This window comes from Microbacterium marinilacus (genome assembly GCF_019753765.1).
GTDB classification, from domain to species: Bacteria; Actinomycetota; Actinomycetes; order Actinomycetales; family Microbacteriaceae; genus Microbacterium; species Microbacterium marinilacus.
On record NZ_JAIJZW010000005.1, the window covers coordinates 114333 to 169444 of the forward strand.

Here is a 55112-nt window from a genome sequence, read left to right on the forward strand (position 1 = left end):
TCCTCGGGCGTCTCGCTCGTCTGGGCGAGCACCCGCAGGGCCTGGTTCAGCCGCACCGCGTTGCGCTCGGCGGCGTTGTACTGCATGCGGCTCTGCCAAGTGGGCAGCAGGTAGACCAGCCAGAGCAGCGCGGCGACGGCGACGACCACGCCTCCGCCCAGCAGCTGCCCATCCATGCGACCCACGGTAAGGGACGGGCGAGCGTGCGCCGGGACGTCGGCGCGTGTGTCGCCGCGATCCACGGTCGGACCCGCCGGCCTCTCGCGCCGCTCAGCCGGGGAGCGCCTCGGTCGCCCACCGGTCGCCGACGCGGCGATAGGCGACGCGACGGCTCGCCGTCACAGCCGACCCCTCCCAGAACATCAGCTCGCTCGGCCGCAGGTGGAAGCCGGTCCACGCCGCCGGCGGCTCGCCCGACGGGCCGTCGGCGTCCGCGTCGCCCCACCGCCGCTCGCGCTCCGCCCGCGGCAGGCGCGCGAACCCCGCCGTGTTCACCCAGGCGAGCAGCTGCAGATACCGCGCGCGCCGCTCGTACGCGATCCGCTGCTCCTCCGCGCTCGACTCCTCCACACGCCCGCGCAGCACCACCTGCCGCGCGGACTCCGGCCACCGCACCACGAAGGCGGCCACCGGCCGCACCCTCAGCTGCTCGGCCTTGCGGCTTCGGGCATCCGTGTGGAACGTCACGCCGTCGTCGAGCACGGCCGTCAGCAGCACCGTCCGCGCATCGGGCATCCCCTCCGTGTCGACGGTGGCGACGGTCGCCAGCGGGCGGTCGGGGTCGCCGTTCTCGGGTGCCCACTCGCGCAGCAGCAGAAACGGATCGGCGGGCCAGCTGCCGTCCTGCACCGGTCGCGCGAGACTCTCGGGCGGCACGTTGCCCGGCGCTCCGCTCATGCGTGACGGAAGCGGGCGATCTCGGCGAGCGCCTTCGCCACGAACGCCACGCCCTCGCTCACCAGCCGTGCGCCGTACGCGGCATCCGCCCCGGTGGGGTCGCCGATCACGCCGCTGGGGCCGAAGTCGTCGGAGGTCCACCCGAAGCTCACGGGATAGCCGTTGAAGCCGATGGTCTCGTAGTCCGCGATGTGCGCCGGCACGTTGCGCACGGCCCGGGGCATGTCGACGAGCTCGGGCCGCAGCGCGAGCATCACGCTCGTCTCGGAATGGCCGGCGTGGATCCCCATGCCGAGCTCGTCGGGCCCCTCCTGGCCGTCACCGGCACGCTGGATCCCCGACCCCATGCTGAACACGCGCAGGCCGAAACGACGGCGCAGCTCACGGTTCGCGACCTGCAGCAGCGCCGAGTTGCCGCCGTGACCGTTGACGAACACGAGGGTGCGGGCGGGGGTCGCGGCGACCGAACGGCCGATGTCGACGAGCGTCTCCCAGAGCGTCGACGCCTCGAGCCAGAGGGTGCCGGGCGCCCAGTGGTGCTCGTCGCTCTTGCTCAGGGCGAGCGGCGGCAGCAGCCACGCGTCGACGCCGTCGGCGACGACCCGGTCGACGGCGGCGCCCGCGATCGCCTCGGGGATCACCAGGTCGGTGTTCAGCGGCAGGTGTGCGCCGTGCTGTTCGATCGCGCCGATCGGCTGGACGATCACCGAGTCCTCGGTGAGGAGCGCGGCGACCCGCGGCTGGGGCAGTTCGGCGAGCAGGCGGGTCATGGTGTGCGCACCTCCGAGGGGGCGGGACGGCGGACGGACGGGAGGACGGGACTGCCCGTCGCTCACCGGATGGAGCCCTTGGTGGGGCCGTCGTAGTCGGGGTTCAGCTTCCCCGGGTTGAGCAGTCCGCGCGGGTCGGTCGTGCGGGCCAGCGCGACCGTGCGCTGCAGTTCGAAGTCCACGTTCCACTGGTGGGGGTTGTGGACGCCGACGCCGATCGCCGTGAGGCGGTCGATCGCCGCGCGCACCTCGTCCGGCCCCCGGTACTCCGCCGCGAGCATGCCGATCGGCACCGTGTGACCGGCCTCCACGTGCAGCAGGCCGTCCCCGATCGTGGCGTGCACGAGGTCGATGTCCTCGACCAGGATGTCGCCGCCGACCTCGAGGTGGTAGTAGTACCCGGGCCGCGTCTTCTGCAGCCACTCGATCGGGTGGTTGTAGCTCAGCGTCGACAGCCGCGCCGACGCCTGCGCCCCGGTTCGGACGTCCTCGACGCGTCCGCCGGCACTCTCGATCAGCGCGACCGCCTGCTCGAGGGCCTCCGGCGCGATGATCGAGCGGAGGCTCGACCGACCGTCGGGGATGGCGGGGTCGTCCGGAAGCGCGCGGGACACCTCCACGGTGTCGGCGGAGACCAGTCGCGGACGCGGGGTCAGGAGCCCGATCTCGCGGATCACCGACAGCGGGCCGGGGAAGTCGTCGAATGACGCGTACAGCGCGCGCCAGTCCACGAGGGGCTCGAGGCGAACGGTGGCGCGCACGATGATGCCCGCCGTGCCGTAGTTGTGCACGTAGAGCTGCGCCTCCTCGCCCTCGACGTGGCGCAGTCCCCCGCCGTCGGCATGGACGACGTCGAGCGCGACGACGAAGCCCATGTGGTTCGCGCCGTGCTCGATCGTGCCGGTGCCGCCCGAGCCGCCCGCGAGGAAGCCGCCGATCGAGGAGTTCATGGTCGACGGATACATCCACAGCTGCTGACCGGACGCCGCCGCCGCCTGCTCGAGCGCGAGCATCGTGGCGCCGGCCTCGGCCGTGATGACGCCGTCGCCGACGTCGAGGACGGCGCGGGCGCGGGACAGGTCGAGCACGAGGCCGCCGGTCGACGGGATCGCCTGGCCGTAGTTCCCGGTGCCCTTGCCGCGCGGCGTGACGGGCACGCCCAGCTCCACCGCAGCACGCACCGTGTCGGCGATCGCCTCGGCGTCTGTCGGGAACGCGACGAGGTCGGCGACGCCGAGGGGCAGCAGCTCGCTGATGACGGGAGACATGCGGGCACCGTCGACGGACGCTCGCTCGAGCAGCCGCGCGTCCGACGAGACGTTGCGGGCGCCGAGGCGCTCGGTGAGGCGCTCCTGCAGCGCCGTGATGGCGGACAGGTCGACCATCGGGTTCCTTTCGGTGTGCGGGCGGCGCTCGAGTGAGCGCCGCCCGCGAGACGGGGTGTCGTCGCCGGCGGCGGCGTGGGTCAGTCGGAGAGGCCGATGGAGGTGTCGAGGAAGTCGTTGGTGTAGATGTCCTCGGCGGTGAGGTCGGGATCCACGTCGGCGGCCGTCTCGGTGAACAGCTCCTTGCCGATCTCGAAGAAGGCGCTCACGCGGTCGGGGTCGAAGTCGCCGACGTACTCGTTGTCGCCGTTCGACACGATCCCGTCCGCGAGCATCGTCTCGACCGCGTACTCCGCGACGCCGTCGCTGTAGATCCAGCCGTTGTCGTAGGCGTCGACCGCCTCGAGGATCAGGTCGATGGTGTCGGAGGGGTCCTCGACGAAGTCCACGAGCGCCTGCTGCATGACCGGCACGAGCTGTTCGAAGCACGGCGAGAGCTCCTCCAGCCGGTCCGCGCGCACCGACAGGGCCGATCCGTAGATGTCCCAGCCGGTGGACGAGATCAGCGCGTACTCGACGGGCTTGCCCCACTCCGGCACCTCGTGCTCGTAGGTGTACGGCTCGGCCGAGGCGAAGCCCTGCTGCACCGACGCTCCGCCGTCGGTGACGAAGCCCGCGGGCGTGCCGTCGTACCCGCCGTCGGTGAGCTCCTCCGGCACGACGCCGGATGCGATGAGGTACTCCATGTACGTGGCGCCGCCGAAGTAGCGCCACACCCCGCCGGTGCCCTCCATCGCCTCGACGAGGCTCGGGATGTCGTCGGCGTCCGGGTAGGTCTCCGGGTCCCACATCACCATCTGCGGGTTGACGTCGAGCTGTGCGAGCACGCCGACCACGGGCGTCGTCGCGGAGCTGGCGATGGCGGCGTCCGAGTGCACGTATCCGAGCGTGATGTCCTCGTCCTGGTAGATCAGCGACTGCACCGGGCTGTACCCGACCGCGGGCCCGCCGGAGCGGACCTCGAGGTTCACGCCGGTGTACTCGCCGCCCGCGAGCAGGGGGCCGGACACCGACTTCGCGTCGGCGTCGATCGTGTAGTCGTCCCCGAGCATCTCGTAGAGGTGCCCGTGCTCCGACTCGGGGTTCCAGTCGGTCTGCACGACGATGGTCGCCGGGCACGCCTCCGACAGGTCGACCGAGCCGATCTCGAGGTCGGCGGCGGGCTCGGCTTCGTCGTCTGCGCCGGACGAGCACGCGGCGAGCGCGATCACCGAGACGGTGAGGACCGATGCCGCGGCCAGCGCGCGGCGATGAGTGATGGATGCCATGGTGCTCTCTTTCACGTTTGGGAGGGATGCGTTCGGGAGGGGCGTGCGGGAGAGGTGCGTTCGGGAGGGGCGTGCGTCCGGGAGGGGACGGGCGGCGGGACTGCCGAAGGTCGGCGCGGTCAGTCCTTGGTCGCGTCGTACCAACGGCCGACGACGACCCGTGACAGCAGGCCGAAGCCCACGAAGATGGCCACGCCCAGCAGCGCGGCGACGATCACCGACGCGTAGAGCTGCGGCGCGAGCAGCCGAGAGGTGTAGGTGCTCATGAGCGAGCCCAGGCCGGGCGTGCCGCGGCGGAAGAAGTAGTCGCCGACGATCGCGCCCACGATCGAGAGCCCGGCGGAGGTGCGCAGGCCGACGAACATGGCGGGCAGGGCGGCCGGCAGCTGCAGCTTCCAGAGCGTCGTCCAGCGGCTCGTGCGCTGCAGCCGGAACAGCTCGCGCTGCGACCGGTCCACGGACTGCAGGCCGAACAGGGTGTTGGACACCATCGGGAACAGGGCGATCAGCACGCAGACGATGACGCGGGCGGGCAGGCCGTAGCCGAACCAGAAGCCGATCAGCGGCACGAGCGCGAGGATCGGGATGCACTGCAGGATCACCGCGTACGGATAGAGCGAGCGCTCCGCCCACTTGGCCTGCAGCATGGCGATGGCCCACCCGACGCCGAGGACCACGGCGATGGCGAGGCCGATGCAGGCGACGAGGACGGTCTGGCCCAGCGCGGCGACGATCTCGGGCAGCACCCGCGGATCAAGCAGACCCTCGGTGAAGATGCGATGCGGTGCGGGCAGCAGGAAGCTGCGGTCGCCGAGCAGCGCGCTCGCGAGGGTCCACGCCGCCAGCAGCAGGACGAACACGAGCACCGGCGGCCATAGCGACTGCAGCGGGCTGCCGCTGCGGCGACGGCGCGCCGGCACGGGCTGCGAGGCGGTGAGGGCGACGACGGGCGCCTCTGCCTGGGTCATGCGTGGGCCTCCTTGAGCGAGTGGGAGACGCGGCCGACGAGCTCGCCGAACTCCGGCGAGTAGCGGATGTCGGGGTCGCGGGGCATGTCGAACGGCACGTCGACGACGTCGACGACGTGACCCGGCCGCCCGGACATCACGACGACGCGGGTGGAGAGGTACACGGCCTCGGCGACGGAGTGGGTGATGAACAGCCCGCCGAACCCCCGCTCCGCGAACAGCCGCAGCAGTTCGTCGTTGAGGCGCTGACGTGTGATCTCGTCGAGCGCCCCGAAGGGCTCGTCGAACAGGAACAGGTCGGGATCGAGCGTGAGCGAGCGTGCGAGCGACACGCGCATCCGCATGCCTCCGGACAGCTGACGCGGCAGCGACGCCTCGAACCCGCCGAGGCCCACCAGCTCGATGGCCTCCGCCGCGGCGCGCTTGCGCTCGGCGGCGGGCAGCCCGTTCAGCTCCGCCAGCAGCTCGACGTTGCGCTGCACGCTGCGCCACGGCAGCAGCGTGGCGTCCTGGAACACGAAGCCGACGCGCTCGGTCCGGGTCCGGCAGGTGCCGGCGGTGTTGCTCTCGAGCCCCGCGGCGATGCGCAGCAGGGTCGACTTGCCGCAGCCGGACGGGCCGACGACGGTCACGAACTCGCCCCGCCGGACGGAGAAGTCGATGTTCTCGAGCGCGACGGTGCCGCTGTCGTAGGTCATGCCCACGTCGTCGAAGTCGACCAGGAGCGCGTCGGGCGGGGACTCGACGGACGGGCTGGAGTCTGTGGGGGCTGTGGTCACGGGGCGGTCTCCTTGCCGATGCCAGGGTCGATCCAGCGGGTGGTCTGCGTGCGGGCGACGAGCCGGCCCGCCGCGAAGACGAGGCGGTCGGCCGGCGCGGTCGCCATCGCCTCGGGCAGGCTGCCGGCGCGCACCGCCAGCAGGTCGGCCGCCGCGCCCTCGCGCGGGCCGGCCTCCGGCAGCCGCATCACGGCGCGCGCGCCGTCGGTGACGGCGGTCCAGGCGTGCTCGATCGAGAGGTGCCCGGCGACGACGAGCAGCATCGCCGTCTCGAACGCGTCGGCGCGGCCCAGCGGGTTGAAGGGGTCGCGGACGTTGTCCCCGCCTGCGGCCGTCAGCACGCCGGCCTCCGCGAGCCGGTCGAGCGGCGCGATCCCCCGGGGCGTGGCGACCGGATGCTCCCATCCCTGCAGCCAGAGGTTCGTGATGGGGTTCGCGATGACGCCGATCCCCGCATCCGCCACGACCGCGGCGACATCGTCGAACTGGCCGGGCTCCATCGTCGACAGCCGCACGCAGTGGCCGGCCGACCGGACGACGGCCCAGTCGCGCGTGCGGTCCGCATACGCGGCGAGCGTGGATCCGTGGCTCAGGTCCTCGTCGGCGTGCAGGTCCACGCCGACTCCCCGCCGCTCGGCGATGTCGAGCAGCCGATGCAGGTCTGACAGCTCGTCGTCGGCGAGGTGGGGGGCGCCGCCCACGAGATCGGCGCCGGCGTCCAGCGCGGCCTCCACGCGGGCGTCGGTGGTGTCCGGGCCGGCGAGGGCGACGATCTCGAGGTGCAGCCGCCCGGCGTACGCGTCGCGCACACGCGACAGAGCGGTGACGGCGCGGATCGGATCGCCGTCGGCCGGCACGTCGACATGCGTGCGGATCGCGACGGTGCCGTTCGCCAGATAGGTCTCGGCGGCGCGCGTCGCGCGTGCCTCGATCTCGGCGCTGTCGACGGTGGCGATGTAGGCGCGCCACGAGGCGATCGCCGTGCGCAGGTCGCCCCGCGGCGGTCGCACGGCCTCCCAGGACAGCGCCTTGTCGAGGTGCGCATGGGGGTCGGCGGGCGCGGTGAGCAGCAGGTGGCCTTCGAGCGACAGGTCCCCGGCGGCGAGCGGTTCGCCGGACGCGGGCGAGACGCGGGCGACGCGGGAGCCGTCGAGCTCGACGTCGACGACCGAGCCGTCGGCGAGGATCGCGTCGCGCAGTCGCGCGGGGTGAAGGACCATGCTGTGCACCTGTGTCAGAATCGAGAATGTTGATGTGATCAACATCTGCGAACCTACGGTTCAGAGGTTTCACCGGTGTAACGACCCCATTTCCTTCCGCCACCGGAGGCACGGGCGACCGAGACGGAGGCACATGTCGAACGACGAGGCACTGCGCCTGGGCGCCGCCATCCGGGCGCGCCGCAAGCAGCTGGGCCTGACGATCGTCGAGCTCGCGGAGAGGGCCGCGCTCTCGCATCCCTTCGTCAGCCAGCTCGAGCGGGGGCTCGCCCGGCCGAGCCTCGACTCGCTCGGACGCATCGCGCACGCCCTCGGCACCAGTCAGATCGAGCTGTGGTCGGGGACGGCTCTGGACGCCGAGCGACCCGGTGTCCAGCGGAACGAGGCGCGAGAGGCCACGGGCGTCTACGGCCTCGAGCAGGCGCGCATCCTCGTGCACGGCGACACGCGCTTCACCCCCATCGACGTGCGGGGCGACCACCGCGAGCGCGGCGAGTACTTCCTGCACGACGAGGACGAGTTCGCACTGGTGATCGAGGGGCGGGTCGACATCGACCTCGGCCCCGAGGGCGTGTTCACGCTCGGCCCGGACGAGTCCCTCTACTTCCCCGGCGGCACGCCCCATCGCTGGGGCAGCTCCGACGGCGGCGCGTACCGCATGGTCGTCGTCAAGGAGCGCCGGGCGACCACGCGACCACCGATCGCCGGCTGCGGCGCGGCCTCGACCGGCGGCGCCGGCACGACATCCCGCAGAGGAGCCGAGGCGTGAGCTTCTTCAACGACGTCGAGCGAGAGCTGATCGTCACCCGGCGCACCGAGGTCGCCGAGGACATCGTCGCCCTGGAGCTGGCGGCCTCGAACGGCCGGCCGCTGCCCGCGTGGACGCCGGGCAGTCACATCGACCTGATCCTGGGCGACAGCGTCGAGCGGCAGTACTCGCTGTGCTCGGACCCCTCCGACAGGGACGCCTGGCGCGTGGCGGTGCTGCGGGAGCCGGCAGGACGCGGCGGCTCAGTCGCCGCCCACGCTCTGCGCGAGGGCGACCTCGTGCGGGCGCGGGGGCCGCGCTCGAACTTCGCGTTCGACTCCCCCGCAGCGGGCGGCGTACGCTTCGTCGCGGGCGGGATCGGCATCACCCCGCTGCTGTCGATGATCCGCGCAGCAGAGGCCTCCGGCGCCGACTGGACCCTCGACTACGCCGTGCGCTCGCGCGCACGGCTGCCGTTCGTCGACGAGCTGGCCGCGTACGGCGACCGCGTGCGCCTGCACGTATCGGACGAGGCCGGGCGACTGGACGCCTCCGCCCTCGTCGCCTCGGCGGGCGGGGACCCGATCTGGGCGTGCGGCCCGGCGCGGCTGCTCGACGCCCTCGGCGCCGCCGCGACCGCGCAGACGCGGCTGCACATCGAGCCGTTCACCGCCGCCGTCCTGCCCGACCCCGTGCGGGCGGAGCCGTTCGAGGTGGAGCTGATGTCGACGGGCGAGGTCCTTGAGGTGCCCGCGGACAGATCCGTGCTCGAGGTGCTCGAGAGCCACGGCGTCTTCGCCGTGTCGTCGTGCCGCGAGGGGACCTGTGGTACGTGCGAGACGGTGGTCGTCGAGGGCGAGGTCGACCACCGCGACCGCGTGCTCAGCCCCGCGGAGCGCCAGACGAGCCCGGTGATGATGGTGTGCGTGTCACGCGCCGCCTGCCCCCGCCTCGTCCTCGACCTCTGAGGGCGTTCGCGCGAGGACCCTCCCGGCGACGCCGGACGCCGCGACCGCAAGGCGCCCCGTCACCGTGCGACGCGCTCGCGCAGGGCCGCGACGATCTCCCCCTCGTCGCCCGAGACCAGGCGATAGTCCTGCACCACGAACCGACCGGCCACGACCACGTGCCGCGGCCGGCGTCCCGGCGCGGCCCACAGCAGCCCCGCCACGGGATCGGCGACGCCCGCGTCGGCAACGCCCGAGACGTCCCACACGCACAGGTCGGCCGCTGCGCCGACCTCGATGCGGCCGAGGTCGGCGCGGCCCAGCCCGGCGGCGCTGCCCTGCGTCGCAGCCTCCAGCATCTCTCGCGCCGCCAGCTGACGTCCCGCCAGACCCGACACCTGCATCGCCAGCCGGGCGTCGGCCAGCAGATGGCCCGCGTCGTTGCTGCCGCCGCCGCTCGTCCCGAGCCCGACCGGGATCCCGGCCGCGAGCATCTTCGCGACCGGCGCGACGCCCCAGCCCATCGGCACGTCGCAGCCCGGCGCGTGCGTCGCGGTCACACCGCGCTCGGCGAGCAGCGCGATCTCGTCGTCGGTGACATCGCAGAGGTGGGCGAGCGTGACGTCCCCCGCGACCCACCCCCACTCGTCGAGCAGCTCGATCGGCCGGCGACCGTATCGCGTGGCCGCTATCTCGGTGTCGACCTGCTCATTCGCCTGGGTGCGGCGACGCAGGCCGTGGCGGCGCGCGACGTCCCCGAGCGCGTCGAACGTCTCCCGCGCGTCGCTGTGGACCCCCGCGGGTCCCACGGCGATCTGCACCATGCCGTCAGCGGTCGTGCCGCCGGGCCCGGTGCCGGCGAGGGCGACGATCGCCTCCGCGCTCTCGGCGGCGGCCGCCGCGGAGTCGCCGGCCGTGCCGCGGACGAACGCGACCCGCGCTCCCAGCTTCCGCGCCGCGCGCAGCGTGCCGTCGGCGATCTCCACGTCCGACTCGGCGCCGGCGCCCGGCCAGGTGAGGTGATGGTCCGCGATCGTCGTCACGCCCGAGAGCAGCGCCTCGGCGATCCCCGCCCGAGACGCGGCATACGCCAGCGCCCCGTCCACCACCGCCTCGCGGTACGCGGCCGCCATGGCCGGCAGCCAGTCGCGCATCGCCACGGCCCGCGTCCCGGGAAGCGTGCGGAAGGCCGTCTGCAGCAGATGGTGATGGGCGTTCACCAGCCCGGGCGTCACCACGCAGCCGCCCGCGTCCAGGTCGACCGCATCCGCGACGGGCTCCGCCACGATCCGCCCGTCGGCGACGTGCACCTCCCCGGTCCCCTCGGCCGCGGCGGACCAGACGGACAGGGCATCGCGCACGCGCAGGGAGGACGTCACCCCCTCTGCTTAGCAGCGCCGTGTTGCGCGCAGATCACGGCGCCCGCCCGCCGTCGCCTGCGGCGCGCTCAGCCCACCATGCGGTCGGCCGGTGGCACGTCCGCCGCATGCGCCGGGGCACGGCCCTCGACCCAGCGGCGCAGCACGCCGTCGGGCACCTCCTCGGCGGTCAGCGCGAACGCGTAGTGGTCGCGCCAGTCGCCGTCGATGTGGATGTAGCGCCGCCGCAGCCCCTCGTAGCGGAAGCCGAGCTTCTGCACCACGCGCAGGCTCGCGGCGTTCTCGGGCCGGATGCAGATCTCCATGCGGTGCAGCTGCAGCTCGCGGAAGCACACGTCGGTCGCCAGCGCCACGGACGTCGGCGTGATGGCCCGCCCCGCGAAGCGCTCGCTGACCCAGTACCCGATCGTCGCGGACGACAGGGAGCCGCGTGCGACGCCCCAGACGTTCAACTGCCCCGCCACGTCGCCCTCGTACTCCATGACGAACGGCACGCCCTGCCCGTCGCGATACTGCTGTAGAAGACGCCGGATGCTGCCGCGCATGTCGAGGGAGGCCGGGCCGCCAGGGCTCGTCGCCTCCCAGGGACGCAGCCACGAGCGGTTCGTGAGCAGCTCGTGCTGCAGCGCCCGGGAGTCCCGGGGACGAACGAGCCGGATGGAGATCGGCCCGTGCTGACGCGGGGCGAGACCGTCCATCCGGCTCCTTCAGAAGATGCGTGGCTACAGCGTCTCGGCGAACTCCTTGAACCACGGGCGCAGGTCCGGCCCGAGGTCCGCGCGGTCGGCGGCGAGACGCACGATCGCCTTGATGTAGTCGACCCTATCGCCGGTGTCGTAGCGACGGCCGCGGAACACGACGCCGAACACGCCGGGCCCCTCCGGGTCGGCGGCGACCTCCTGCAGCGCATCGGTCAGCTGGATCTCTCCGCCCTTGCCGGGCTCGGTCCGCTCGAGGATCGGGAAGATCTCAGGCGAGAGGACGTACCGGCCGATGATGGCGAGGTTGGACGGCGCGTCCTCCTTCGCGGGCTTCTCGACGAGGCTCTTGACCTTGACGACGCCGTCGGTGTCGGTGGCCTCCACGTCGGCGACGCCGTACATGTGGATGTGGTCGGGGTCGACCTCCATCAGCGCGATGACCATCGCGCCGCGCTTGGCCTGCTCGGCGATCATCGTCGTCAGCAGCTCGTCGCGCTCGTCGATGAGGTCGTCGCCGAGCATCACGGCGAAGGGGGCGTCGCCCACGTGCGCCTGGGCGCGCAGCACCGCGTGCCCGAGGCCCTTGGGCTCGCCCTGGCGGACGAAGTGGATGTCGGCGAGGTCGCTCGACTTCTGGACGCGCTCCAGGCGGCTCTGGTCGCCCTTCTTCACCAGGTTGGTCTCGAGCTCGGGCACCGAGTCGAAGTGGTTGGCGAGGGCGTTCTTGTTGCGCCCGATGATCATCAGGACGTCGCGGATGCCGGCGGCCACCGCCTCCTCAACGACGTACTGGATGGCCGGCTTGTCCACGACCGGCAGCATCTCCTTCGGCGTGGCCTTCGTGGCGGGGAGGAAGCGCGTGCCCAGGCCCGCTGCGGGGATGACTGCCTTGATCTGCGGAGGATGCATTCCACAATCCTATGCGACGAGGCGTTTTTCGCCCGCACCCGGCGGTCCGACGGCGTCCCGGCGTCGGCGCGTGGCGGATCGCGGTGCGGGGCAGGGTGGGCGCGCCGCGGGCTCGCCCTACACTCGGACGCATGACGGACACGCTGGACCACGCCAAGCGAGCGCTTCGAGCGGAGCTGCGGGAGAGGCGCCAGCAGCTCTCCGACGCGCAGCGCGAGGCCGCCGCCGCGGGCATCCGCGACCGGCTCGACGAGCTCGTCGACAGCCTCGGCGCGACGAGCGTCTCGTGCTTCCTCTCCTCCCCGACCGAGCCGGGCACGCGCCCGTTCATCAACGCGGCGATCGCGCGCGGCATCCGGGTGCTGCTGCCGATCACGCGGGAGGACGGCCTGCTCGACTGGACGGTCGCGACGGCCGAGGGGCAGGAGATCGAGAGCGTGTACGGCGTCCCGGAGCCCGTCGGCGAGGTGCTCAGCCCGATCGCGGTGAACGACGTCGACCTGATGATCATCCCCGCGGCCGCCGTCGACCGCAGCGGGATGCGCCTGGGCTGGGGACGCGGCTTCTTCGACAAGACCCTGGGTTCGATGGACCGGCGCCCTCCGGTGTACGCGGTCATCTATGATTCGGAACTGATCGACAGCGTGCCGCAGGACGTGCACGACCAGCCGGTGTCCGGCGTCGTCACCCCGACACGCGTGCAGGACCTGTCGACCGACTCCTAGCCCTTCGTCCCGATCTCCGAGGTCGCATGCCCACCTATGCCTATGCCTGCAAGTCCTGCGGGCACCGCTTCGACGCCGTCCAGTCCTTCAGCGACCCCGCGCTGACCGAGTGCCCCGAGTGCTCCGGCCCCGTGCGCAAGCAGTACGGGTCGATCGGGGTGACGTTCAACGGCGGCGGCTTCTACCGCACCGACTCGCGTAACACCACGTCGACCTCGGGCTCGGACGCTGGCACTTCCACACCGGCTGCGTCATCATCGAAGACGTCGTCCGATTCGGGCGCATAGATCGTCGGATCCGGCCGCACGGCCGCTGCAGAGGGGGAGAACCTATGGCAGACAACAAGGGCCTCATCGAGGGATTCAAGGAGTTCATCTCCAGAGGGAACGTGATCGATCTCGCGGTCGCGGTGGTCATTGGCACCGCCTTCACGGCGATCGTGACCGCCATCGTCGAGAGCGTCATCAACCCGCTGATCGGGGCCTTCGTGCCGTCGGGAAACCTGGCCGCATGGACGATCGACTTCCCGGGGATCTTCGCCGAGGTCAAGCTCGGGATCGGCGGGATCATCTCCGCCCTCATCAACTTCTTCGCCGTCGCGCTGGTGGTCTACCTCGCGCTGGTCCGCCCGTTCGCCGTGCTCAAGGCCCGCCGCGACGCGAAGCTCGGCGTCAACCAGGCCGACGACGCCCCGCCGGCCCCCACGCAGGAGGAGCTGCTCGCGGAGATCCGCGACCTGCTCGCCGCGCAGAACAGGCCGTAACGCACCGAGCGTCCCGCGAGGCCGTGCCCGATCCCCGGATCCGGCGCGGCCTCGCGTCGTACGAGACCGACGTCGCTGCGCAGCGCTCCCGGTGTCGCGGTCAGTAGTGCGGGGGGACGTCCTGACGCAGACGGTCGTCGTTCGGTCCCCTGGGCCCGTCCGCGGCGGAGGGAGACGCACGCCTTTCGCCGCGGAGGGTCGCCTCGGCCTCCGAGTCGCTGAGCGTGCCCTCCACCGGCGTCAGCTGCGCGCGGCGGGCGCCACGGACGCGCACCACCCGCTGTCTCGGCCGATCCTGATCCATCCCCGAAGGGTATGTCAGATGTCGAGCGGCTGGGTGTCGCCGTCCGCGCGCTGCTGCTCGGGCGAGACGCCGAGCACGGCGGCGATCCGCTCCGCAACGGCCGCCGGGTCGCTGTAGAGGTCGAACGCGTGCACGCGCACGTAGTGCCAGCCGAGGCGGCGCAGCACGTGCGGACGCAGCCGCAGCGACTCCCGCAGCGATTCGCCGCGCGACTCGGGGTCGGGCTCGACGACCACGGCCTTGCCGCCGTGCTGGGCGACCAGGGGCAGCAGGCCCCGGTAGTCCACGTCGACGGCGACACCGAGGCGACGCAGCTCCCGCGCGAGCGCGAGCGTGAGCGGGTCGGCGAGGTCCTCGAGGCGCGCCTCCCGCCCGCGGGCGGCGATGCTGCCCAGGATCCCCATCAGGGTGGCCGCGCCATGCTCGAGCCGCCCCTCGTCGTAGGCCGACGGGCGGATGGACGACACGATCACCATCGAGCGGCGCGCCCGCGTCATCCCGACGGTGAGCAGTCGCTCGCCGTCCGGGGTCGACAGGTCGCCGAACTCGCTCAGCACGCGGCCGTGCTTGGTGACGCCGTAGCCGAGCGAGAAGATCACGCGGTCGCGGCTCTCGGCCGTCGCCTCCTCGAGCGTGAGCACGGTGAGCGGCTCCGCGGTCTCGCGCGACACGAAGTCGGCGACGTCGGAGCGGCCGGCGAACGCCTCGGTCACGGCGGTGCGCACGCGCTCGGCGTGACGACGGCTCGCCGTGACGACCATCAGCGACTCGGACGGCCGGTTGACGGCGTGCTCGACGACGAGGGTGACCACGCGGGCGACCTCGGCGTCGGGGCTCTCCACCGATCCGGTGACCGGGTCGGGCGTTCCCGATCCGCCCTCCACGTAGTCGACCGACAGGCTGCCGCGGCCCAGGTACGAGCCGGCCCAGGGCAGCGACACGATCTCGCCGCCGTAGAACGCGTCGTTCACCAGCTCCGCCAGGTCTTCGCCGCCGGCGCGGTAGCTGCGGGTCAGCGTCGCGACCGGCAGCACCTCGGCGAGGCTCTCGAACAGGCTGTCGTCGTCGACCGCGGCCTCGGGGTCGGGCTGCCCGACCGCTGCGACGGTGAACGGCGTCGGCCGCTGCGTCACGGGGTCGCCGAACGCCACGACCTGCCGGGCGCGACGGATCGCGGGCACGGTCTCCGTCACGCCGACGGCGCCGGCGTCCGCGATCAGCACCACGTCGAACGCGGGGTCGTCGGGGATCGACGGCACCTCGTACGGCGACGCGATCCACACCGGGGCCAGGGTGCGGGCGAGGGTGGGGGCCGCGGCGACGAAGTCGTCCGGGGTCAGCTGGCCGCGGGTGAGCGCGCGCCGCAGCGCGGCGGACTCCTCGGGCTCGTCCACGATCCCGATCCGCCACTGCGCCGCGAGCTGCCAGGCCAGCAGCGGCCCGGAGGCGGACGCGTGGGCCTCGTCGACCAGGCGGAAGTCGCGCTCCAGCCGGTCGACGACGGAGGTGTTGGCGCCGAGCAGCGCGCGATCGGTCTGCAGCAGGTGCTCGAGCACCGACTGCCACCACGCGAACTCGAGCTCCTCGCCCACGCGCGCCTCGTCGACGTGGCGCACCGAGAGCTCGGTCAGCAGGGGCTCCAGGCCGAGGCGCGCCAGCTCGGTGCGCAGCTCCGCACGCTCGACGATGTTGTCGAAGACGTCCGAGTCGGCTGCGAGACCGGCCAGCGTGCGCACCAGGCGCTGCACCGGCATGGCCGCCAGGCGCGTGCCGCGTCCCAGGGCGCCGTCGAGCGCCGTCAGCTCGGCCTCGACGCGCTGCCACTCGACCTGCACGTCGGCGAGGCCGAGGGGGATGTCGGGGATCGTGCCCACGTCGACGAGCTTCTGCCACTGCCCACGCTGGTGCTGGATGCGCACGAGCGCCTCATGCATGTCGGACAGGTGCACGCCGGGGCGCAGGTACTCCTTGGCCAGGCGCTTGAGGCGGCGACGCGCGGCACCCGTCATGTTCTGCGCCTCGCGGCGCGGACCGTAGGCGCGGATCATGTCGGCCAGAGGGCGCTCGAACACGGTCGGGCTGAACCGGTCGAGCGAGTCGCGGATGCCGTGCAGCAGACGCAGGAACTCGCCCAGCTCGTCGACCGTGGTGAAGGGGCGCATGCGGGTCTGCGCGATCAGCTCGTAGCCACGCTCGAGCAGCTCGGGCACGCTCGTGCGGTGCAGCCTGCCGGCCTGCTCGTGCGCCCGGCGGGCCTCGTCCGTCGTCGCGAACGTGACGCCGTACCAGGGCGAGTCGTCGGGGCCGACCTTGAACTCGCCGAGGCGTGCGGCGAGCGCGAGGGTGGACGCCGCGGCCTTGCGGTCGCCGGCGAGGGCCTCGAGGGCCCGGACTCCGAGCCGCGCCGAGGTGGACGGGGGCTCGGGCAGCGACGCGAGCCTGGTCAGCGCGCGCGTGGCGTCGAGCACCGACACCCCGAGGCGGTCGTGCGTGCGGGTCAGCGAGCGGCGGTAGTCGCGCAGCACGGTGCGCAGGCGCACCAGGGCGTCGTCGACCTCGGCCACCTTCGGCTGGCTGGCCTTCTCGTTGCGTCCGATCGCGCGGATCAGGTCCCGCCGGAGGTCCGACGGCGACACGGCGAGCCCGTCGAGCCCGATGCCCGCGAGTCGGTGGCGCACACCGTCGAGCGTCGATCGGCGCGCGCTCACCACGAGGACGCGCTTGCCCGCACGGACGAGCGAGCCGACGGCGTTGATCACCGTCTGCGTGCCGCCCGTGCCGGGCAGGGTGTGGACCACGAGCGACTGGCCGGCGGCGATGCGGGCGAGCACCGCCTCCTGCTCCGCGTCGGCGTCCAGCAGCAGCATGTCGGCGGCGGGCGACCGCTCGTCGGGGTTGGAGACGGCGGGCGCGGCGGTGTCCGAGTCGAGCGCCGCGAGATCCTCAGGATGCCCCGCCAGGGCGTTCAGCAGCGGGTGGTCGAGGTCGTGCATGTCGCGGGACAGCGCCCCGCCGACGTCGGCGAACGTGGACACCACGAGCCGCGGCCGCACGGTGAAGGTGTCGACGTGCGCGAGGGCTGCGCGCAGGTGGTCGATGACCGGCTGCGGCTTGAACACGCCCTCGCCGTAGGCGAGCGCTGCGAGGGCGGCGCCGTCGAGGTCGACCCCGAAGTGGTCGCGCGCAGCGCGCACCAGCTCGTCGTTGACCTCGAACTGGCCGTGCAGCTTCAGCTCGAAGTCGGCGTGATGGCGACGGATCGCGAGGGGACGCAGCAGCACCGGCGCCGAGAACCGCTCGTCGCCGATGCGCCAGACGGCGAGGCCGACGGCGAGGCGCACGGCGTCGATGCCGCGCACCGTGCGCAGCTCGAGGTGCTTGGTCGTGATGCGCTCGGCGGCGAGGCGGGCGGTACGCAGCGCCACCTCGTCGCGGAACAGGTTCGACAGCAGCGTGGACTTGCCCGTGATGAACTGCGGCAGGCTGCCGGGGTGCGCCCGGGTGACGTCGATGCCCGCCTCCGACGCCTCGCGGCCGTCGGACTCGAGCGGGAAGTGCAGCAGGGGCGACGGGCCGCCCAGATCCCGCGCCACGACGCGAAGCCGCTCGCGCTCGGGGTCGGCGACGTGCGCGATCACGAGCCCCGGCTCGGCCATGCCGAGGTCCGTCGGGGTCACGATCGCCGTTCTCCCGTGGGCCGCGGTGTCATCGACCGCGGCGCTGCCTTCTGTTCGCCACACGTGAGACAGGGTAGGCGGGCATCGGGCGATACCCGCGGCAGGGCGCGGAGTTTCGCGGGATTCGCGCGACACGCCCGAGCTCCCGTTCAGCGGCGCCCTGTCGTCCCCAGCCCGCCGCCCGTCGCCGGCCATCCCCCGACGGCGCCGCCGCGCCGCGGATGTCCCCTCCGCCCGCCAGGATGAGAGCGTGACCCTCCGATACGACCTCACCGGCACGCCCGTCGGGCTCGCGATCGCGGTGTTCTCCGATACGGGGCTCCTGGCCCTGCGCGTGACCTCCGAGGACGACCGGTGGGTGCTCGAGATGCTGGCCCACGAGCACGGCGTGGTGCCCGTGCGCGAGCCGGGGTGCGGTGACGCGCTCTTCGCGAAGCTGGGCGGATACTTCGATGGCGAGCGCCGCAGCTTCGACGTCGACCTCGACTGGAGCCTCACGACGGGCTTCGCCCGCGACGCGCTGCGGGCGGCGTGCGAGATCCCCTACGGCCAGACCGCGAGCTACGGCGAGGTGGCCGCGATGGCCGGACGGCCCCGTGCCGCGCGCGCCGTCGGCACGGCATGCCGCACCACGCCGTTCTCGCTCGTGGTTCCCGTCCACCGCGTCGTGCGCGCCGACGGCTCGCTCGGCGAGTACGGCTCGTCCCCCGAGACCAAACGGTTCCTCGTCGAGCTCGAGCGCGACGCGCTGCGCTCCCAGGCCTCCCCTTCCTCGACCCGAACGGAGCCGTGATGACCGACACCGTGCCCTCCCCCGACCTGATCGTGGGCGCCGACGGGCTGGCCCGCCCGCTCTGGGCGGCGCGCGACCCCCTGCTGCAGGCCTACTACGACACCGAATGGGGCCTGCCGGTACGCGACGAGCAGGGGTTGTTCGAGCGTCTCAGCCTCGAGGGGTTCCAGTCGGGGCTGTCGTGGGCCACCATCCTGCGCAAGCGTCCCGCCTTCAGGGAGGCGTTCGCGGGGTTCGCCCCCGACGCGGTCGCCGCGTTCGACGACTCCGACGTCGAACGGCTGCTCGGCGATGCCGGCATCGTGCGCAACAGGGCCAAGATCCTCGCCACGATCGGCAACGCCCGCGCGACCGTCGCGCTGCGCGGCGACGCCGACCACGCGGGCGGCCTGCCGGACCTCGTCTGGAGCTTCCAGCCCGCACAGACCCCGACGCCCCGGTCGCTCGCCGAGGTGCCGTCGTCCTCGACCGAGTCGATCGCGCTGTCGAAGGAGCTCAAACGGCGCGGGTTCCGCTTCGTCGGACCGACGACGATGTTCGCCCTCATGGAGGCCGTCGGCATCGTCGACACGCACCTCGTCGGCAGTCACCGCCGCGGCAGCAGCGGCGTCTGGGGCGGCTGACGGCGAGACGCCGGTCCGCGGGTGTGTAGGCCACCCGCGGACCGGCGTCTCGTGACCTGGCCCTCAGCCCTGCATCAGTGCTGCACGGCCTTCTCGGCGCCGTGACCGGTGAGCGAGCGCACCTCCATCTCGGCGGCGAGCCGCGGATCCTCCGACCCCTTCTTCGAGGTGAGCGATCCGATCCACCCGAGCAGGAAGCCCACCGGGATCGAGATGATGCCCGGATTGCTGAGCGGGAAGATCGCGGTGCCCTCCCCCGTCTTCAGCACGCTCGTCTCGCCGCCGAAGAACACCGGCGACAGGACGATCAGCACGATCGCGGTGAGCAGACCGCCGTACATGCTCCAGACGGCCCCGCGGGTGGTGAAGCCGCGCCAGAACAGCGAGTACAGGATGGTCGGCAGGTTCGCCGACGCGGCGATCGCGAAGGCGAGAGCCACCAGGAACGCCACGTTCTGACCGAGCACCGCGATGCCGCCGACGATGGCGAAGGCGCCGATCACGAGGATCGTGACGTTGGCGACCTTGCGCTCCTCCTTCTCGGTGGCGGCGCCTCGCTTGACCACTCCGTTGAAGATGTCGTGCGAGAACGACGCGGCCGCCGTGATCGTCAGACCCGCTACCACCGCGAGGATCGTCGCGAACGCGACCGCCGAGATGATGCCCATCAGCACCGGTCCGCCGAGCGCCTGCGCCAGCAGCGGCGCCGCCGAGTTGACCCCGCCCGGGGCGTTCGCGATCGTGTCGGGGCCGACGATCGCCGCCGCGCCGTAGCCGAGCACGAGCGTCAGCAGGTAGAACAGGCCGATCAGCATGATGGCCCACACCACCGAGCGTCGGGCCTCCTTGGCGGTCGGCACCGTGTAGAAGCGCATCAGCACGTGCGGCAGACCCGCCGTGCCCAGCACCAGCGCGAGGCCGAGCGACAGGAAGTCGACCGGGTTCGTGTACTGCAGCCCCGGCGCCAGCACGGCGGCGCCGTGCGGCGAGTTCGCCGCCGCGTTGCCGAGCAGGTCCACTCCCTGCACCGCGAGCACCCACACGGCCATCACGATGCCGCCGCCGATCAGCAGGAACGCCTTGACGATCTGCACCCACGTGGTGCCCTTCATGCCGCCAATGAGGACGTAGCCCACCATCAGCACGCCCACCACGGCGACCACCACGGCCGTGCCGATCCGGTCGTTGATGCCGAGCAGCAGCGACACCAGGCCACCGGCGCCCGCCATCTGCGCGAGCAGGTAGAAGAAGCAGACCACCAGCGTGCTGATCGCGGCCGCCATGCGCACCGGGCGCTGCTTGAGGCGGAAGGACAGCACGTCGGCCATCGTGAACTTGCCGGTGTTGCGCATGAGCTCGGCGACGAGGAGCAGCGCCACCAGCCACGCGACGAGGAATCCGACCGAATAGAGGAAGCCGTCGTATCCGTTGATCGCGATCGCCCCACAGATGCCGAGGAAGGACGCCGCCGACAGATAGTCGCCCGAGATCGCGAAGCCGTTCTGCGGCCCCGAGAACGATCTGCCGCCGGCATAGAAGTCGGCCGCCGTCTTGTTGTTGCGGGCGGCGCGGATGACGATGAACATCGTCACCGCGACGAACACCCCGAAGATCGAGATGTTCAGGACCGGATTGTTCTGCGTGGTCGATTCCACCGCGGCGAGCACGCTCATGCGCCGGCCTCCTGCTTCTCCAGGTCCTCACGGATGGCGGCCGATTTCGGATCCAGCCGATTGTTCGCGAACGACACGTACCAGAGGGTGATGACGAGGGTGGTCACGAACTGCCCGAGCCCGATCAGAAGGCCCACGTTGATGTCGCCGATTACCGGGGTGGCCATGAAGTCCTTCGCCCAGCCGGCGAGCAGGACATAGACGAAGTACCAGATGAGGAAGAACGCCGAGAGCGGGAACACGAATGACCGGTGCGCGCGCTTCAGCTCTTGGAAGCGAGGAGAGTTCTCCTCCGCGATGTAGTCGATGCGTCCCCGCGGGGGCGCATCGGAGGGGGATTCTGTCATGAGGCCTCCTTGCCGCATGTGTCCACGGACGACGCGCCTTCGCGCCGTCCGACCCGATGCCGGGAACGCGGTGACCGCGACGCCCGGGACCCTGCGCAGGCGCAGAGCCGGTGATAAGTTCGACGCTACGAAAGACGGCGAAGGAGCCGTCACCCCCGAAAGTAGGTAGCCGGGTGACCCTGCAGGAGCAGCTCGCCGACGACCGCCGACTGGTCGCCGAGGCCGTGCGCGCGCTGTCGCGACGCACCCGCTTCCCCATCGCGTTCGGCGGGCTCATCGAGAACGGCACGGCGCGGATGAGCGCGTTCTTCGGCAATCACACCGACTCTCTCGACGGTCTCGCCGTCCGGCCCGAGCGCGGCCTCGGCGGGCGGGCGATGATCGAGATGCGGCCGCGGATGACCGGGGACTACCGGACTGCTCGGCAGATCACCCACGACTACGACGGCTACATCCTCGGCGAGGGCATCGGCACGCTGATCGCGGCGCCGATCGTGGTCGACGGCAAGCCGCGCGGCGTGCTGTACGGCGGCGCCTGGGGGCGCTGGAACATCGGCGGCGTGGCCGCGGCGCCCGCCGTGCGGGTGGCGGACGAGGTCGCCGCCGAGCTCTCGGTGCGCGACGAGACCCGCCGCCGGCTCTCCGGGCTGCAGGACGCGGATGCGGGCCCCGCGCTGTCGCCGGGACACCGCGAGGAGCTGCGGGAGAGCTACGCGGAGCTGCGCCGCATCGCCGCGGACATCGACGACGCCGACATCCGCGCCCGGCTCGCCGATGTCGAACGCCGGCTGGCTGCGTTGTCGGGGATCGCGCAGGCGCCGCGCACGGAGCCCGTGCCCCAGATCCGGCTCTCGCCTCGCGAGGTCGATGTGCTCGCACGGGCCGCGTTGGGCGAGACGAACGCGGAGATCGGCGCGCTGCTCGGGCTGAGGGAGGGGACGGTGAAGGCCTATCTCAGCGCCGCTATGGCGAAATTGGATGCGTCCACACGCCATGCAGCCGTTGTCCGTGCCAGGAAATGGGGCCTGCTTCCCTGACCCCGGCCGCACCCATTCCTGAATCAATCCTTTATATATCGGTATGGGCGTTCTTATTACCGCGCCTTTTTCTCATGTCCGGGCTATCATCTCCGCATGGCCCGAAAGATCGTTCACCAGCTCGTCGATGACATCGACGGGACCGTCCTTGAGCCCGGCGAAGGCGAGACCGTGCTGTTCTCGCTCGACGGAAAGAGCTACGAGATCGACCTGACCGAGGGAAATGCGCAAGCGCTGCGCGATGCCTTCGGAAAGTACATTTCCGCCGCCCGCCGGATGTCTTCCGGTTCGTCCGGATCCTCTTCTTCGCGCGGCCGTCGCCGCGGCGGACAGACGGATTACAGCCCCGTTCGCGAATGGGCGAAGAAGAACGGTTACACCGTCTCGGAGCGCGGACGCGTCCCCGCCGCGATCATCGAGGCCTACGAGGCCGCTCACTGACGACGCGAGCTCTCGTCGCGTCGCGGCCGGACATCTTCCGCCGCTCTTTTCAGACGCCCGGCATTCAGGTGTGTATCCCCTGGACGTCGGGCGTCTGCCTTGCGCTCGGCAGCGATTCTCGGAATCGTGGCCGGTCCCGAGGGAAGGAGAGCCACATGCTCACGCTTACCGAGAACGCCGCAGACGCGGTCCGCACGATCGTCTCGCAGACGCCCGATGCTCCGACCGCCGGTCTTCGCATCCAGGGCACCAGCGCGTCGACCGAGGGTTACGCACTGACGCTCGCACCGTCGCCGGAACAGGGCGACACGGTCGTCGAGACCGGAGAGGCCCGCGTGTTCCTCGAGAACGTCGCCGCGGGCGAGCTCGACGACAAGGTACTCGACGCACAGGTCACGCAGGAGGGCGTCCGCTTCGCCCTCGCCCTGCAGCAGTAAGGCGCACAGCGCCCAGCGGCGCCACCCGGATCCGTCCGGGCGGCGCCGCTTCGCGTTCCGGGCGTCCCGTGCGGTGCCGGCGCCCGGCTAGACTGGCCGGGCCAGCCTCTGTAGCTCAATGGAAGAGCAGTTCCGTCCTAAGGAAACGGTTGGGGGTTCGAGTCCCTCCAGGGGCACCAGGACTCAGCCGAGGCCTTCGAGCGGCACCTCAGGTGAGGATCACGAGCCGCTGCGTCGCCCGGGTCATCGCGACGTAGCGGTCGACGGCTCCCGAGACGCCCGCGCCGAACGCCGACGGGTCGACGAGCACCACGAGATCGAACTCGAGTCCCTTCGCCTCCGCCGGGCTCGCCGACCGCACCCGCCCTCCCCCGGAGAACGAGGGATCGCCGATGACGCACACCACGCCATCGTCGTGCTCGGCGAGCCACGCCTCGAGGATCCGGTCGCGGTCCGCGCGTGGCGCGTGCATCACCGGGACGCCGGCGCTGCGGACGGAGACCGGCACGTTGGCGTCGGGCAGCGCGATCCGGATCACGGGCGCTGCCTCCGTCATGATCTCCTCCGGCGTGCGGTAGTTCACCGTCAGCCGCGCGACGCGGGAGCGCTCGATCCCGACGCGCGCGAGGCGCTCCGGCCAGGTCTCGGCGAACCCGCGTCGCGCCTGCGCCCGATCGCCCACGATCGTGAGGCTTCGCGACGGGCAGCGCCGCAGCAGCATCCCCCACTCGGCGTCCGTCAGCTCCTGCGCCTCGTCGACGACGATGTGCGCGAAGGGGCCGGCGAGCGCGTCGGCCGCCGGCGCGGCCTCGACGGCGACGCCTTCGAGCGCGGCCCGCATGTCCTGGCCGCGCAGCATCGACATGACGGCCATGTCCGAGTCGTCCGCCGCGATCAGGTCGGAGACGACGTCCGTCATCCGCTCGCGCTCGACGGCGATCTGCGCCGAACGACGATGCCGCGCGCGCACCGCGTCGGGGTCGCCGACGAGCATGCGCGCGGCGTCGAGCAGGGGCAGGTCGGCGGTCGTCCAGGCCGCGCGGGTGGGGCGCTGGAGCACGTCGACCTCCGCCGGATCGAGCCAGGGCGCGCAGGCGCGCAGCACGTCCGCCGAGGTCCAGAGCTCTCGGACGACATCGGCCGGCTCCAGCAGCGGCCAGACCCGCGCGAAGGCGGCTCGCAGCTCGCCGTCGGCGGCGAGCGCCGCTCTCCCGGCGCCGTCCTGGTCGTCTCCGCCCCTGCCGTACGCGTCGAACTGCTCCTCGTCCGAGTGCGTCCATCGCGCGTCGCCCCATCCCTCCGCCCAGGGGTCGCCCTGCGCGGCCGAGCGGCCCGCCCACCCGTCCGTCGTCTCGCCGCTCTCCCCGCGGGCGGCGAGCAGGTCGAGCAGCGCATCCCAGACGCGGTCCCGCGCATCGTTGTGTGTCGTGCCGGCCTCGGCGGCCGCGAAGGCCTCTCGCCAGTCGGCCGGGGAGATCCGGATGTCGGCGACGGCGGTCTCGACGAGGAGCTCGCGCGTGGGCGCGCGCTCGAGGCGGCGGACGGCGCGCTCGACCGCGGCGAGCATCCGCGCGTCGGCCTTGAGCCGCGCGATCTCCGGCACGCCCTCCGTCACGGCGCCCCGGCCTTCCGGCACGAGGTCGCGCAGCGTGCAGGTGGCCACGTTCTCCTCGCCGAGGCTCGGCAGCACGTCCTCCACATAATCCAGGTACGGCTCGTGCGGGCCGACGAACAGGACGCCGCCCGAGCCGGGAGCCAGGCGCGGATCCGCATAGAGCAGGAAGGCCGCGCGGTGCAGCGCGACGACGGTCTTGCCGGTGCCGGGTCCGCCGTCGACGACGAGGGCGCCGCGAGAGTCGGCCCGGACGATCGCGTCCTGATCCGCCTGGATCGTGGCCAGCACGTCGCGCATGCGCGGCGATCGGCTCGCGCCGAGGCTGGCGACGAACGCCGACTGGTCGTCGAGGGCGGCGCTGCCCTCGATCGCCTCGAGGTCGAAGACCTCGTCCCAGTAGTCGGTGATCCGGCCGTCGTTCCAGCGGTAGCGGCGGCGGCTGACGAGGCCGCGAGGGTCGCCGTGGCTCGCGGCGAAGAACGGCTCGGCCGCCGGCGCGCGCCAGTCCACGAGCAGTCGCCGCCCGTCTGAGTCCGCCAGTCCCCCGCGTCCGATGTACACCGTCTCGCCGTCGTCGCGCACCATCCGGCCGAGACAGAGGTCGATGCCGAATCGGCGCAGCACGCCGAGCCGCGACGACAGCCGGTGGACCTCGGCGTCGCGGTCGAGGGCGGCCTGCCCGGGGCCGGCGGGCTCGGCCCTCGCGATGTCGAGACGCGCGGTGAGCGCGCTGGACGTGCGTGCGAGGTTCGCGGGGATCGCCGCGAAGTGGTGCTCATCGGCGGCGATGAGCCGCGGATCGGTCTTGGCGGACAGGCGCGCGGGCAGCGCGAAAGGGCTCGTGTTCACGGGGATGGGGCTCCGAGGGTCGCAGGCGGGAATGCGATTCTGCTCCCATCGGGGGCCCTTGCCGCAAGCCCCCACCCCGCCGGTATCCTGGAACTGCAGGCGGGACGCGGTCACGCGTCTCCTGCCTGGTGTCGAGCCGGGAACGTCCCTCAGCCGATCGGGCCGAGGATCAACCGCGCCCGTCGGCCCGCCCCGCGGCCGGGCTCAGGCTCCCGCGCCGCCGTCGACCGGGACGATCGCACCGGTGACGATGGAGGCGCGGTCGCTGAGCAGGAAGCCCGCCACCTCGGCCACCTCGCGCGGCTCGGCCATCCGCCCCAGCGGGATGGAGGCGTTGATGTGATCGATGACGCCCGGGGTGGCGCGCTCCCAGGCGGCGATCATGTCCGTCGCCGTGCCGCCCGGCGTCAGCCCGTTGACCCGGATGCCGTCGCGCGCCCACGAGACGGCGGCGGTCTCGGTGATGCTGTTGAGGGCCCGCTTCATGGCGCCGTAGGCCGGCAGATCGGGGTTGGCGCGACGCGACCCGATGCTCGAGGTGTTGACGATGGCCCCGCCGCCGCTCTTGCGCATCAGCGCGGCCTCGGCGTTCATCGCGATCCAGTGAGCGCGGAAGTTGACCGCGAACTGCTGTTGGATGTCGTCGTCGGTCGTCGTGTCGAGCGGACCGGGCTGCTGGACCACGGCCCCGTTGTTGAAGGCCCCGTCGAGGCGCCCGTGCAGCTGCTCGACCCGGTCGATGGCGGCCCGCACGCTCGTGTCGTCGGCGAGGTCGAGGGCGACGGCGTCGGCGACCCCGCCGGCGCCGCGGATCTCCTCGACCACGCCCTCGAGCGCGTCCAGGCCGCGCGCGCCGAGCACGACCGCCGCCCCCTCGCGGGCGAACAGGCGGGCGGCCGCCGCGCCGATGCCGCGGCTGGCGCCGCTGATGAAGATGATCTTGTCTGCGAGCAGGCCCACCGGGCTGCTGGGGAGATGTCCGTTCGTCATGACATCCAGCGTCCGGCCGACGCGCACGCTCGTTCCAGGCATCGGGAGTACCAGGCTCGGCGACGCCGCAAGGGAGAGACTGGACGTATGGACACGCAGGAGCTGGCGGCGTTCCTCCGATCCCGCCGCGAACGGCTGCTCCCCCGGGACGTCGGACTGCCCGCGGGTGCGCGGCGGCGGACGCCGGGGCTGCGCCGCGAGGAGGTCGCTGTTCTCGCGCACATCTCCACGGAGTACTACGTCCGGCTCGAGCAGGGGCGCGCACCGCGGCCCTCGTCCGAGGTGCTGGCCGGGATCGCGGGCGCGCTCCTGCTCACGGCCGCCGAGTCGGAGCATCTCCATGTGCTCGCCGGCGCCGCGCCGATCCGCCACGACCGCCACCGACGCGACGTGCGGCCGAGCATCCTCGCCCTGCTGGACCGCATCCCGCAGACGGCGGGCATCGTCCTGTCGGCGGCGTTCGAGGTGCTCGCCTGGAACGGGCTCGCGGCGGCCCTCATGGAGGACTTCGCCCGGCTCTCCCCGCACGAGCGGAACCTCGCCCGCCGCGCCTTCGCGACACCGGCCCCCACGGACGACCCTCCCTACGGCATCTCCGACGGCGCGGAGTTCCGCCACCACGTGGTGATGCAGCTGCGTCAGGCCCTCACGCGCTACCCCTCGGACCCGGCGATCAGCGGCCTCGTCGACGAGCTCGGCGCGGGCAGCGCGGAGTTGGCGCGCCTCTGGCGGCGGCACGACGTGCAGGCGGCCCCCGTGCTCACCAAGACCTTCCGGCATCCCGCCGTCGGCAGCATCACGGTCGACTGCGACTCGCTGCTCCTCGCCGACCGCGACCAGCACCTCGTGCTCTACACGGCCCCGCCGGGCTCGCCGGACGCCGAGGCGCTCGCGCTGCTCGCCGTGCTCGGCTCGGAGCGGTTCGGCGCCGCCGAGCCGCGCTGAGCCCCGGCGAGTCCGGCGCTCACGGGACCGTGTAGCCCGCCGCGCGGAACAGCTCGTACCACTCGGGACGGGTCAGCGGCAGGTCCGAGCCGAGAGCCGCGGCGGTCACGCGCTCGGGCGTGGTGGTGCCCAGCACGACCTGCATGCGCGCCGGGTGCCGGGTGATCCACGCCACCGCGATCGCCTCCGCCGGCACGTCGTACTTGCCGCTCAGCCGGTCGATCACGGCGTTCAGCTCGGGGTAGCGGTCGGACCCGAGGAACGGCCCGTCGAAGAAGCCCGCCTGGAAGGGCGACCACGCCTGTACGGTGATGTCGTGCAGACGGCAGTAGTCGACGATCCCGCCGTCGCGCACGATCGACTGGTCCAGGCCCTGCATGTTGGCCGCGACCCCCTGCGCGACGATCGGCGCGTGAGTGATCGACAGCTGCAGCTGGTTCGCGACGATCGGCTGCGACACGTGCCTGCGCAACAGCTCGATCTGCTGCGGCGTCTGGTTCGACACGCCGAACGCCCGCACCTTGCCCGAGGCCGAGAGCTCGTCGAACGCCCGCGCGACCTCCTCCGGCTCGACCAGCGCGTCGGGCCGGTGCAGCAGCAGGATGTCAAGGTAGTCGGTGCCGAGCGCCTCCAGCGATCCGTTCACCGACTCGACGAGGTGCTCGTACGAGAAGTCGAAGTACGGGCCGTCCTTCACGATCCCGGCCTTCGACTGGATCACGAGCTGCTCGCGTTCCGACGAGGTCAGACGCAGCGCCTCCGCGAAGCGCCGCTCGCAGCCGTGCGGCCCGCTGCCGTAGACGTCGGCGTGATCGAGGAACGTGATCCCGGCGTCGCGGGCGGTGCCGACGAGAGTGCGCACTTCCTCGTCGCTCTTGTCCTGGATGCGCATCAGTCCGAGGACGATGTTGGGGACGACGATGTCCGTTCCCGGGAGGGTGAAGGTCTTCATGCGGCCCAGCCTAGGGCGGTACGGAGCCCGTGGGCCGGACGCCGACCCCGCACCAGATCGCCGAGCCCGCACCAGATCGCCGAGCCCGCACCAGATTGCCGAGCCCGCTGCCGATCGGATACCGGCTCGCCGGAAGAGTGCGGGGTCGACGCCTCGCCCGCGTCAGGAGAGCAGTTCGACCAGCTGCGCCTTGGTGAGGCGCGAGTATCCCGTCCGCTGTTCTGCGCGCGCCCTCGCGCGCAGTTGGGGGACCGTCAGCGACTCGAGGCTGGATGCGTCGAACGGCGCGACCGTCGCCTTCGGCTCGCGACGGCGCGCGGCGCGCTCCTTCGCGACAGCCGGAGCGGGGCGCTCGATCTGCCCCGGCTCCACGTCAGCCGGCGCGCTCCCGTCCGGGGCTTCGTCGACGGGCGTCTGCCCCGCGGGGATCGAGGCGGCCGCGGTGTCGCGTTCGGCGCCGGAGGGCGCCTCCAGCGCGTCGGGGGCCTCGACGCCCTCGGCGGTCTCCGCGCCCCTCGGCGCCTCGTCCGCTCCCCCGGCGGCGCGCTTGCGCGCCTTCTTCACCAGCTTCTCCGCCGCCTTGCGCTCAGCCTCCCGCTCGGCGAGCTTCGACTCGATCCGGCCCGTCGCCTTGGTGATCGCGGCGACCGCGGCGGTCGCGTTCTTCTCGACCTTGCGCGGCTTCCGCGCGATCCTCTTCTTCGACACGTCCGCGGCGTCCGCCGCCTCGTCCGCCAGCGAACGGAGCTTCTTCGCGTCCTTCTTGGGCAGCGACCTGCTCAGCTTCCTCGCGCCCTTCGCCGCGTCGGACGCGGCGTCGACCGCCGCTTCCGCCGCCTTCTCCGCCTTGGTCTTCTTCGCCACGATGCAGCCTCCCTGTGTCCAGCCCCCTCGGGCGCCCGTCGGGGCGCGTGGCGCAGACTCTACAGAGCCCAGGCGAACGGATGGAGAACGAGTGCGTCAGGCGGCCAGGGCGAGGTACGGCTCCCAGCGGGGGTCGGCTCGCTCGGTGCCGCGCACCGTCCAGGCCGTCCCGTGCGGGGGCCGCGGCGTCGTCTGCAGCTCCCACCCCATCTCCTGAGGGGTGTGGTCGCCCTTGACGTTGTTGCAGCGCAGGCAGCACGCCGCCAGGTTCTCCCACGAGTCGGCCCCGCCGCGCGAGCGGGGCAGGATGTGGTCGATGGTCGAGGCCGCCTTGCAGCAGTAGACGCACCGATAGGCGTCCCGTCTCAACACCCCGCGGCGCGTGACGGGGATGCGGCGGGCGGTCGGCACGCGCACATAGCGGGTCAGCACGATCACCGCCGGTCGGTCGTACGACGATCTGGTGCCCCAGATCGGCTCGTCCTCGTCGTGCTCGATCACGGTCGCCTTGTCGTTCATGACGAGCACCAGCGCCCGTTTGAACGACACCACGGCGAGCGGCTCGTATCCCGCGTTCAACACCAGTGTGCGCATCTCACGTCCTCTCGATGGGTCCCGGACGGCTTTCCGGGCTCTCGAACTTCGGCCGCGTCGTGGGCGAGAAGGCGTGCAGAGACGAAAAAAGGCGCTGTCTAGACAGACAGCGCCTCTGCGACCGCGGTGAGACCGCGGCTCGAGTGCACACGATGCCGAAGGACGTAACGCCCGAGCGCATCCATGGTGCGGATGCGAGGTATTCGTTCCATCGGCTTCTCCCTTCGTCCCTCTCGGCGACGGGATCAGGCTAGCCCACGGCTGGGACGCCGCGGCAGAACGGACGGTGAACTCCCGGGCGTGTCGACGACGAGGGGCCCGGCGGAACGTGTCCGCCGGGCCCCTCGTCGTCGATCGTCAGATGGGCAGGACGCCCATCGGGTCGACGAGCCCGCCGTTGATGCGCACCTCGATGTGGAGGTGGTTCGCCGTGGAGCGGCCGGTGCTGCCGACGTAGCCGATGATGTCGCCGGCGTTCACGGTCTGGCCGGGCGACACGGCGATGGAGCTCATGTGCGCGTTGCGCACCTCGACGGCCGAGCCGTCGACGGTCGCGGTGAACGTCACGAGGTTGCCGTAGGCGCCGGACCAGCCGGCGGTGACGACCGTCCCGGAGGCGACCGCGTAGATCGGGGTGCCGGCGCCGATGACCATGTCGGTGCCCTCGTGGCCGCTGCCGACGGAGCGCGTGATCGTGTAGCCGCCGGGCAGCGGGGCGCCGAAGCTGCCGCTCGCCACGGGCGGTGCTGCTGCGGCCGCGACGGACGCCGTGGCCGTCGCCGCAGCGGCGTTCGCCGCGGCCTCGGCCGCGGCAGCCGCCTGCTGCTTCGCGCGCTCGGCGGCAGCCTTCTCGGCCTTCGCCTGGGCGATCTCCTCGGGGGTCGTCGCGGCATACGCGGAGCCGTCGAGCGCGGGCGTCTCGACCTCGGACGCCACGACGAGCGACTGCGCGTCGGCGGTCGCGACGTCGTGCACCGAGAGGGCCTCGCCCTCGGACTGGATCGCGGCGTAGGCGGGGAACGCGACGCCGGCGATCAGTGCGCCGACGGCGGCGACCGTGCCCACGGCACGAATCGGCCGGATGCGCGGGCGGCCGACTCGGCGCGCCTCGCGCTCGGCGCGGCGGATCGTCTTGCGGACGGCTGCCGCGGATCCTGCGGATGTCTCGCCCCGAGCGGGGACGAGGGTCGTCTTGTCGGTGTCGGGCACGACGGATGACGAATCGATCTCGGACAAATCTGTTCCTCCATCGCCTCGCGGTTCGGGTCCGCCGGCTCGTCAGCACTGGTCTGTCGGGGCACGCAGTGTGCGATCCGTGGAAACGACGAGCCGGAGAGGCGATTTCCCACGGAGCAACCCAGGAGGGGTCGCCCCGGGTATCCCCCGAGACTACGGGAAGGTAACGGAAATGTCACGCCCGATCGGGAATCCCCGCTGCGGACGACCTGGCAGTCTCCGCGGGAGCGACACGGAGACTGTCAGGCGGCGACGCGGTCGTCGACGAGGAAGATGTGAGAGGCGAGCTCGACCGGCAGCTCGAGGCCGTCGTCCTGGCCGTCCATCTGCACCAGCACGTACCCCTCGCTGTAGCGGTAGCCGCCCTCGGCGCCGGGGACGACGCCTGCGTCGCGCAGCTGCTGCAGCAGATCGGGATCGACCTGCGCCGGCTCGGCGAGGCGCCGCACCGTGCCGCGGATCGGGCCGCCCTCGTCGTCCAGGCGCCTCACGAGCCCCACCACGCCCTCCTCGAACGTGTGCGCTGCGGCGCTGCCGAGCTGGTCGAGGCCGGGGATCGGGTTGCCGTACGGCGACTCGGTCGGGTGGCCGAGCAGCTCGATGAGACGACGCTCGACCTGCTCGCTCATGACGTGCTCCCACCGGCACGCCTCCTCGTGGACGTACGCCCAGTCGAGGCCGATGACGTCGGACAGCAGTCGCTCGGCGAGGCGGTGCTTGCGCATCACGTCGACCGCCTTCTGCCGGCCGGCGACCGTGAGCTCGAGCCGCCGGTCGTCGCCGACGACCACGAGGCCGTCTCGCTCCATACGGCCGACCGTCTGCGACACGGTCGGCCCGGAGTGCCCGAGGCGCTCGGAGATGCGCGCGCGCAGCGGCACGATGTTCTCCTCCTCCAGTTCGAGGATCGTGCGGAGATACATCTCGGTGGTGTCGATCAGGTCGGTCATCCCAGCCTCCGTCGCGCGCTGATTCCTGTTCGCTTCTCAGGCAATCCTAACGACCGCCGGGGACATCGGATCGCCGACGATGCCGCATCGCCACCGGCAATATGCTGTGCGCATGACGCTCACGATCCCCACCGACCTCCTTCCCGCCGACGGCCGCTTCGGATGCGGCCCGTCGAAGGTGCGCCCCGAGCAGGTGCAGGCGCTCGCCGCCGCCGGGACGTCGCTGCTGGGGACGTCGCACCGGCAGGCGCCCGTGAAGAACCTGGTGGCGAGCGTGCGCGAGTCCCTCGCCGACCTGTTCCGGCTGCCCGACGGCTACGAGATCGTGCTCGGCAACGGCGGCTCGACCGCGTTCTGGGACGCCGCGGCCTTCGGCCTGATCGAGCGCCGGAGCCAGCACCTGACGTTCGGCGAGTTCGGCGGGAAGTTCGCCAAGGCCGCCAAGGCGCCGTGGCTCGAGGCCCCCGACGTGCGCGACGCCCCGGCCGGCTCCCGCGCAGCGGCCGAGCCCGTCGAGGGCGTCGACGTCTACGCGTGGCCGCACAACGAGACCTCCACCGGCGTGGCAGCCCCGATCGCGCGGGTCTCCGGCGACGAGGGCGCTCTGACGGTCATCGACGCGACCAGCGCAGCGGGCGGCATCGACTTCGACGTCGCCGAGACGGACGTGTACTACTTCGCGCCGCAGAAGAACCTCGGGTCGGACGGCGGCCTCTGGTTCGCCGCGATGTCGCCGGCGGCGCTCGAGCGGATCGAGCGGATCGCCGCCTCCGATCGCTATATCCCCGAGTTCCTCAGCCTGTCGCAGGCCGTGGCGAACTCGCGCCTGCAGCAGACGCTGAACACGCCGGCGCTGACCACGCTGCATCTGCTCGACAGCCAGCTGTCCTGGACCCTCGCGAACGGCGGGCTCGAGTGGGCGGCCGCCCGCACCGCGGAGTCGTCGGGCGCGCTGTACGCCTGGGCCGAGGCGTCGGAGGTCGCGACGCCGTTCGTCACCGACCCCGAGCACCGCTCCCCCGTCGTCGTGACCATCGACTTCGACGAGTCGGTCGACGCGGCGGCCGTCGCGGGGACCCTCCGCGCCAACGGGGTCGTCGACACCGAGCCCTACCGCAAGCTTGGCCGCAACCAGCTGCGCGTGGCGACCTTCGTCTCCATCGAGCCCGACGACGTCCGCCAGCTGATCCGCAGCATCGACTACGTCCTGGACGCCCAGCGGTAGACGCCGATCCGTCCGGAGACCCACGAGACGCCTCGCAGAGTCCTCTGCGGGGCGTCTTCACGTTCACACGGCATTCGGAACCGACGTCCGGACGAGGTCGCTATCGCGCCCGCGTGTGCCGCGGCCACCGAGCCTTGTCAAGTCGGGTCCTCCCCCTCCAGAGCGACACCGGATTCTCGGTATGGTCGGGGCTTTGATGCCTCTCTGGGCATCGCTCGAAACGATTGCGAACGACACGAAACGAGTGATGAGCGTGAACCCCAGCAGTACTCAGCCGCCCGGCCCCGCGACGACCCCGTCCACGCGGAAGCCGCGGCGGCAGCCCCGCAGACTGAAGGTCGACGACGTGCTGGTGGTGAAGCGCTCGCGCATCCGCACCGCCATCTCCGGCACCGTGGTCGGCAACTTCATGGAGTGGTTCGACTTCGGCATCTACGGCTATCTCGCCGTCACGATGACCGCGGTGTTCACCGAGGGCCTGCCCCGCGAGGCCGGGTTGCTGGTGACGCTGTTCGGGTTCGCGGTGTCCTTCCTCGTGCGACCGCTCGGCGGCGCCGTCCTCGGCCCGATCGGCGATCGCATCGGGCGCCAGAAGGTGCTGTTCCTGACCATGGCCATCATGGCCGCGTCCACCGCGCTCATCGGCGTGCTGCCGACCGCGGCGCAGATCGGGCTGTGGGCGATCATCCCCCTCTACCTGCTGAAGATGGTGCAGGGCTTCTCGACCGGCGGCGAGTACGCCGGGGCGACGACGTACGTGGCCGAGTTCTCGCCCGACCGGCGGCGCGGCTTCTGGTCGTCGTGGCTCGACTCCGGCTCGTACCTCGGCTTCGCGGCCGGCGCCTCCACCGTGGCACTGACGACGCTGGCCGTCGAGTCGATCTCTGGCCCCGGCGCGATGGTCGAGTACGGCTGGCGCATCCCCTTCCTCGTGGCGCTGCCGCTCGGCATCGTGGCCATCTGGTTCCGCCTGCGCATCCCCGAGACCCCCGCGTACGAGGTCGCCGAGAACGCCGGCGAGACCGAGATCGACGAGCAGGACCCGCTCTCGCGCCACGGCATCGTCGGCATCTTCCGCCACTACTGGCGTCAGATGCTGATCGCGATGGCGATCGTCGCCGCGACCAACTCCGCCGGCTATGCGCTGACGAGCTACATGCCCGCATACCTCGAGAACGAGGTCGGAGTGTCGAACCTCGTCGCGGCCATGGCGACCGTGCCCGTGCTGATCGTGCTGTCGGCGTGCCTGCCGCTGGTGGGGCGCCTGTCGGATCGGGTGGGACGCAAGCCCGTGTACCTGACCGCCTCGGTCGCGACGCTCGTGCTCATGGTGCCCGCGTTCGCCATCATGCAGCTCGGCGAGGCCTGGGCGATCCTGCTGGCTCTGACGATGACGATGCTGCCGGTCGCGCTCTGGGTGGGGCCCTCCGCGGCCGCGCTGCCCGCGCTGTTCCCGACGGCGTCTCGCTTCGGGGCCATGGCGATCGCGTACAACCTGTCGGTGTCGCTGTTCGGCGGCACGACGCCGCTGTTCAGCGAGGCGTTGATCCAGCTGACCGGCAACGCCTTCATGCCCGCGTTCTACATCATGTTCTTCGGCCTCGTCGCGGGCCTGGCGGTGCTGACCATGAAGGAGTCGGCGCGCCGGCCGCTGCTGGGGTCGGTGCCCGCCGTGGAGACGAAGGCCGAGGCCGCCGAGATCGTCGCCCGCCAGGACGAGGACCCGCTCATCGACACGAGCACGATGCCGCTCGACGTGCTGCCCGACGCGGGCGCCGGGCAGCACGAGCCCGCAGGCGTCTAGCGCCCCGAGCGGAACGAGAGCGGCGCCCTGGGCTCAGGCCCGGGGCGCCGCTCTGTCGATCGTGTCGGCGGCCCGCCGTCCGACGACCAGACCGGACAGACGGAGGGTCTCCGCGCTCCGCGGGGACTCTCGTGTCAGTCGCGGTCGTCCGCGTCGTCCTCGAAGTCGCCTGCGTCCTCGTCCGACTCGTCGTCGAGGCCGTCCTCGTCGTCCGAGCCCTCGTCGTCGGCGTCCTCGAACCCGTCAGCATCGTCGGCGGCGCCCGTGTCGAGAGTGTCGATGTCGACGCCGTCGAGGTCGCCTCCGTGCAGGATGGGCGAGCCGTCGTCGTCGAAGTCCTCGGCGTCGTCGTCGAAGTCGTCGCGCTCGTCGAGGTCGTCCTCGTCGTCCGCGTGCTCACCGTCCGGCTCGCCGTCCTGCGACTCGGTCAGAGCGGCGGCCTCCGCCGCGGCGACGGCCTGCGCGGCCTGGTACTCCTTCAGGCGCACGGCCCACGGCACCCAGTCGGGCGCCAGCAGGGCATCGTGGCCAGGCAGCAGCTCGGCCTCCAGCACCGTGGGCTCAGCGCCCTCGACGACCGCGAGCGAGACCGTCCAGTACCAGCCGGGATAGCCGAGCAGGGTGTTCTCGAAGCGCAGCGAGACGACGCCGTCGGGCTCCACGGAGTGGCCCGCCGCCGGCCCCACCGTGCCGGCCGGCGTGATCTCGCCGAGCGCCGCGAGCGCCAGGTCGTGCGCCTCGAGGAGACGCCGATCGGGCTCGGGCAGCTCGAGGTCGGCGCGCTGCGCGTCCTCGGCCGCGGCGTCGACCGCCGCGCCCTCCTCCGGCGCGTCAGACATCGAGCTCTTCCGCGACCTTGCGCAGCACGGCCGCGACCTTGCGGCCGTGACCGCTCGATGGGTAATGGCCGCGACGCAGGTCGCCCCCGACGCCGTCGAGCAGCTTCACCAGGTCCTCGATGATCACGGCCATGTCGTCGGCCGGCTTGCGCTTGGCCTTCGCGAGGCTCGGCGGAGCGTCCAGCACGCGCACCGACAGCGCCTGCGGCCCCTTGCGGCCGTCGGCCACGCCGAACTCGAGACGCGTGCCGGCCGTGGGCGCCGCGGCCCCGGCGGGCAGGGCGCTGGCGTGCAGGAAGACGTCCTGACCGTCGTCGGAGGAGATGAAGCCGAAGCCCTTGTCCTCGTCGTAGAACCTGACCTTGCCGGTGGGCATGACACAACCTCTGCAGCATCGAGAGAAAACGAATGCGAGACCGTCGGATCCCGCTCTCCCAGCCTATCGCGCCCGCGCATCCGGCTACTCTGGTCACGATGAGCACGAACTCCTCCGACGATCCGCCGGTGCGGCGCATCGATCGCATCCTTGCGTTCATGTCGCTCGGCATCGCGCTGCTGTCGGTGGTGTGCTTCTTCGCGATCATGATCTCCACCGCGACGGGCATGACCCACGCCGACTACTCGGACGGCGTCTGGCCGATCGTCGCGGCGATCCCGATGTTCGGGCTGCCGATCGCCTTCGTCCTGATCCTGGTGCTTCTCGTGATGAGCTTCGTGCGCCGCGGCAAGCCGGGCCGGCGCCCCTGACCGCGGCGCCCTGACGAGCTGCTCGCCGTGAACACGACCGACTCCCGCGCCCTGGCGGAACGGCTGGCGACGGCGGACGACCGCGAGATCGCCGACCTGCTCCTGCGGCGGCGGGTGTCGGGCGGCTCGGGCTGGCACGACTTCTTCGACGCCGCCGAGGCGCTGCTCGCGCCCGAGGCCGTCGCCCGCGCCGTGTCCGAGCTGCCCCGCGACGCGCTCGCGGCGCTGGCCGAGGGCACCGGGCCCGAGCGGCTGGGGCTCACCGACCCGCACGGCACCCCCTACGCGCAGGTGCGCGCCGCGCTCGGCGGCGTCGCTCCGCTCCCCACGCCCGCGAGCACGCCGCCTCGCGCCGGCGAGGCCGCTGCGGCGCACGCGGCCGAGCGCGCCTTCACGACGACCTCGGCGCTCGCCGACCTGCTGCTGATGGCCCTGCGCACCCCGCTGTCGCGGGTAGGAACGGGGGCCGTCGGCGCGGCGGACCGGCGCCGCATGGCCCAGGAGGAGATCGTCCGCGACGCCGACGACGCCGACGACCTGGTCGCGCTCGCCGAGGCGGCAGAGCTGCTGACCGTGTCGGACCGCCACTGGCTCGTCTCGGCCGCGGGCGCGGAGTGGGTGCGCGAGTCCACCGGCGAGCGCTGGGCTCGCGTGGCCGCCGGACTGCGCTCCGCCCTGCCCGACGGGGTGCGCTCGCCCTCCGGCGGCTGGATCGACCCGGCGCTCTGGGACGACGCGTACCCTCTGGACGAGACCTGGCCGGAGCGGGCCTCCCGTTGGCGCCGCCTGCTGCGGCTCGCGGGCCTCGCCGCCGAGGGCGACGGCGCCGGACGGGACGCCGAGCCCGCGTGGGCGACGCCGGTGCGCGAGGGCGGATCCCCCGATCCCGGGCTGCTGGTGGCCCTGCTGCCCCGCGAGGTCGACAAGGTCTTCCTGCAGAACGACCTCACCGCGATCTCGCCCGGACCGCTCGCCCCGGCGCTCGACGTGCGCCTGCAGAGCATGGCCGCCCGGGAGTCGCACGCCCAGGCGTCCACCTACCGGTTCACCGAGGCGTCCATCGCCGGCGCCCTGTCGGCCGGCGAGACGGCCGACGACATCCTCGGCTTCCTGTCGGAGCTGTCGCTGACGGGCGTCCCGCAGCCGCTCGCGTACCTCGTGCAGCGCATCGCCGAGCGTCACGGCCTGGTGCGCGTCTCGGTCGAGCCCGACAACGGGCACACGGTCGTCTCGAGCCGTGACCACGCGCTGCTGCAGACGATCGCGGTCGACCAGGCGCTGCGTGCCCTCGGTCTCGTCCCCGACGGGCGCCTGCTGCGCACACGCGCGTCGCGCGACGCCGTGTACTGGGCGCTCGCCGACGCGAGGTATCCCGTCGTCGCCCTCGACGAGGAGGGCGGATCGGAGACGCTCGACCGCGGCCGCGTGGCACGCGAGCCCGCGCCCGAGGACGCCCGGTCTCGCTACGCGGCGCTGATCGACCGGATGCGCGAGGCGCACGGCACGGATGCCGACGCCGCCTGGCTCGAGCGCGAGCTCGAGACGGCCGTGCGCACGAAGTCGCTGCTCGAGGTCACGGTCGCGCTGCCGGACGGATCGGCGCGGACGTTCACGCTCGAGGCGACCGGCCTGGGCGGCGGCCGCCTGCGCGGTCGCGACCGGGGCGCGGACGTCGAGCGCACCCTGCCCGTCAAGAGCATCACGGGCGTCCGACCCCTCTGACGCCCGTCGACGGTAGACTGGTCCGCTATGGCTGATGGCCCCCTGATCGTGCAGAGCGACCGCACCGTGCTGCTGGAGGTCGCGCACCCCGACGCGGAGACGGCGCGACACGAGCTCGCGATCTTCGCCGAGCTCGAGCGCGCGCCCGAGCACATCCACACCTACCGGATCACCCGGCTCGGGCTCTGGAACGCCCGCGCAGCCGGCCACGACGCCGGGGACATGCTGTCGACCCTCGACCGATGGTCCCGGTTCCCCGTGCCGCCGTCGGTGTCGGTCGACATCCGCGAGACGGTCGAGCGGTACGGGCGCCTCACGATCCGCCGCGGCGACGAGGGCGAGCTGCTGCTCACGTCGACGGATCGCGCCGTGCTCGCCGAGGTGTCGCGCAACAAGCGGATCCAGCCGCTGCTGATCGCCCAGCCCACGCCCGACACGTACGTGGTCGACGCCTGGGCGCGCGGCCACATCAAGCAGGAGCTGCTGAAGATCGGCTGGCCCGCCGAGGACCTCGCGGGCTATCGCGACGGGACGCCCCATCAGATCGCCCTCGAGGAGAACGACTGGCACCTCCGCCCCTACCAGGCGGAGGCGGTCGAGAAGTTCCGGGAGGGCGGCTCCGGCGTCGTCGTGCTGCCCTGCGGCGCCGGCAAGACGCTCGTCGGCGCGGCCTCGATGGCCGCGACCCAGACCACCACGCTCATCCTCGTCACCAACGCCGTGTCCGCGCGGCAGTGGCGCGGCGAGCTGCTGAAGCGCACGACGCTCACCGCCGAGGAGATCGGCGAGTACTCGGGGCAGGTGAAGGAGGTCAAGCCGGTCACGATCGCGACCTACCAGATCCTCACCGCCCGCAGGAAGGGCGAGTACCCCCATCTCGCCCTGCTCGACGCGCTGGACTGGGGCCTCATCGTCTACGACGAGGTGCACCTGCTGCCGGCCCCGGTGTTCAAGCTGACCGCCGACCTGCAGGCACGCCGCCGCCTCGGCCTCACCGCGACGCTGGTGCGCGAGGACGGACGCGAGGGCGACGTGTTCAGCCTCATCGGTCCCAAGCGCTTCGACGCCCCGTGGAAGGAGATCGAGGCGCAGGGCTTCATCGCCCCCGCCGCCTGCTACGAGGTGCGCGTCGACCTGCCGGCGAGCGAGCGTCTCGAGTACGCCGCGAGCGCCGACGAGGACCGCTACCGCCTCGCCGCGACCGCGCCCGCCAAGATCGACGTCGTGCGCGAGCTCATCGAGAAGCACGCCGACGAGCAGGTGCTGGTGATCGGTCAGTACCTCGAGCAGCTCGACGAGCTGAGCGAGGCGCTCGACGCACCGAAGATCACCGGGGCGACGCCCGTCGACGAGCGGGAGCGGCTGTTCCAGGCCTTCCGCGAGGGCACCGTCAAGGTGCTGGTGGTGTCCAAGGTCGCGAACTTCTCCGTCGACCTGCCCGAGGCGTCGGTCGCCATCCAGGTGTCGGGCTCGTTCGGCTCGCGTCAGGAGGAGGCGCAGCGGCTCGGACGCCTGTTGCGCCCGAAGCAGTCGGGCCAGACGGCGAGCTTCTACACCCTGATCGCCCGCGACACCGTGGACCAGGACTTCGCCCAGAACCGCCAGCGGTTCCTCGCCGAGCAGGGCTACAGCTACACGATCCTCGACGCGGAGCGCCTCGAGGCCGCGTAGCCCGTGAGTGCCGTCGCGCAGTCCGTGAGTGCCGTATGGCACTCACGGACTGTCGGAGAGTGCCATACGGCACTCGCGGGGGCGATCAGCCCTCGAGGCGGGCCAGCCAGTCCGACAGGATGCGCTCCAACGTGGCGCGGTCCGCGGCCGGGAGGTCCTCGAGCAGGCGCTGCTCGTTGCGCATGTGGGCGGCGAACGCCTCGTCGATGAGGGTTCGGCCGGCGTCGGTCAGCCGCACGATCCGGCCCCGTCCGTCCGCGTCGCTCGCCCGCCGCCCTACGAGACCCGCCGCCTCCAGCCGGTCCAGGCGCTTCGAGACGGCGCCGGTGGTGACCATCGTGTGCTGCGCGAGGGCGCCCGGCACCATCTCGTACGGCTCCCCCGCGCGTCGCAGCGTCGCGAGCACGTCGAACTCGCCCTCGCCGAGGTCGAAGCGGGCGTAGACCGGCAGCAGCTCCGCTCGCAGCAGATCGCCGAGTCGGTGCAGCCGGCCGACGACCCCCTGCGGGGCGACATCGAGATCGGGGCGTTCGCGTCGCCACTGCTGCTGGATCCGCGCGATCCGATCGTCCGCCGTCATGGAAGACACTATAGCTTCCGGGGAAACTATAGTGTCTTCCATGGAAGCGAAATGGCGATGGATGCTGCTCACGGCGGTGGCGCCGATCTCGTGGGGAGCCACCTACTTCGTGACCAGGGAGTTCCTGCCGGCCGACGCGCCCCTGTGGGGCTCTGCCCTGCGGGCGCTTCCGGCGGGCATCGCGCTCGCTCTGCTCGCGCGCCGACAGCCCCGCGGCGACTGGTGGTGGCGGTCGGCCGTGCTGGGGCTCCTCAACGTCGGCGCGTTCTTTCTGCTGGTCTACGTCAGCGCGCAGACCCTGCCGACCTCCGTCGCCTCCTCGGTCATGGCGCTCGCCCCGCTCGCCCTGGCGGGGTCGGCGTGGCTGCTCGTCGCCGAGCGCCCGGGGCTGCCGCTGATCGCCGGGGCGACGGTCGCGATCGGCGGGACGCTGCTGCTCGTGTGGCGCGGTGCCGAGCCGGCGTCACCGAGCGGCCTCGCCTCGTCCGCCGGGGCGCTGGCGCTGTCATCACTGGGCGCCGTGCTCGGTCGTCGCTGGGCGGACGGCACTCCGCTGCTCGCGACGACCGCCTGGCAGCTCCTCGCCGGCGGCGTCATGCTCGCCGTCACGGCGGGAGCCGTCGAGGGGACGCCGCCCGCCCTCGGCCCGACGCAGTGGACGGCCCTCGCCTTCGTCAGCCTCGTCGCGACCGGGCTGGCCTACGTGTGCTGGTTCGGCGGCATCGCGCGCCTCCGCGCCGGCCTCGTCGGGACCATCGGCCTGCTCAACCCGCTGACGGGCACGCTCCTGGGAGCGACGCTCGGCGGCGAGACGCTGGCCGCGCCCCAGTGGTGCTGGATCGGCCTGGTCCTGCTCGGCATCCTCGTCGCGCAGCGGCGATCCGGCGGCGGCGCGATGCAACCGCCATCCGACGACGCCGAAGACGCCGGTGAGGGCGATGGCGAACCCGACCACCGCGAGCGGCGTGAGCGGCGTGCCGAACGCCAAAGTCGCCCACACCGCCGCCGTCGCGGGCGTCAGGAAGAGCCACGCGCTTGCGACGAGCGTGCCCTGCTGCTCGACCAGGAGCAGATAGCTGCCGAACCCACCGAAGAATGCGAGCGCGACCAGCACCGCCACGGCTCCCCAGAAGGATGCGTCCGGCGGCGGCGCCAAGGAGCCCGTGACGCCGGCGATCCCACAGAACACGACGGCGGACACGCACGCATGCACGGTCAGTGAGTCGAGCAGGCTGGTGCCCGGAGGGTGGCGCCATCGCTCACTGAGCAGGCTTCCGCCAGTGAGCGACACGGTCCCCGCGATCACACATGCGAGCCCGATCCATCCCCCGCGCAGTTCCGCGTCACCGCTCACCACGAGCACCACTCCGACGACGCCCGCGGCGAGCCCCGCGCAGCGACGCATCCTGCCTGCCCCATGCCAGATGGCACCCGTCGCGAGCGCCGCCAGCAGTGGCTGCAGCGAGGCGATCAGCGCGCTCGCGCCGGGCGGCACCCCGACCTCGGCGCCCCAGAAGACGCCGGCCAGATAGATCACCTGCACCAGCAGGCCGACAAGCGCCTCACGCGCGACGAAGCGCGGGGCGAGCGCGCGGCGCCGGATCGCCAGGATCAGCAGCAGAGCACCCGCGGTGAGAACGCAGCGCCAGGCGAGGGTCGTCGCGGCGGCGGCACCCGACAGACTCGCCATCGTCGCCCCCACGAAACCGGCGCTCCAGCAGATCACGAGGACGGCGGGCAGAGAACTCGTCAGAATGCGGCGCACCGACCCAGATAACCATACCGGTCGGTATACTCACAGTGTCCTCGCTCGCCGAGCGAGGACGACTCGGCAGGGAGGCAAGGACGAATGGGCGCGACGCCGAACCCGAACACCCCCACGGGGCACCGCATCCTGGAGGTCGCCTCCCGCCTGTTCTACGACCGCGGCATCAGAGCCGTCGGCGTGGACCTCATCGCCGAGCAGGCGCAGACGACGAAGAAGACGATCTACGACCGCTTCGGGTCCAAGGACGCTCTCGTCTCGGCCTACCTCGGCCGCCGTGCAGAGCGTTGGGAGGCGTTCTTGGCAGACTGGCTCGCACGAGGCACGTCAGCGCAGGGCTCAGAGCGCGTTCTGTCGGTCATCGACGCGAACGAGGCGTGGGTCGAGGCCGAGGACGCGCACCGCGGATGCGGCTTCGTGAACGCGCACGCCGAGCTGGGCGCCGGCCATCCGGGGCTGGCGATCGTGCGGGCCGACAAGCTGCGCGCGCGCGAGACCTTCACCAGCCTCGTCGCGGAGGCGGGATACGCCGACGCGGAACGACTGGGGGCCCAGATCCATCTGGTGTACGAGGGCGCGATCGTCGCGCGCACCGCCGGCGCGCTGGACGACGCCTACGAGGAGGCGCGTGACGCCATCCGCGCGCTGCTCGCGACGGCGGCACCGCAGGATGCCGACCGCACGCCTGCGTAGCGATCCGTCGCGAGCGCCATCTGGCACTCGCGTGCGGCAGCCGAGTGCCAAATGGCACTCGCGAGCTCGGCCCTCCACCACCGGAGCGGCAGCCGCCTGTGTTCGCTTTCGGCCGATCCGCGCCGGAATCCACCCGATTCAGAGAGCCGGCCGACATAATGGGGCCATGACCGCACCGCGCATCCTGGTCGTCGACGACGAGCCGAACATCCGCGACCTGCTCTCGCAGAGCCTCCGCTTCGCGGGCTTCCAGGTGAAGACCGTCGCCAACGGCGCACAGACGATCTCCGCTGTGCTGGAGGAGGAGCCCGATCTGATCGTGCTCGACGTGATGCTGCCCGACATGAACGGGTTCAGCGTCACGAAGCGCCTGCGCGACGCCGGGTACACCGCCCCGATCCTCTTCCTCACCGCGAAGGACGAGACCGAGGACAAGATCAAGGGCCTCAACGTCGGCGGCGACGACTACGTGACCAAGCCGTTCAGCCTCGACGAGATCGTCGCGCGCATCCAGGCGATCCTGCGGCGCACGATGCAGAACGACGAGGAGGAGCAGGTCATCCGGGCCGGCGAGCTGACGATGGATCAGGACACGCATGACGTGTTCGTGGGCGACGCGCAGATCGACCTCAGCCCCACCGAGTTCAAGCTGCTGCGGTACCTCATGCTCAACCCCAACCGCGTGCTGTCGAAGGCGCAGATCCTCGACCACGTGTGGGAGTACGACTTCAACGGCGACGCGGGCATCGTCGAGAGCTACATCTCCTATCTGCGGCGAAAGATCGACCCGCACGCATCCGAGTCGCTGATCCAGACCAAGCGCGGCTTCGGCTACATGCTGAAGGTCGACAAGGCGGGCTGACGGCTGCCCGACAAGCCCGACGCGCTGACGCGGTGGTGGCGCCGCATCAGCCTGCGCGCCAAGGTCACGGGCGTCACCGTGACCGTGCTCGCGCTGGGCCTGTTCGCCGCGGGGCTCGGCACGATGCCGATCCTGCGCACCGCTCTGCTGAGCAACATCAACTCCTCGCTCACGCAGCTCGCCGGCAGCGCGGTGGGCGAGCAGCTGTTCAACATCTCGTCGGGCGGTGAGAGCGGCCCGGTGTTCACCCCGAAGGCGAACGCTCCCCGCACCGACTACTACGTCGCGGTCTACGGGCCCGACGGCGATCTGCTCGCGAGCGCCGGCGGCCAGGGCCCGGACTCCCCGCGCCCCGCGTTCCCCTCGTCCTTCGGCACCGACTACGCGTACTCGCACCAGGGCTCCATCATCCAGCTGGGCGATCGCACGGGCGACGACGCGGTCTTCCACGCGTCCTTCGCCGTGCAGCAGTTCGCCGGCAGCGAGGCGAAGATCTACACGCAGATGGTGGCGCGACCGCTGACCGAGGTCGAGCGCGTCGTCGGCACGTACTTCGGCATCTTCTTCCTCGTCGCCCTCGTCACGATCATCGGCGGCGCCCTGCTGACGCGCTGGGCGGTGACGCTGACGTTCCGGCGCTTCGGCCAGGTCGAGGCCACGGCCATGTCGATCGCATCGGGCGACTTCAGCCAGCGCCTCACCGACGCCGAGCCGAGCACGGAGATCGGCCGCCTCACCACGGCGATCAACACCATGCTCGACCGGATCGACGGGGCCATCGGCGACCGCGACGCCACCGTGCGGCAGATGCGCCGCTTCGTCGGCGACGCGAGCCACGAGCTGCGCACCCCGCTGGTGAGCGTGCGCGGCTACGCCGAGCTCTACCGCATGGGCGCGATCCAGGGCGAGCCGGACACCGCCCGCGCGATGGAGCGGATCGAGAAGGAGGCGATCCGGATGGGCGTGCTCGTCGAGGACCTGCTCGCCCTCGCCCGCCTCGACGAGAAGCGCGAGCTCGACATCGTGCCCCTCGACCTGCGTCCGCTCGCACGCGACGCGGCGCTGGACGTGCGGGTGGCGGAGCCGGGGCGCGTGGTGACGGTGGTCGACACCACGGTGGAGGCGCTGACCGGACCCATCGCGCTGCCCAGCTCCGAGCCGCACGCCGACGACGCGGAGGCGCGCGAGGCGCGACGCCGCCGGTCGCGCCCGCTGACGGCCGCGACCGAGGGGCTCTCCTCTCTGCTGCGGCGCCGCCCGAGGGGGCCCGGCGACCCGGCGACCGGCGAGGTGCCCGTCGACGCCTCTGCGTCGCCCGGCTCCGAGGGATCCGGTGCACCGGCGATCCCCCAGCTCGACTTCACCGTGCCGCAGTCGCTCCGGCCCGTGGCCGTGCCGCCCATCGTGCTGGGCGAGGAGCACCGGGTGCGTCAGGTGATCGCGAACCTCCTCGGCAACGCCCGCCGGTTCAGCCCCGAGGGCTCGCCGATCGAGATCGAGGTGGGAGTGAGCGTCGAGGCGCACACCGCGTGGATCGCGGTGGTCGACCACGGCGAGGGCGTCCCCGAGGCGATCCGCGATCAGATCTTCGAGCGGTTCTGGCGGGCGGACACGTCCCGGGCGCGCGAGACCGGCGGCAGCGGGCTCGGGCTCGCGATCGTCGCGTCGATCGTGGAGGCGCTGCACGGCTCGGTCTCGGTGCAGGACACCCCCGGGGGCGGCGCCACGTTCCGCGTCGCCTTCCCGCTCGCGCCGCTCGCGGAGGCCGATCACGCGCTCGCCGAGACGCGCCCGATCCCCCGCATCGACGACGGCTCCTGAAGCTCACGCCCACCGGACCGCAACACTCGAACGAGACCGCAATCGCGGGGCGAGACCGTCGCCGACGGCTCCTGTCTCGCTCCGATCCTGCTGTCTCGCTCAGGACGTGCTGTCTCGCTCAGGACGTGCTGCGCGGTCGGCTGAGGGTCGTCCCCAGGTGCGGTCGCGCCGCGGGTTGGCCCCGCCGCCGGGATCCGGATCCATCGCTCGCCGGGCGTGCCTAGCGTGGGATCACCGACCCACACGACCTAGGGAGCACATCATGGCCGTCTTCACCGTCGACACCGACTCCGTCCTCGCCGCCAACGGGCAGGTGCTCGCCAGCGCCGAGCGCCTGCGCGGCGAGAGCGCCGCCCTCAGCGGCCAGCTCGCCGGGCTGCGCTCGCAGTGGACGGGCGCCGCGGCCGGCGCGTTCGAGGGCACGCTCGAGCAGTGGAAGGCCGCTCAGCGCTCGGTCGAGGACGCGCTCGACGCGATCGGGCGCCTGCTCGGCAACGCGGGCGCGCAGTATGCGGAGACCGAGCGCCTCACCGCCGGCATGTTCCGCTGACGCAGGAGCAGCCGCTCGCCTCGCGCGATCGGAGCGTCAGCCGACGGACTGCCGGACCTCCGGCAGGAGTGCGACATCCAGCTCACGGCCGTTGGCGGCCGCCAGGTCCGCCTCGAGCTCGCGGACGATCGGCAGCACGTCGCGGCCGAACGCCTCGACCTCCTCCTGGAAGTGCAGATAGCCGGTCAGCACGAGGTTCACGCCGACCTTCTTCAGCAGGACGATGCGCTCGGCGACCTGCTCGGGCGTGCCGATGAGGCCGGCGCGGAAGCCGTCGTTGTACTGCACGAGATCCTCGAAAGTCGAGTCCTCCCACATGCCCTTGCCGTCCTGGGTGGCGCGTCCCGCCTCCCTGACCGCGGCGGCGAAGCCCTCGACGGCCGGGCGGTGCGCCTTCGCGATGATCTCGCGCAGCGTGTCGGTCGCCTCGCGCTCGGAGTCGCGGACGATCACGAAGCCGTTGATGCCGAAGCGGGGCTTCACCGGCGCCGTGCGGGCACCCGACGAGGCCGAGGCCAGCACACCGGCGATGTTCTCCTGGAATCCCTCGAGCGAACGCCCGTTGGAGAAGTACCAGTCGGCGACGCGGCCTGCGGCGGCCTGCGCGGCCGTCGAGTTGCCGCCGAAGAAGATCTCGGGGTGGGCACGGCCGGGGACGTCCACCGGCGCGGGCGAGAGCGTGAAGTCGGAGACGTCGTAGTGGCGCCCACGGAACGAGAACTCGCGCTGCGTGAGCAGGCCGCGCAACACGGTGATGAACTCCTCCGTCCGCGCATACCGCTCGTCGTGCAGCCCGAAGTTCACGAACTCGTCCTTCAGCCAGCCCGACACGATGTTGACGGCGGCTCGGCCGTTCGAGATGTGGTCGGCGGTGATGAGCCACTTCGCGAGCACGCCCGGGTGCCACATGCCCGGGTGCACGGCGGCGATGATCTTCAGCCGCTCGGTCGCGCCGAGCAGACCGAGCGTGAAGGCAGTGGCCTCGTGCTGCTTGTCGGCGCCGTAGCTCGCCGCGTAGCGGGTCTGCGACAGCGCGTACTCGAAGCCCGCGTCCTCGGCGATCCGGGCGAGACGCTTGTTGTACTCGAAGTCCCAGCCGGTGCGCTGCTCGATCGTGGACACGACGAGGCCGCCCGACACGTTGGGAACCCAGTAGGCGAACTTCAGCGGAGTCTCGAGGTCCGCCGCCGGCGAGACCTCGGTATCGATGACGCTCATGGGCCTCCTCCAAACCGACGATCAGGTGCCCACCAGTCTGCGGATCCGCGAGCGGACCGCACCCTGGAGCGCAACATTCCGACGCAAACGGCGAAGCGCCCCTCCCGGAGGAGGAGCGCTTCGCGCGTGGGCGTGGAGCCGGGACTCAGAAGTCCATGCCACCCGTCGGGTCGGCCGGAGCGGCCGCGGCCTTCTCGGGCTTGTCGGCGACGACGGCCTCGGTCGTGAGGAACAGACCGGCGATCGACGCGGCGTTCTGCAGCGCCGAACGCGTCACCTTGGCCGGGTCGATGATGCCCTGGGCGAACAGGTCGCCGTACTCGCCGGTGGCGGCGTTGAGGCCGTGGCCGACCTCGAGGTCCGCGACCTTGTTGGCGACGACGCCGGGCTCGAGGCCCGCGTTGAGGGCGATCTGCTTCAGCGGCGCCTCGATCGCGACCTTCACGATGTTCGCACCCGTGGCCTCGTCACCGACGAGCTCCAGACCGGCGAAGGCCGACTTCCCGGCCTGGATGAGGGCGACGCCACCACCGGCGACGATGCCCTCCTCGACGGCGGCCTTCGCGTTGCGGACGGCGTCCTCGATGCGGTGCTTGCGCTCCTTGAGCTCGACCTCGGTGGCCGCGCCCGCCTTGATGACGGCGACGCCGCCGGCGAGCTTGGCGAGGCGCTCCTGCAGCTTCTCGCGGTCGTAGTCGCTGTCGGTGTTGTCGATCTCGCGACGGATCTGCGTGACGCGACCCTCGATCTGGTCGGCCTCGCCGGCGCCCTCGACGATCGTCGTCTCGTCCTTCGTGACGATGACCTTGCGCGCACGGCCGAGCAGGTCGAGCTCGGTGTTCTCGAGCTTGAGACCGACCTCCTCGGTGATGACCTGGCCACCCGTGAGGATCGCGATGTCCTGCAGCTGGGCCTTGCGGCGGTCGCCGAAGCCGGGGGCCTTGACCGCGACCGACTTGAAGATGCCGCGGATCTTGTTGAGCACCAGGGTGGCCAGCGCCTCGCCCTCGACGTCCTCGGCGATGATGACGAGCTCCTTGCCCGACTGGATCACCTTGTCGACGACGGGCAGAAGGTCCTTGATGTTCGAGATCTTCTGGTTCGCGATGAGGATGTACGGGTCCTCGAAGACCGCCTCCTGGCGCTCCGGGTCCGTGACGAAGTAGGGGTTCAGGTAGCCCTTGTCGAACCGCATGCCCTCCGTCAGCTCGAGCTCGGTGCCGAAGGTGTTCGACTCCTCGACGGTGACGACGCCCTCCTTGCCCACCTTGTCGATGGCCTCGGCGATGAGCTCGCCGATCGCGGGGTCGGCGGCGGAGATCGACGCGGTCGCGGCGATCTGCTCCTTCGACTCGACCTCCTTGGCCTGCGCGAGCAGCTCGTCGGAGAGGGCCTTGACGGCCTTCTCGATGCCGCGCTTCAGGCTGATCGGGTCGGCGCCAGCGGCGACGTTGCGCAGCCCCTCGCGGACGAGGGCCTGGGCCAGCACGGTCGCGGTCGTCGTGCCGTCACCGGCGACGTCGTCGGTCTTCTTGGCGACCTCCTTGACCAGCTCGGCGCCGATCTTCTCGTACGGGTCGTCGAGCTCGATCTCCTTGGCGATCGAGACGCCGTCGTTCGTGATGGTGGGGGCGCCCCACTTCTTCTCGAGCACGACGTTGCGACCGCGCGGGCCGAGCGTCACCTTGACGGCGTCGGCCAACGTGTTGAGGCCGCGCTCGAGGCCGCGACGAGCCTCCTCGTCGAAAGCGATGATCTTAGCCATGTGTGTGTCGTCCCTCCCGGACGTAGGCGTGTGGTCATTAGCACTCACGTTGGGCGAGTGCTAGGACGATTCTGGCACTCACCCCCATCGAGTGCAAGCCGCCCGCAACACCCCGTCACGACACAGCGAAGCGCCCCGCGTATCGGGTCGCGGGGCGCTTCTACCGGGATGGGAGGCGGCCTAGAGCGGGCGGACCTCCTCGGCCTGCGGGCCCTTCTGGCCGGTGCCGACGGTGAACTCCACCGACTGCCCCTCCTCCAGCACGCGGAAGCCGCTCATCTCGATGTTCGAGTAGTGGACGAAGACGTCCTGGCTGCCGTCGGCGACGGTGATGAAGCCGTATCCCTTCTCGGCGTTGAACCACTTCACGGTTCCCTGGGTCATGCGAAAACTCTCCTGGTGCTGAGGGCCCCTGGTACTGAGGAACGGGGCGCAGTACGGGGATCGTATCCGCGTGTTTTCGCGCCGGGAGAACGCTCAGGCGACTATTGACACGCCCGCATCGAACTGTTTACTCGGCCGAAACACGGTCGAGCCCGGTGACCACCGTGAGCTCCTTGACCGAGGTGTCCTCCGGATCGTGGTACCGATCGCTCTGCTGCACCTGCGCGCCGCCGATCGCCTCGGCGACGCCGAGCGCGGCGGCCTCCTCCTCCGGCGACGCGTAGTACACCGTCGTGGTCGGGAAGTCGGTCGTCGACGACTCGTCCGCCGGGAAGACGGTGTCCTCCGCCCAGCCCGCCGAGACCAGCTGCGCGACGGCCTCCTCGGCCACCCCGGCGGTGCCGGTGCCGTTGAGCACGAGCACCGTGTACGACGTATCGACCACGGGGGCGACGGTCTGCACCGGGGTCGTCGTCTCCTCCGGCACCACGTCCACCCGCTGCGACATCACGAGGAACGCGACGATGCCGACGATCGTCAGGAGGATCGTCGCGATCACGGCCCACAGCAGCACCACGGCTCGCGGCGTGCGGGCCACCTCGGCACGGTGCGCGCCGACACGGGCCGCCTGGCGGGGGACGTCGTCGAAACGGTCCCGGGGGTAGCTGGTCGGCACCCCCCGATGCTACCCGGAGACCCTGGCGATCCGGTGGGCGCGCTCCTCGCGCCGCCGCCGCAGGCGCCCGACGAGCATCGGATCGGCAGCCTGCGCGTCGCCGGAGTCGATCAGCCGGCCGAGCAGCTGGTAGTAGCGGGCGGGGGCCAGCCCGAGCCGCGCACGGATCGCCTCCTCCTTCGCGCCGCCGTGACGCGTCCATTCCGCCTCGAACGCGAGGATCGCGCGGTCGCGGTCGGAGAGGGCCATAGGAGCCACGCTAGGCGTTGCGTCGCGGACCGGAGGGCGCGCCGCCGGTGTGTCGTCGCGCGCGACGCGGAGGTGGCACGGAGCGGCGGGGATCCGCTGGCGGCGCCGAGGTCACGCCCGCCAGTCGACCCAGGCGCCGAGCGGATCGGCCGCTGCCAGCACGTCCCCGTCGAGCGCCAGCGCGAACCCGTCCCCCCACGCGTCCGCGTCGATCGGCGGCCTCCAGGCGTCGTGCAGACCGGGCTGGTCGAGGGTGATCCATCGGACGGCCCCCTCGCGGATGCCGTCCGGGCCGCGCAGCGCGTCGATGAGCGCCTGTCGCCGTGCGCGCGGCAGGTACGGCAGGACGCCCGGCGTGGTGACCACGAGCGTCGCCTCCCGCGGCGCCAGGGCTGCGGTCCGGCGCACCACCTCGAGGTCGGAGGCGTCCCCGGCGACCAGCAGCGGCGGATCCGCGGCGACGAGGTCGAGCGCGGCGGCGACGCGGGCGGCGCGCTCCACCTCCTCGGGCCAGACGAGCCCCTCGAGCCACGCACGATCCGCGAGGTCAGCCGCGTCGAGGGGCTGGAGGTCGATGCCGGCGCGCCAGACGATCTCGGGAGTCGCGAACGGGGGCTCGGCGCCGCGCAGCTCCGACTCGAGCAGCACCGGCGACCCTCCCGACGGCAGCACCTCGATCGCGTCCTCGCCGCGCCGGTAGCGGTACGCGTAGCGGTCCGGGAACAGGCACAGCCCGCCCGACGCCCCGAGCTCGAGGAGCGCGACGGGACCCGCGATGCGCGCCAGCGCGGGCAGCAGCGCGGCGCAGCGCAACGGCTCGTTCGTCTGCAGCGCGCGGGCCGAGCACTCCTCGACCACGGCGTCGGCGTTGTCCAGGACGAACGACGCCCATGCCGGGTACCCGCCGACCGGCGCCCCGAGCATCCGCGTCACCGCGAAGACGAGAGGAGGCTGCCGGCGCTGGGCGGGGACCCGGGCGAGGACGGCGAGGACGGCGGCATCCGATGCGACCCCCTCGGCCCATCGCCGGTACACCTCCGACCGGCCCGGCGCCTCCGCCCGTGCGAAGCGGACGAAGCGCTCGGCGACGACCTCGGTCTCGTTCGGGACGATGCTGCTCACCCTGCCATTGTCCGCACAGGTTCGAGCGCCCGCGCTCCCCCGCGCGGCCGTACGCTGGAAGACGAGCACCGGGAGGAACCCCATGTCGTACAACGTCAGCCGGACCGACGAGGAGTGGCGCGCGCAGCTGTCGCCCGAGCAGTACGCGGTGCTGCGCGAGGCCGGCACCGAGCGGCCGTGGACGGGCGAGCTTCTCGACGAGGAGCGCGCGGGCCTGTACTCCTGCGCCGCGTGCGGAGCCGAGCTGTTCCGCAGCGGAACGAAGTTCGACTCGCACTGCGGCTGGCCGAGCTTCTACGAGTCCGTCCGCCCCGAGGCGGTCGAGCTGATCGAGGACAACAGCCACGGGATGGTGCGCACCGAGGTGCGCTGCGCGAACTGCGGCTCGCACCTGGGACACGTGTTCCCCGACGGCTTCGGAACCCCCACGGGCGACCGCTACTGCATGAACTCGCTCTCGCTCGACTTCGCGCCCGAGGACGGAGACGAGCGCGGCGGAGCCGTCGAGTCGTGAGCGCGCTGGAGGCGATGCGCCGACGCAGGTCGCTGTCGAAGGTGACGGACGAGGCTCCCACCCATGATGAGCTGGTCGAGCTGGTCTCGGCGGCCGGCCGCGTCGCCGACCACAAGGAGCTGAAGCCGTGGCGGCTGATCGAGCTGCGCGGCGACGACCGCGCGGTGCTCGGTCGCGCGATCTCGAAGGCCCAGCGCGAGAAGGGCGTCTCCGGCAAGCCCCTGCGGGCGCCGCTCCTGATCGCGGTGGTCGCGTCGATCCGGTCGTCCAAGGCGCCCGCGTGGGAGCAGGAGGCCACGGCCGCCGGAGTCGCCCACGCGCTCAGCCTGCTGCTCGACGAGGCCGGGTGGGGGGTCATCTGGCGCACCGGCGACTACACCCGGGCGAAGGCCGTCGCTAAGGCGCACGGGCTGCGCAAGGGCGAGCTGCTGCTCGGCTGGCTCTACGTCGGCGGCAAGCCGCCGCGCTCCCGCACGCTGCGCGAGAAGACGATCGACGGCGAGCACCACCTGTCGCGCATGCCGTCGAAGAAGCGCTGAGCGCAGCGCCGCCGGCGCGTCCTCAGTCCCGCCGCTCCGCGTCCTCGAGGTCGCCGTCGGCCACCGCACGGTCGGCTGCGACGGCCGTCTCCGGCGTCACCGCCTTACGGCCGGCATAGACGTCGCGGTCGATGTCGTCACCGGCATGCGCCACCAGCAGCGCCACCATCGTGTCGCCGTTGACATTGAGGAACGTGCGCAGGACGCCGGTGAACCAGTCCACCGCGATCAGCAGGCCGATGGCCTCGGTGGGCAGGCCGACGGAGGTCGCCAGGAACATCGCGACCACGGGGAACCCGCCGGGCACCGTGATGGTCCCCATGTTCAGCAGCACCGCGAGCGCCATGCCCAGCACGATCTGCCCCGGCGTCAGGCTCACGTCGCCCGCTTGGGCCAGGAACAGCACGACGATCGTGTAGTTCAGGACGGCGCCGCACGAGCCCATCGTCATGCCGATCGAGAGCGTGAAGTTGGCCACGGGCCGGCTGATGCCGAACTTCTCGACCGCGCTCCTCAGCACCGTCGGGAAGGTCACCGCCGAGCTGGTGGTGGTGACGGCCAGGACGGTCTGCTCGGCGAGCTTGCCCGGCAGGCGCGTCGGGTTCAGCCGGGTCACCGCCGTGACGGTCGCCACCATGGCGAGCAGGATGATCACGACGCCGATCAGCGTCGTTCCGAGGTACGCGAGCGCCGACGTCACGACCGCGAACCCCACGCGGCCGGCGAGATCCGCCAGAAGACAGAAGACGCCGATGGGCGCGACGACCATCACGAAACGGATCATGGTCAGCACGATCTGCTGCAGCTCGTCGAAGAAGTCGAGCACGGTGCGCTTGCCGGTGCGCCCGACATACGCGTTCAGCGCGGCCCCGAACAGCAGCGCGAAGACGATGATCGGCACCATGCTGCCCGTGGCCATCGCCTCGACCACGTTCGTGGAGACGAAGCCCAGCACGGTCTCCTGCCAACCGGCCGGCTCGGGAGCGGGCTCGGCGAGGGCGGGGTCGAGCTCGCCCTCGAACACCATCCCCACCCCCGGGCGCAGAAGGCTCGCCAGCCCCCATGCGAGCAGGGCCGCGGCGACGGAGAAGCCGATCATCCACGAGAACGTGCGCAGCGCCAGCCGCCCGGCGCCCTTGCCGGTCATGGCACCTGTGGCGACGATGACCGACGAGAGCACCAGGGGCACGATCGACATCTGGATCAGCCGGATGAACAGGTCCCCGACGAACTTCAGGTTCTCCGCCCATTCGCCCACGACGAGTCCGAACACGATGCCGGCCACCGCCGCGAGCGCGATTCGGATGGCCGGGTTGCTGAGCGCCTTGGTCATGGCGCGAAGCTAGCCGCGGGCTGTTTCCCCCGTCCTCCCGCCGTGTGTCCGGTCGGTTACTGCGGCCGCGACCTTTCTCGCGACGCCGTCACCCGCCTCCGGTTCGCGTCCGCCGCCCCACCAGCGCGGCGATCACGACACCCGTGCTCGCCAGCGCGACCGTGACGGCCGAGCGCACGGGCGACGGGGGCACCTCGGGCGGCCAGATCAGGTCGATCGCGAACGACCCGACGAGCATGCCGAGCACAGAGCCGAGCGAGAGCAGCAGCACGCCGATCCTCGGCGCCAGCGCGGCGGACATCGCGATGTAGACCACGCCGACCGCACCGCCGAGGTAGAGCCACGGGTCGGACGGGAACGCCGCCAGCTCGGTGACGGGGATCCGGACGAGCGCGATGACCCCCAGCACCAGCGTGCCGCCCGCGAAGTTCACGAACGTCGCGATGAGGGCCGACCCCGTGCCGCGCTGCAGGCGACCGTTCGTGGCCTGCTGCCACGCGAGCCCTGCGCCCACCACGACCGGAAGCAGCAGCATCCACGGCGGCACGGCGCCGAGCGCGCCGCCGGTCAGCGAGAACGCGACCGCGCCCAGCGCGAGCGCGACGCCCGCGACCCGCGGCAGCGTGACCGCCGTGACACCGGCCGGGCTGTAGCCGACGCGGTCGAGCACCAGACCGCTCAGGGTCTGTCCCGCCACCACGCCGACCGTGAACATCGCGGTGCCGATCACTCCCACGACCAGTCCCTGCGACGCCACGGTCAGGGCGCCGGCGGCGCCGCCGATCATGATCCACCAGGGGATCGCGCGCTCCCGGAGACCGCGGACCAGCCGGACGGCCGCCGCGCGGCCGGCAGGCAGGATCGCCACCACGATCGCCATGATGAGGAAGCCCGAGCCGAACGAGACGACGGCCGCGACCACGCCGTCGTCGATCGCCGCGCCGAGCGCGCCGTTCATCCGCGACTGGGTCGCAGTGAGGAGGCCGACCGCGATCGCGCCCACGACCGGGAGCGTGCCGCGGAGCGCGCGCCCTCGCGGGGAGCCTGACACGCCGTTCACGGCCTCAGCCTAGGGCGCGTCGACGGCCCGCCTGCACGCGCCGACGTTCGTCGTCGCGCCCTACGGCGAGGAGCGGCGATCGATGTCCTCGCCCGACCAGAGGTCGCCGCACTCGACGGCGGTCGCGTCGTGCGCGATCAGGTAGGGGCGTGCGCCCGCATCGCCCGAGAGCGTCGCGCGCAACCGC

General features: G+C 72.0%; 56 protein-coding genes and 1 tRNA gene (2 of these 57 cut by a window edge). 24 read left to right on the top strand and 33 right to left on the bottom strand.

Annotation, left to right across the window (positions count from 1 at the left end; genetic code table 11):
- The 8 genes from K5S26_RS10130 to K5S26_RS10165 all read right to left on the bottom strand — a co-directional run.
- A protein-coding gene (locus K5S26_RS10130) for a hypothetical protein (protein ID WP_221857866.1) crosses the window boundary here: on the bottom strand, window positions 1–176 show its 5' end (the start). It extends 721 nt beyond the left edge of the window; 176 of the gene's 897 nt are visible here — the first part of the coding sequence; the start codon lies at window positions 174–176; the stop codon falls past the left edge of the window.
- 94 nt (window positions 177–270) lie between these two features.
- The gene (locus K5S26_RS10135; protein WP_221857867.1) at window positions 271–897 is read right to left on the bottom strand and encodes a pyridoxine/pyridoxamine 5'-phosphate oxidase; all 627 of its coding nucleotides are present in this window, start codon (window positions 895–897) and stop codon (window positions 271–273) included.
- Complete coding sequence (locus tag K5S26_RS10140) at window positions 894–1667, bottom strand: creatininase family protein (protein ID WP_221857868.1); 774 nt, start codon at window positions 1665–1667, stop codon at window positions 894–896. The genes K5S26_RS10135 and K5S26_RS10140 overlap by 4 nt, the downstream gene beginning before the upstream one ends.
- Window positions 1668–1729: 62 nt before the next feature.
- Window positions 1730–3052, bottom strand: coding sequence for an FAD-binding oxidoreductase (locus K5S26_RS10145; protein WP_221857869.1), 1323 nt, complete (start codon window positions 3050–3052; stop codon window positions 1730–1732).
- Between the two features lie 80 nt (window positions 3053–3132).
- Window positions 3133–4320, bottom strand: coding sequence for an ABC transporter substrate-binding protein (locus tag K5S26_RS10150; protein WP_221857870.1), 1188 nt, complete (start codon window positions 4318–4320; stop codon window positions 3133–3135).
- A 119-nt stretch (window positions 4321–4439) separates the two neighbouring features.
- Window positions 4440–5288, bottom strand: a complete 849-nt coding sequence (locus tag K5S26_RS10155) for an ABC transporter permease (RefSeq protein WP_221857871.1) — start codon at window positions 5286–5288, stop codon at window positions 4440–4442.
- Window positions 5285–6067, bottom strand: coding sequence for an ABC transporter ATP-binding protein (locus K5S26_RS10160; protein WP_308122888.1), 783 nt, complete (start codon window positions 6065–6067; stop codon window positions 5285–5287). Before K5S26_RS10160 ends, K5S26_RS10155 begins: the two co-directional genes overlap by 4 nt.
- Window positions 6064–7287, bottom strand: coding sequence for an amidohydrolase family protein (locus K5S26_RS10165; RefSeq protein ID WP_221857872.1), 1224 nt, complete (start codon window positions 7285–7287; stop codon window positions 6064–6066). The genes K5S26_RS10160 and K5S26_RS10165 overlap by 4 nt, the downstream gene beginning before the upstream one ends.
- Window positions 7288–7420: 133 nt before the next feature.
- On the opposite strand from K5S26_RS10165, the gene K5S26_RS10170 reads away from it, so the two are divergent.
- Together K5S26_RS10170 and K5S26_RS10175 are read left to right on the top strand one after the other, a co-directional pair.
- Entirely contained in the window at window positions 7421–8056 is a 636-nt protein-coding gene (locus K5S26_RS10170; RefSeq protein ID WP_221857873.1) for a helix-turn-helix domain-containing protein, read from the top strand.
- Window positions 8053–9003 carry a PDR/VanB family oxidoreductase gene (locus tag K5S26_RS10175; RefSeq protein WP_221857874.1) on the top strand — a complete coding sequence of 317 codons (951 nt, stop codon included), beginning with the start codon at window positions 8053–8055 and terminating at the stop codon, window positions 9001–9003. Before K5S26_RS10170 ends, K5S26_RS10175 begins: the two co-directional genes overlap by 4 nt.
- Window positions 9004–9062: 59 nt before the next feature.
- Here the strand turns inward: K5S26_RS10175 and K5S26_RS10180 are convergent, their stop codons facing one another.
- The 3 genes from K5S26_RS10180 to galU form a co-directional block, all read right to left on the bottom strand.
- Complete coding sequence (locus K5S26_RS10180) at window positions 9063–10361, bottom strand: amidohydrolase family protein (RefSeq protein WP_221857875.1); 1299 nt, start codon at window positions 10359–10361, stop codon at window positions 9063–9065.
- Between the two features lie 68 nt (window positions 10362–10429).
- Window positions 10430–11059 carry a GNAT family N-acetyltransferase gene (locus K5S26_RS10185; protein ID WP_221857876.1) on the bottom strand — a complete coding sequence of 210 codons (630 nt, stop codon included), beginning with the start codon at window positions 11057–11059 and terminating at the stop codon, window positions 10430–10432.
- Window positions 11060–11083: 24 nt separating this feature from the next.
- A complete protein-coding gene (gene galU / locus K5S26_RS10190) occupies window positions 11084–11971 on the bottom strand; it encodes a UTP--glucose-1-phosphate uridylyltransferase GalU (RefSeq protein WP_221857877.1) in 888 nt (295 codons plus the stop codon).
- A 131-nt stretch (window positions 11972–12102) separates the two neighbouring features.
- On the opposite strand from galU, the gene K5S26_RS10195 reads away from it, so the two are divergent.
- From K5S26_RS10195 to mscL, 3 genes are read left to right on the top strand one after another with little or no spacing between them, the layout of a single operon-like run.
- Window positions 12103–12696, top strand: a complete 594-nt coding sequence (locus K5S26_RS10195; protein WP_221857878.1) for a 5-formyltetrahydrofolate cyclo-ligase — start codon at window positions 12103–12105, stop codon at window positions 12694–12696.
- Window positions 12697–12722: 26 nt separating this feature from the next.
- The gene (locus K5S26_RS10200; protein WP_221857879.1) at window positions 12723–12983 is read left to right on the top strand and encodes an FmdB family zinc ribbon protein; all 261 of its coding nucleotides are present in this window, start codon (window positions 12723–12725) and stop codon (window positions 12981–12983) included.
- A 44-nt stretch (window positions 12984–13027) separates the two neighbouring features.
- Window positions 13028–13459 (top strand): large conductance mechanosensitive channel protein MscL, encoded by a 432-nt coding sequence (mscL, locus tag K5S26_RS10205; RefSeq protein WP_221857880.1) that lies wholly within the window; start codon window positions 13028–13030, stop codon window positions 13457–13459.
- Window positions 13460–13777: 318 nt separating this feature from the next.
- Here mscL and K5S26_RS10210 read toward each other — a convergent pair whose 3' ends face one another.
- Entirely contained in the window at window positions 13778–17419 is a 3642-nt protein-coding gene (locus K5S26_RS10210) for an AAA family ATPase (protein WP_221858006.1), read from the bottom strand.
- Window positions 17420–17690: 271 nt separating this feature from the next.
- On the opposite strand from K5S26_RS10210, the gene K5S26_RS10215 reads away from it, so the two are divergent.
- Together K5S26_RS10215 and K5S26_RS10220 are read left to right on the top strand one after the other, a co-directional pair.
- Window positions 17691–18233, top strand: coding sequence for a methylated-DNA--[protein]-cysteine S-methyltransferase (locus tag K5S26_RS10215; protein WP_308122890.1), 543 nt, complete (start codon window positions 17691–17693; stop codon window positions 18231–18233).
- Window positions 18233–18856, top strand: coding sequence for a DNA-3-methyladenine glycosylase I (locus K5S26_RS10220; protein WP_221857882.1), 624 nt, complete (start codon window positions 18233–18235; stop codon window positions 18854–18856). The genes K5S26_RS10215 and K5S26_RS10220 overlap by 1 nt, the downstream gene beginning before the upstream one ends.
- A 74-nt stretch (window positions 18857–18930) precedes the next feature.
- Here the strand turns inward: K5S26_RS10220 and K5S26_RS10225 are convergent, their stop codons facing one another.
- Together K5S26_RS10225 and K5S26_RS10230 are read right to left on the bottom strand one after the other, a co-directional pair.
- Complete coding sequence (locus K5S26_RS10225; protein ID WP_221857883.1) at window positions 18931–20529, bottom strand: monocarboxylic acid transporter; 1599 nt, start codon at window positions 20527–20529, stop codon at window positions 18931–18933.
- Window positions 20526–20876 (bottom strand): DUF485 domain-containing protein, encoded by a 351-nt coding sequence (locus K5S26_RS10230; protein ID WP_221857884.1) that lies wholly within the window; start codon window positions 20874–20876, stop codon window positions 20526–20528. The genes K5S26_RS10225 and K5S26_RS10230 overlap by 4 nt, the downstream gene beginning before the upstream one ends.
- Window positions 20877–21049: 173 nt before the next feature.
- Here K5S26_RS10230 and K5S26_RS10235 point away from each other — a divergent pair, with 173 nt between their 5' ends.
- The 4 genes from K5S26_RS10235 (at window position 21050) to K5S26_RS10250 (ending at window position 22970) form a co-directional block, all read left to right on the top strand.
- Window positions 21050–21913: a LuxR C-terminal-related transcriptional regulator gene (locus tag K5S26_RS10235; protein WP_221857885.1), complete on the top strand. Its 864-nt coding sequence runs from the start codon at window positions 21050–21052 to the stop codon at window positions 21911–21913.
- Between the two features lie 96 nt (window positions 21914–22009).
- On the top strand, window positions 22010–22354 hold the full coding sequence (locus tag K5S26_RS10240) for a histone-like nucleoid-structuring protein Lsr2 (RefSeq protein ID WP_221857886.1): 345 nt from the start codon (window positions 22010–22012) through the stop codon (window positions 22352–22354).
- 155 nt (window positions 22355–22509) lie between these two features.
- Window positions 22510–22791, top strand: coding sequence for a Fe-S cluster assembly protein HesB (locus K5S26_RS10245; RefSeq protein WP_221857887.1), 282 nt, complete (start codon window positions 22510–22512; stop codon window positions 22789–22791).
- Window positions 22792–22895: 104 nt separating this feature from the next.
- Window positions 22896–22970: transfer RNA gene (locus K5S26_RS10250), tRNA-Arg, on the top strand.
- A gap of 29 nt (window positions 22971–22999) precedes the next feature.
- On the opposite strand, the gene helR is transcribed toward K5S26_RS10250, so the two are convergent.
- Window positions 23000–25261 (bottom strand): RNA polymerase recycling motor ATPase HelR, encoded by a 2262-nt coding sequence (gene helR / locus K5S26_RS10255; protein ID WP_221858008.1) that lies wholly within the window; start codon window positions 25259–25261, stop codon window positions 23000–23002.
- Between the two features lie 198 nt (window positions 25262–25459).
- Window positions 25460–26245, bottom strand: a complete 786-nt coding sequence (locus K5S26_RS10260; protein WP_221857888.1) for an SDR family NAD(P)-dependent oxidoreductase — start codon at window positions 26243–26245, stop codon at window positions 25460–25462.
- An 87-nt stretch (window positions 26246–26332) separates the two neighbouring features.
- On the opposite strand from K5S26_RS10260, the gene K5S26_RS10265 reads away from it, so the two are divergent.
- Window positions 26333–27190 (top strand): helix-turn-helix domain-containing protein, encoded by an 858-nt coding sequence (locus K5S26_RS10265; RefSeq protein WP_221857889.1) that lies wholly within the window; start codon window positions 26333–26335, stop codon window positions 27188–27190.
- Window positions 27191–27209: 19 nt separating this feature from the next.
- Here the strand turns inward: K5S26_RS10265 and K5S26_RS10270 are convergent, their stop codons facing one another.
- The 5 genes from K5S26_RS10270 to K5S26_RS10290 all read right to left on the bottom strand — a co-directional run bounded on the left by K5S26_RS10270 (window position 27210) and on the right by K5S26_RS10290 (window position 31786).
- Complete coding sequence (locus tag K5S26_RS10270) at window positions 27210–28142, bottom strand: aldo/keto reductase (RefSeq protein ID WP_221857890.1); 933 nt, start codon at window positions 28140–28142, stop codon at window positions 27210–27212.
- A 162-nt stretch (window positions 28143–28304) separates the two neighbouring features.
- Window positions 28305–29006 carry a hypothetical protein gene (locus tag K5S26_RS10275; protein ID WP_221857891.1) on the bottom strand — a complete coding sequence of 234 codons (702 nt, stop codon included), beginning with the start codon at window positions 29004–29006 and terminating at the stop codon, window positions 28305–28307.
- Between the two features lie 96 nt (window positions 29007–29102).
- Window positions 29103–29600, bottom strand: a complete 498-nt coding sequence (locus tag K5S26_RS10280) for an HNH endonuclease (RefSeq protein WP_221857892.1) — start codon at window positions 29598–29600, stop codon at window positions 29103–29105.
- A gap of 357 nt (window positions 29601–29957) precedes the next feature.
- Window positions 29958–30836 carry a M23 family metallopeptidase gene (locus K5S26_RS10285; protein ID WP_246603867.1) on the bottom strand — a complete coding sequence of 293 codons (879 nt, stop codon included), beginning with the start codon at window positions 30834–30836 and terminating at the stop codon, window positions 29958–29960.
- A 242-nt stretch (window positions 30837–31078) separates the two neighbouring features.
- The gene (locus tag K5S26_RS10290) at window positions 31079–31786 is read right to left on the bottom strand and encodes an iron-dependent transcriptional repressor DtxR (RefSeq protein WP_221857893.1); all 708 of its coding nucleotides are present in this window, start codon (window positions 31784–31786) and stop codon (window positions 31079–31081) included.
- Window positions 31787–31898: 112 nt separating this feature from the next.
- Between K5S26_RS10290 and serC the strand changes: the two genes are divergently transcribed.
- Together serC and K5S26_RS10300 are read left to right on the top strand one after the other, a co-directional pair.
- Window positions 31899–33011 (top strand): phosphoserine transaminase, encoded by a 1113-nt coding sequence (serC, locus tag K5S26_RS10295; protein WP_221857894.1) that lies wholly within the window; start codon window positions 31899–31901, stop codon window positions 33009–33011.
- A gap of 247 nt (window positions 33012–33258) precedes the next feature.
- On the top strand, window positions 33259–34815 hold the full coding sequence (locus K5S26_RS10300) for an MFS transporter (RefSeq protein WP_221857895.1): 1557 nt from the start codon (window positions 33259–33261) through the stop codon (window positions 34813–34815).
- A gap of 134 nt (window positions 34816–34949) precedes the next feature.
- On the opposite strand, the gene K5S26_RS10305 is transcribed toward K5S26_RS10300, so the two are convergent.
- Both K5S26_RS10305 and K5S26_RS10310 read right to left on the bottom strand, forming a co-directional pair.
- Window positions 34950–35654 carry a DUF3027 domain-containing protein gene (locus K5S26_RS10305; RefSeq protein ID WP_221857896.1) on the bottom strand — a complete coding sequence of 235 codons (705 nt, stop codon included), beginning with the start codon at window positions 35652–35654 and terminating at the stop codon, window positions 34950–34952.
- On the bottom strand, window positions 35647–36030 hold the full coding sequence (locus tag K5S26_RS10310) for a cold-shock protein (RefSeq protein ID WP_221857897.1): 384 nt from the start codon (window positions 36028–36030) through the stop codon (window positions 35647–35649). Before K5S26_RS10310 ends, K5S26_RS10305 begins: the two co-directional genes overlap by 8 nt.
- Before the next feature lie 98 nt (window positions 36031–36128).
- Between K5S26_RS10310 and K5S26_RS10315 the strand changes: the two genes are divergently transcribed.
- Genes K5S26_RS10315 through K5S26_RS10325 form a run of 3 tightly spaced genes read left to right on the top strand, consistent with a single transcriptional unit; the run spans window position 36129 to window position 39794 of the window.
- Window positions 36129–36401, top strand: coding sequence for a multidrug ABC transporter ATPase (locus K5S26_RS10315; RefSeq protein ID WP_221857898.1), 273 nt, complete (start codon window positions 36129–36131; stop codon window positions 36399–36401).
- Window positions 36402–36428: 27 nt separating this feature from the next.
- A complete protein-coding gene (locus K5S26_RS10320) occupies window positions 36429–38123 on the top strand; it encodes a helicase-associated domain-containing protein (protein ID WP_221857899.1) in 1695 nt (564 codons plus the stop codon).
- 27 nt (window positions 38124–38150) lie between these two features.
- The gene (locus tag K5S26_RS10325) at window positions 38151–39794 is read left to right on the top strand and encodes a DNA repair helicase XPB (RefSeq protein WP_221857900.1); all 1644 of its coding nucleotides are present in this window, start codon (window positions 38151–38153) and stop codon (window positions 39792–39794) included.
- An 85-nt stretch (window positions 39795–39879) separates the two neighbouring features.
- Here K5S26_RS10325 and K5S26_RS10330 read toward each other — a convergent pair whose 3' ends face one another.
- On the bottom strand, window positions 39880–40374 hold the full coding sequence (locus K5S26_RS10330) for a MarR family winged helix-turn-helix transcriptional regulator (RefSeq protein WP_221857901.1): 495 nt from the start codon (window positions 40372–40374) through the stop codon (window positions 39880–39882).
- Window positions 40375–40414: 40 nt separating this feature from the next.
- On the opposite strand from K5S26_RS10330, the gene K5S26_RS10335 reads away from it, so the two are divergent.
- The 5 genes from K5S26_RS10335 to K5S26_RS10360 all read left to right on the top strand — a co-directional run bounded on the left by K5S26_RS10335 (window position 40415) and on the right by K5S26_RS10360 (window position 46065).
- On the top strand, window positions 40415–41596 hold the full coding sequence (locus K5S26_RS10335) for a DMT family transporter (protein ID WP_246603868.1): 1182 nt from the start codon (window positions 40415–40417) through the stop codon (window positions 41594–41596).
- A 627-nt stretch (window positions 41597–42223) separates the two neighbouring features.
- Window positions 42224–42832, top strand: a complete 609-nt coding sequence (locus K5S26_RS10345) for a TetR/AcrR family transcriptional regulator (RefSeq protein ID WP_221857902.1) — start codon at window positions 42224–42226, stop codon at window positions 42830–42832.
- 166 nt (window positions 42833–42998) lie between these two features.
- Window positions 42999–43694: a response regulator transcription factor gene (locus tag K5S26_RS10350; protein WP_221857903.1), complete on the top strand. Its 696-nt coding sequence runs from the start codon at window positions 42999–43001 to the stop codon at window positions 43692–43694.
- A gap of 78 nt (window positions 43695–43772) precedes the next feature.
- The gene (locus K5S26_RS10355) at window positions 43773–45515 is read left to right on the top strand and encodes a sensor histidine kinase (RefSeq protein ID WP_308122892.1); all 1743 of its coding nucleotides are present in this window, start codon (window positions 43773–43775) and stop codon (window positions 45513–45515) included.
- Between the two features lie 262 nt (window positions 45516–45777).
- Window positions 45778–46065, top strand: coding sequence for a WXG100 family type VII secretion target (locus K5S26_RS10360; protein WP_221857904.1), 288 nt, complete (start codon window positions 45778–45780; stop codon window positions 46063–46065).
- A gap of 36 nt (window positions 46066–46101) precedes the next feature.
- Here the strand turns inward: K5S26_RS10360 and sfnG are convergent, their stop codons facing one another.
- The 6 genes from sfnG to K5S26_RS10390 form a co-directional block, all read right to left on the bottom strand.
- A complete protein-coding gene (sfnG, locus tag K5S26_RS10365; protein WP_221857905.1) occupies window positions 46102–47283 on the bottom strand; it encodes a dimethylsulfone monooxygenase SfnG in 1182 nt (393 codons plus the stop codon).
- A gap of 145 nt (window positions 47284–47428) precedes the next feature.
- Window positions 47429–49048: a chaperonin GroEL gene (groL, locus tag K5S26_RS10370; protein ID WP_221857906.1), complete on the bottom strand. Its 1620-nt coding sequence runs from the start codon at window positions 49046–49048 to the stop codon at window positions 47429–47431.
- A gap of 180 nt (window positions 49049–49228) precedes the next feature.
- Window positions 49229–49432 (bottom strand): cold-shock protein, encoded by a 204-nt coding sequence (locus K5S26_RS10375; protein ID WP_221857907.1) that lies wholly within the window; start codon window positions 49430–49432, stop codon window positions 49229–49231.
- 127 nt (window positions 49433–49559) lie between these two features.
- Window positions 49560–50108 carry a LytR C-terminal domain-containing protein gene (locus tag K5S26_RS10380; protein WP_221857908.1) on the bottom strand — a complete coding sequence of 183 codons (549 nt, stop codon included), beginning with the start codon at window positions 50106–50108 and terminating at the stop codon, window positions 49560–49562.
- Window positions 50109–50117: 9 nt separating this feature from the next.
- Complete coding sequence (locus K5S26_RS10385; protein WP_221857909.1) at window positions 50118–50357, bottom strand: DUF3263 domain-containing protein; 240 nt, start codon at window positions 50355–50357, stop codon at window positions 50118–50120.
- Between the two features lie 111 nt (window positions 50358–50468).
- Complete coding sequence (locus K5S26_RS10390) at window positions 50469–51479, bottom strand: DUF2332 domain-containing protein (RefSeq protein WP_308122893.1); 1011 nt, start codon at window positions 51477–51479, stop codon at window positions 50469–50471.
- An 82-nt stretch (window positions 51480–51561) separates the two neighbouring features.
- On the opposite strand from K5S26_RS10390, the gene msrB reads away from it, so the two are divergent.
- Both msrB and K5S26_RS10400 read left to right on the top strand, forming a co-directional pair.
- Entirely contained in the window at window positions 51562–51993 is a 432-nt protein-coding gene (gene msrB, locus K5S26_RS10395) for a peptide-methionine (R)-S-oxide reductase MsrB (RefSeq protein ID WP_221857911.1), read from the top strand.
- Between the two features lie 14 nt (window positions 51994–52007).
- Entirely contained in the window at window positions 52008–52532 is a 525-nt protein-coding gene (locus tag K5S26_RS10400) for a nitroreductase family protein (protein WP_221858011.1), read from the top strand.
- A gap of 22 nt (window positions 52533–52554) precedes the next feature.
- On the opposite strand, the gene K5S26_RS10405 is transcribed toward K5S26_RS10400, so the two are convergent.
- From K5S26_RS10405 to K5S26_RS10415, 3 genes are all read right to left on the bottom strand, one after another.
- A complete protein-coding gene (locus K5S26_RS10405) occupies window positions 52555–53865 on the bottom strand; it encodes a dicarboxylate/amino acid:cation symporter (RefSeq protein ID WP_221857912.1) in 1311 nt (436 codons plus the stop codon).
- Between the two features lie 88 nt (window positions 53866–53953).
- Window positions 53954–54925, bottom strand: coding sequence for a DMT family transporter (locus tag K5S26_RS19165; protein WP_308122895.1), 972 nt, complete (start codon window positions 54923–54925; stop codon window positions 53954–53956).
- 60 nt (window positions 54926–54985) lie between these two features.
- Window positions 54986–55112: the 3' portion of a nucleotidyltransferase family protein gene (locus K5S26_RS10415; protein ID WP_221857913.1), read on the bottom strand. The gene runs 449 nt beyond the window's last position; the window shows 127 of its 576 coding nt (coding positions 450–576); the start codon falls outside the window, past its right edge — the gene reads right to left on this strand; the stop codon is at window positions 54986–54988.

Excerpts from the sequence above, each read along its gene's own strand:
- K5S26_RS10260 (WP_221857888.1), bottom strand. The coding sequence starts at position 26,245 with ATGACGAACGGACATCTCCCCAGCAGCCCGGTGGGCCTGCTCGCAGAC.
- msrB (WP_221857911.1), top strand. The coding sequence starts at position 51,562 with ATGTCGTACAACGTCAGCCGGACCGACGAGGAGTGGCGCGCGCAGCTG.
- K5S26_RS10405 (WP_221857912.1), bottom strand. The coding sequence starts at position 53,865 with ATGACCAAGGCGCTCAGCAACCCGGCCATCCGAATCGCGCTCGCGGCG.
- K5S26_RS10155 (WP_221857871.1), bottom strand. The coding sequence starts at position 5,288 with ATGACCCAGGCAGAGGCGCCCGTCGTCGCCCTCACCGCCTCGCAGCCC.
- K5S26_RS10280 (WP_221857892.1), bottom strand. The coding sequence starts at position 29,600 with ATGCGCACACTGGTGTTGAACGCGGGATACGAGCCGCTCGCCGTGGTG.
- K5S26_RS10150 (WP_221857870.1), bottom strand. The coding sequence starts at position 4,320 with ATGGCATCCATCACTCATCGCCGCGCGCTGGCCGCGGCATCGGTCCTC.
- K5S26_RS10375 (WP_221857907.1), bottom strand. The coding sequence starts at position 49,432 with ATGACCCAGGGAACCGTGAAGTGGTTCAACGCCGAGAAGGGATACGGC.
- K5S26_RS10270 (WP_221857890.1), bottom strand. The coding sequence starts at position 28,142 with ATGAAGACCTTCACCCTCCCGGGAACGGACATCGTCGTCCCCAACATC.
- K5S26_RS10145 (WP_221857869.1), bottom strand. The coding sequence starts at position 3,052 with ATGGTCGACCTGTCCGCCATCACGGCGCTGCAGGAGCGCCTCACCGAG.
- groL (WP_221857906.1), bottom strand. The coding sequence starts at position 49,048 with ATGGCTAAGATCATCGCTTTCGACGAGGAGGCTCGTCGCGGCCTCGAG.
- K5S26_RS10135 (WP_221857867.1), bottom strand. The coding sequence starts at position 897 with ATGAGCGGAGCGCCGGGCAACGTGCCGCCCGAGAGTCTCGCGCGACCG.
- K5S26_RS10245 (WP_221857887.1), top strand. The coding sequence starts at position 22,510 with ATGCTCACGCTTACCGAGAACGCCGCAGACGCGGTCCGCACGATCGTC.
- K5S26_RS10170 (WP_221857873.1), top strand. The coding sequence starts at position 7,421 with ATGTCGAACGACGAGGCACTGCGCCTGGGCGCCGCCATCCGGGCGCGC.
- K5S26_RS10335 (WP_246603868.1), top strand. The coding sequence starts at position 40,415 with ATGGAAGCGAAATGGCGATGGATGCTGCTCACGGCGGTGGCGCCGATC.
- K5S26_RS10305 (WP_221857896.1), bottom strand. The coding sequence starts at position 35,654 with ATGTCTGACGCGCCGGAGGAGGGCGCGGCGGTCGACGCCGCGGCCGAG.
- K5S26_RS10290 (WP_221857893.1), bottom strand. The coding sequence starts at position 31,786 with ATGACCGACCTGATCGACACCACCGAGATGTATCTCCGCACGATCCTC.
- K5S26_RS10385 (WP_221857909.1), bottom strand. The coding sequence starts at position 50,357 with ATGGCCCTCTCCGACCGCGACCGCGCGATCCTCGCGTTCGAGGCGGAA.
- K5S26_RS10330 (WP_221857901.1), bottom strand. The coding sequence starts at position 40,374 with ATGACGGCGGACGATCGGATCGCGCGGATCCAGCAGCAGTGGCGACGC.
- K5S26_RS10240 (WP_221857886.1), top strand. The coding sequence starts at position 22,010 with ATGGCCCGAAAGATCGTTCACCAGCTCGTCGATGACATCGACGGGACC.
- K5S26_RS10400 (WP_221858011.1), top strand. The coding sequence starts at position 52,008 with ATGCGCCGACGCAGGTCGCTGTCGAAGGTGACGGACGAGGCTCCCACC.
- K5S26_RS10300 (WP_221857895.1), top strand. The coding sequence starts at position 33,259 with ATGAGCGTGAACCCCAGCAGTACTCAGCCGCCCGGCCCCGCGACGACC.
- K5S26_RS10310 (WP_221857897.1), bottom strand. The coding sequence starts at position 36,030 with ATGCCCACCGGCAAGGTCAGGTTCTACGACGAGGACAAGGGCTTCGGC.
- K5S26_RS10195 (WP_221857878.1), top strand. The coding sequence starts at position 12,103 with ATGACGGACACGCTGGACCACGCCAAGCGAGCGCTTCGAGCGGAGCTG.
- galU (WP_221857877.1), bottom strand. The coding sequence starts at position 11,971 with ATGCATCCTCCGCAGATCAAGGCAGTCATCCCCGCAGCGGGCCTGGGC.
- K5S26_RS10315 (WP_221857898.1), top strand. The coding sequence starts at position 36,129 with ATGAGCACGAACTCCTCCGACGATCCGCCGGTGCGGCGCATCGATCGC.
- K5S26_RS10225 (WP_221857883.1), bottom strand. The coding sequence starts at position 20,529 with ATGAGCGTGCTCGCCGCGGTGGAATCGACCACGCAGAACAATCCGGTC.
- K5S26_RS10345 (WP_221857902.1), top strand. The coding sequence starts at position 42,224 with ATGGGCGCGACGCCGAACCCGAACACCCCCACGGGGCACCGCATCCTG.
- K5S26_RS10220 (WP_221857882.1), top strand. The coding sequence starts at position 18,233 with ATGACCGACACCGTGCCCTCCCCCGACCTGATCGTGGGCGCCGACGGG.
- K5S26_RS10325 (WP_221857900.1), top strand. The coding sequence starts at position 38,151 with ATGGCTGATGGCCCCCTGATCGTGCAGAGCGACCGCACCGTGCTGCTG.
- K5S26_RS10265 (WP_221857889.1), top strand. The coding sequence starts at position 26,333 with ATGGACACGCAGGAGCTGGCGGCGTTCCTCCGATCCCGCCGCGAACGG.
- K5S26_RS10185 (WP_221857876.1), bottom strand. The coding sequence starts at position 11,059 with ATGGACGGTCTCGCCCCGCGTCAGCACGGGCCGATCTCCATCCGGCTC.
- K5S26_RS10360 (WP_221857904.1), top strand. The coding sequence starts at position 45,778 with ATGGCCGTCTTCACCGTCGACACCGACTCCGTCCTCGCCGCCAACGGG.
- K5S26_RS10140 (WP_221857868.1), bottom strand. The coding sequence starts at position 1,667 with ATGACCCGCCTGCTCGCCGAACTGCCCCAGCCGCGGGTCGCCGCGCTC.
- K5S26_RS10200 (WP_221857879.1), top strand. The coding sequence starts at position 12,723 with ATGCCCACCTATGCCTATGCCTGCAAGTCCTGCGGGCACCGCTTCGAC.
- serC (WP_221857894.1), top strand. The coding sequence starts at position 31,899 with ATGACGCTCACGATCCCCACCGACCTCCTTCCCGCCGACGGCCGCTTC.
- K5S26_RS10210 (WP_221858006.1), bottom strand. The coding sequence starts at position 17,419 with ATGGCCGAGCCGGGGCTCGTGATCGCGCACGTCGCCGACCCCGAGCGC.
- K5S26_RS10230 (WP_221857884.1), bottom strand. The coding sequence starts at position 20,876 with ATGACAGAATCCCCCTCCGATGCGCCCCCGCGGGGACGCATCGACTAC.
- sfnG (WP_221857905.1), bottom strand. The coding sequence starts at position 47,283 with ATGAGCGTCATCGATACCGAGGTCTCGCCGGCGGCGGACCTCGAGACT.
- K5S26_RS10165 (WP_221857872.1), bottom strand. The coding sequence starts at position 7,287 with ATGGTCCTTCACCCCGCGCGACTGCGCGACGCGATCCTCGCCGACGGC.
- mscL (WP_221857880.1), top strand. The coding sequence starts at position 13,028 with ATGGCAGACAACAAGGGCCTCATCGAGGGATTCAAGGAGTTCATCTCC.
- K5S26_RS10350 (WP_221857903.1), top strand. The coding sequence starts at position 42,999 with ATGACCGCACCGCGCATCCTGGTCGTCGACGACGAGCCGAACATCCGC.